The sequence below is a fragment of the Gammaproteobacteria bacterium genome, assembly GCA_013214945.1.
Classification (GTDB): domain Bacteria; phylum Pseudomonadota; class Gammaproteobacteria; order Enterobacterales; family Psychrobiaceae; genus Psychrobium.
On sequence record JABSRT010000032.1, the window covers coordinates 1 to 42,574 of the forward strand.

The 42,574-nt window shown below is 41.1% G+C and carries 39 protein-coding genes; 14 read left to right on the forward strand and 25 right to left on the reverse strand.

The genetic code is table 11. The features are described 5' to 3' along the window. From HRU23_18420 to HRU23_18435, 4 genes are all read right to left on the reverse strand, one after another. A partial coding sequence (locus HRU23_18420) for an alcohol dehydrogenase catalytic domain-containing protein (protein NRA56119.1) occupies positions 1 to 382 on the reverse strand: 382 nt, incomplete at its 3' end. 8 nt (positions 383 to 390) lie between these two features. Continuing rightward, the gene (locus HRU23_18425; GenBank protein ID NRA56120.1) at positions 391 to 909 is read right to left on the reverse strand and encodes a TetR/AcrR family transcriptional regulator; all 519 of its coding nucleotides are present in this window, start codon (positions 907 to 909) and stop codon (positions 391 to 393) included. A gap of 214 nt (positions 910 to 1,123) precedes the next feature. Next, on the reverse strand, positions 1,124 to 1,996 hold the full coding sequence (locus tag HRU23_18430; protein ID NRA56121.1) for a LysR family transcriptional regulator: 873 nt from the start codon (positions 1,994 to 1,996) through the stop codon (positions 1,124 to 1,126). Positions 1,997 to 2,152: 156 nt separating this feature from the next. Then, positions 2,153 to 2,659: a hypothetical protein gene (locus tag HRU23_18435; protein ID NRA56122.1), complete on the reverse strand. Its 507-nt coding sequence runs from the start codon at positions 2,657 to 2,659 to the stop codon at positions 2,153 to 2,155. A 160-nt stretch (positions 2,660 to 2,819) separates the two neighbouring features. On the opposite strand from HRU23_18435, the gene HRU23_18440 reads away from it, so the two are divergent. After that, the gene (locus HRU23_18440; protein ID NRA56123.1) at positions 2,820 to 3,371 is read left to right on the forward strand and encodes a TetR family transcriptional regulator; all 552 of its coding nucleotides are present in this window, start codon (positions 2,820 to 2,822) and stop codon (positions 3,369 to 3,371) included. Positions 3,372 to 3,435: 64 nt separating this feature from the next. Here the strand turns inward: HRU23_18440 and HRU23_18445 are convergent, their stop codons facing one another. Further along, entirely contained in the window at positions 3,436 to 4,362 is a 927-nt protein-coding gene (locus tag HRU23_18445; protein ID NRA56124.1) for a homocysteine S-methyltransferase family protein, read from the reverse strand. A 356-nt stretch (positions 4,363 to 4,718) separates the two neighbouring features. Here HRU23_18445 and HRU23_18450 point away from each other — a divergent pair, with 356 nt between their 5' ends. Both HRU23_18450 and HRU23_18455 read left to right on the forward strand, forming a co-directional pair. Further along, positions 4,719 to 6,323, forward strand: a complete 1,605-nt coding sequence (locus HRU23_18450; protein ID NRA56125.1) for an ABC-F family ATPase — start codon at positions 4,719 to 4,721, stop codon at positions 6,321 to 6,323. A 387-nt stretch (positions 6,324 to 6,710) separates the two neighbouring features. After that, positions 6,711 to 7,958: an EAL domain-containing protein gene (locus tag HRU23_18455; GenBank protein NRA56126.1), complete on the forward strand. Its 1,248-nt coding sequence runs from the start codon at positions 6,711 to 6,713 to the stop codon at positions 7,956 to 7,958. 49 nt (positions 7,959 to 8,007) lie between these two features. Here HRU23_18455 and HRU23_18460 read toward each other — a convergent pair whose 3' ends face one another. Both HRU23_18460 and HRU23_18465 read right to left on the reverse strand, forming a co-directional pair. Then, positions 8,008 to 9,024 (reverse strand): putative transporter, encoded by a 1,017-nt coding sequence (locus tag HRU23_18460; GenBank protein ID NRA56127.1) that lies wholly within the window; start codon positions 9,022 to 9,024, stop codon positions 8,008 to 8,010. 3 nt (positions 9,025 to 9,027) lie between these two features. Further along, positions 9,028 to 11,811, reverse strand: a complete 2,784-nt coding sequence (locus HRU23_18465; GenBank protein NRA56128.1) for an insulinase family protein — start codon at positions 11,809 to 11,811, stop codon at positions 9,028 to 9,030. Between the two features lie 252 nt (positions 11,812 to 12,063). Between HRU23_18465 and umuD the strand changes: the two genes are divergently transcribed. The 3 genes from umuD (at position 12,064) to HRU23_18480 (ending at position 15,395) form a co-directional block, all read left to right on the forward strand. Continuing rightward, entirely contained in the window at positions 12,064 to 12,477 is a 414-nt protein-coding gene (gene umuD, locus HRU23_18470; protein NRA56129.1) for a translesion error-prone DNA polymerase V autoproteolytic subunit, read from the forward strand. Beyond that, positions 12,461 to 13,720: a Y-family DNA polymerase gene (locus tag HRU23_18475; GenBank protein ID NRA56130.1), complete on the forward strand. Its 1,260-nt coding sequence runs from the start codon at positions 12,461 to 12,463 to the stop codon at positions 13,718 to 13,720. Before umuD ends, HRU23_18475 begins: the two co-directional genes overlap by 17 nt. Positions 13,721 to 14,333: 613 nt before the next feature. Next, complete coding sequence (locus HRU23_18480; GenBank protein ID NRA56131.1) at positions 14,334 to 15,395, forward strand: 3-oxoacyl-ACP synthase III; 1,062 nt, start codon at positions 14,334 to 14,336, stop codon at positions 15,393 to 15,395. A 52-nt stretch (positions 15,396 to 15,447) separates the two neighbouring features. Here the strand turns inward: HRU23_18480 and HRU23_18485 are convergent, their stop codons facing one another. Then, complete coding sequence (locus tag HRU23_18485) at positions 15,448 to 15,873, reverse strand: hypothetical protein (GenBank protein ID NRA56132.1); 426 nt, start codon at positions 15,871 to 15,873, stop codon at positions 15,448 to 15,450. A gap of 804 nt (positions 15,874 to 16,677) precedes the next feature. On the opposite strand from HRU23_18485, the gene HRU23_18490 reads away from it, so the two are divergent. Next, complete coding sequence (locus HRU23_18490; protein ID NRA56133.1) at positions 16,678 to 17,559, forward strand: serine protein kinase RIO; 882 nt, start codon at positions 16,678 to 16,680, stop codon at positions 17,557 to 17,559. Positions 17,560 to 17,562: 3 nt separating this feature from the next. Continuing rightward, positions 17,563 to 18,651, forward strand: a complete 1,089-nt coding sequence (locus tag HRU23_18495) for a CZB domain-containing protein (GenBank protein ID NRA56134.1) — start codon at positions 17,563 to 17,565, stop codon at positions 18,649 to 18,651. A 29-nt stretch (positions 18,652 to 18,680) separates the two neighbouring features. On the opposite strand, the gene HRU23_18500 is transcribed toward HRU23_18495, so the two are convergent. Both HRU23_18500 and HRU23_18505 read right to left on the reverse strand, forming a co-directional pair. After that, positions 18,681 to 19,739 (reverse strand): site-specific integrase, encoded by a 1,059-nt coding sequence (locus HRU23_18500; protein ID NRA56135.1) that lies wholly within the window; start codon positions 19,737 to 19,739, stop codon positions 18,681 to 18,683. A 269-nt stretch (positions 19,740 to 20,008) separates the two neighbouring features. Further along, a complete protein-coding gene (locus HRU23_18505) occupies positions 20,009 to 21,217 on the reverse strand; it encodes a DEAD/DEAH box helicase (protein ID NRA56136.1) in 1,209 nt (402 codons plus the stop codon). A 360-nt stretch (positions 21,218 to 21,577) separates the two neighbouring features. Between HRU23_18505 and HRU23_18510 the strand changes: the two genes are divergently transcribed. Both HRU23_18510 and HRU23_18515 read left to right on the forward strand, forming a co-directional pair. Beyond that, a complete protein-coding gene (locus HRU23_18510) occupies positions 21,578 to 23,209 on the forward strand; it encodes a methyl-accepting chemotaxis protein (GenBank protein ID NRA56137.1) in 1,632 nt (543 codons plus the stop codon). Positions 23,210 to 23,366: 157 nt separating this feature from the next. After that, positions 23,367 to 23,744 (forward strand): hypothetical protein, encoded by a 378-nt coding sequence (locus HRU23_18515; GenBank protein ID NRA56138.1) that lies wholly within the window; start codon positions 23,367 to 23,369, stop codon positions 23,742 to 23,744. A 1,146-nt stretch (positions 23,745 to 24,890) separates the two neighbouring features. Here HRU23_18515 and HRU23_18520 read toward each other — a convergent pair. The 5 genes from HRU23_18520 to HRU23_18540 all read right to left on the reverse strand — a co-directional run bounded on the left by HRU23_18520 (position 24,891) and on the right by HRU23_18540 (position 27,827). Next, positions 24,891 to 25,694: a GNAT family N-acetyltransferase gene (locus HRU23_18520; GenBank protein ID NRA56139.1), complete on the reverse strand. Its 804-nt coding sequence runs from the start codon at positions 25,692 to 25,694 to the stop codon at positions 24,891 to 24,893. A gap of 4 nt (positions 25,695 to 25,698) precedes the next feature. Then, the gene (locus HRU23_18525) at positions 25,699 to 26,142 is read right to left on the reverse strand and encodes a DMT family transporter (GenBank protein ID NRA56140.1); all 444 of its coding nucleotides are present in this window, start codon (positions 26,140 to 26,142) and stop codon (positions 25,699 to 25,701) included. Between the two features lies 1 nt (position 26,143). Then, positions 26,144 to 26,770: an NAD(P)H-dependent oxidoreductase gene (locus HRU23_18530; GenBank protein ID NRA56141.1), complete on the reverse strand. Its 627-nt coding sequence runs from the start codon at positions 26,768 to 26,770 to the stop codon at positions 26,144 to 26,146. An 84-nt stretch (positions 26,771 to 26,854) separates the two neighbouring features. After that, entirely contained in the window at positions 26,855 to 27,445 is a 591-nt protein-coding gene (locus HRU23_18535) for a Crp/Fnr family transcriptional regulator (protein NRA56142.1), read from the reverse strand. Positions 27,446 to 27,617: 172 nt separating this feature from the next. Further along, complete coding sequence (locus HRU23_18540; protein NRA56143.1) at positions 27,618 to 27,827, reverse strand: cold-shock protein; 210 nt, start codon at positions 27,825 to 27,827, stop codon at positions 27,618 to 27,620. 572 nt (positions 27,828 to 28,399) lie between these two features. Between HRU23_18540 and HRU23_18545 the strand changes: the two genes are divergently transcribed. Next, a complete protein-coding gene (locus HRU23_18545) occupies positions 28,400 to 29,977 on the forward strand; it encodes a HAMP domain-containing histidine kinase (protein NRA56144.1) in 1,578 nt (525 codons plus the stop codon). A 58-nt stretch (positions 29,978 to 30,035) separates the two neighbouring features. Here the strand turns inward: HRU23_18545 and HRU23_18550 are convergent, their stop codons facing one another. From HRU23_18550 to HRU23_18575, 6 genes are all read right to left on the reverse strand, one after another. Beyond that, on the reverse strand, positions 30,036 to 30,506 hold the full coding sequence (locus HRU23_18550) for a sel1 repeat family protein (protein NRA56145.1): 471 nt from the start codon (positions 30,504 to 30,506) through the stop codon (positions 30,036 to 30,038). 278 nt (positions 30,507 to 30,784) lie between these two features. Further along, positions 30,785 to 31,711 carry a glutathione S-transferase family protein gene (locus tag HRU23_18555; protein ID NRA56146.1) on the reverse strand — a complete coding sequence of 309 codons (927 nt, stop codon included), beginning with the start codon at positions 31,709 to 31,711 and terminating at the stop codon, positions 30,785 to 30,787. Between the two features lie 20 nt (positions 31,712 to 31,731). Next, positions 31,732 to 32,346, reverse strand: coding sequence for a DsbA family protein (locus HRU23_18560; GenBank protein ID NRA56147.1), 615 nt, complete (start codon positions 32,344 to 32,346; stop codon positions 31,732 to 31,734). 413 nt (positions 32,347 to 32,759) lie between these two features. Beyond that, positions 32,760 to 33,086 carry a heavy metal-binding domain-containing protein gene (locus HRU23_18565; protein ID NRA56148.1) on the reverse strand — a complete coding sequence of 109 codons (327 nt, stop codon included), beginning with the start codon at positions 33,084 to 33,086 and terminating at the stop codon, positions 32,760 to 32,762. Positions 33,087 to 33,350: 264 nt separating this feature from the next. Beyond that, the gene (locus HRU23_18570) at positions 33,351 to 33,740 is read right to left on the reverse strand and encodes a DUF3465 domain-containing protein (GenBank protein NRA56149.1); all 390 of its coding nucleotides are present in this window, start codon (positions 33,738 to 33,740) and stop codon (positions 33,351 to 33,353) included. Between the two features lie 121 nt (positions 33,741 to 33,861). Then, positions 33,862 to 34,734, reverse strand: coding sequence for a LysR family transcriptional regulator (locus tag HRU23_18575; protein ID NRA56150.1), 873 nt, complete (start codon positions 34,732 to 34,734; stop codon positions 33,862 to 33,864). Between the two features lie 179 nt (positions 34,735 to 34,913). Here HRU23_18575 and HRU23_18580 point away from each other — a divergent pair, with 179 nt between their 5' ends. Beyond that, positions 34,914 to 36,029: an S-(hydroxymethyl)glutathione dehydrogenase/class III alcohol dehydrogenase gene (locus tag HRU23_18580; protein ID NRA56151.1), complete on the forward strand. Its 1,116-nt coding sequence runs from the start codon at positions 34,914 to 34,916 to the stop codon at positions 36,027 to 36,029. Between the two features lie 100 nt (positions 36,030 to 36,129). Continuing rightward, positions 36,130 to 36,993 (forward strand): S-formylglutathione hydrolase, encoded by an 864-nt coding sequence (gene fghA / locus HRU23_18585; GenBank protein NRA56152.1) that lies wholly within the window; start codon positions 36,130 to 36,132, stop codon positions 36,991 to 36,993. Positions 36,994 to 37,132: 139 nt separating this feature from the next. Here the strand turns inward: fghA and putP are convergent, their stop codons facing one another. The 4 genes from putP to HRU23_18605 all read right to left on the reverse strand — a co-directional run bounded on the left by putP (position 37,133) and on the right by HRU23_18605 (position 40,611). Then, positions 37,133 to 38,626, reverse strand: coding sequence for a sodium/proline symporter PutP (gene putP, locus HRU23_18590; GenBank protein ID NRA56153.1), 1,494 nt, complete (start codon positions 38,624 to 38,626; stop codon positions 37,133 to 37,135). A gap of 510 nt (positions 38,627 to 39,136) precedes the next feature. Then, complete coding sequence (locus HRU23_18595; protein ID NRA56154.1) at positions 39,137 to 39,640, reverse strand: GNAT family N-acetyltransferase; 504 nt, start codon at positions 39,638 to 39,640, stop codon at positions 39,137 to 39,139. Between the two features lie 430 nt (positions 39,641 to 40,070). Then, a complete protein-coding gene (locus HRU23_18600) occupies positions 40,071 to 40,340 on the reverse strand; it encodes a type II toxin-antitoxin system YafQ family toxin (GenBank protein ID NRA56155.1) in 270 nt (89 codons plus the stop codon). Further along, the gene (locus HRU23_18605) at positions 40,333 to 40,611 is read right to left on the reverse strand and encodes a type II toxin-antitoxin system RelB/DinJ family antitoxin (protein ID NRA56156.1); all 279 of its coding nucleotides are present in this window, start codon (positions 40,609 to 40,611) and stop codon (positions 40,333 to 40,335) included. The genes HRU23_18600 and HRU23_18605 overlap by 8 nt, the downstream gene beginning before the upstream one ends. Positions 40,612 to 41,218: 607 nt before the next feature. Between HRU23_18605 and HRU23_18610 the strand changes: the two genes are divergently transcribed. After that, positions 41,219 to 42,385: an FAD-dependent monooxygenase gene (locus tag HRU23_18610; GenBank protein NRA56157.1), complete on the forward strand. Its 1,167-nt coding sequence runs from the start codon at positions 41,219 to 41,221 to the stop codon at positions 42,383 to 42,385. Positions 42,386 to 42,574: the final 189 nt, after the last annotated feature.

The window sequence follows — 42,574 nt, forward strand, 5'->3', positions numbered from 1 at the left end:
GGCTTGCTAATAATTTGCCATCAATTTCACCGAGGCATGGCTCAACTAATACCCGTTGACCAATCCGGTGACTGTCGACATTGTCACCGACGGCGACTATCATGCCGCAAATATCTGCTCCTTGAATCCGGGGTAGTGTTAATGCATTACCTGCCCAACCTGCATCTATTTCACTACTATCTCCTTTGGAGTACCACGCTATTCTGGTGTTAATATCGGTATTGTTAACACCGGCGGCAGTAACCCTGATCAGTACTTCGTCAGCATGAGGCTTTGGTACTGGGATGTCGTTACGGTATTGCAGCATTTCAGGGCCACCATGGCCAATCAGTTCAATGCCGATCATCACACTTGGCAGTTCAGTTGAAATATTGCTTAACATAACAGTCATTATTGCTCCTTTTCTAACAATTGTAATAGTGTATTTTGGGCTGATGTTACCGCTACGTGACCTAACAGCGGCCATGCACTGGAGACGCCTTCATGCAATACAAAAATAGCACTGGCGAGATCTTCCCTTTGACTTAATAAACCTAAAAGCTGGCGAACTTGTTCTTTATGTTCAGTGACAGCACCAAGAATTAACGGGTCACCGGGAAAGGCGGCAATAGCGTTCATCGACAGACAGCCATGAGGAGCATTTTCTTGCAACCATTGCTCAAGTTTATTAAAAATGTAGTAAGCACTATCAATGCCGTTTACTGGGGCGTCATTGCGTAAAAAGTCTAGATACCTTTGGTGTCGATATTCCAATGCACCAGCAATCATTGCTGCTTTAGATGGGTAATATTTATAAAGAGTCCGCAAGCTAACATTACAGGCCGTTTTTAACTGCGCCACGTTGGGTTGGGCGAAACCCTGTTTACTGAACGCCTGTTCAAGACTGGCGGATATCTGTGCTTTTAACATATTAACCTTCAGGTAGAATAAGTCCTCTACTTGAAGGTAGAGGGATTGTTATACTCTGTCAATAGTTGTGCTAGTTTAATCAATAATAAGGCAACTGCGCACAACAAGACCTCACCATTAATTCGCTAAAATCTGCTCTTGTGATAGCTGTTTTGAACGACAAGATACTGTGGCAAAATGCTGATAGCTAAATAGCAGTTAACGTTTGATTAATTTACCGCCATTGCTTGCTAAGCAGCGCTCTGATCAATTGATAGCGCGCAGGTAATATTCGATGTTTTTTGCTAATAAGATACACGGTTTCATTAATGGGCGTGGCTAATTTAAAATTGCCGATTAGCGCCAGATTTGCAAATGCGTCGAGTGATGATTTAGGAATAACCGTAAAACCTAAGCCCAGTGATACGGGCAATAAAATTTGGCTCAGCTGATTGATGTAACCAGATTGAGGGATTGACTCCATACCGACAAATTGGTCCTTAAAATTCAACTCTAACACCCCAATAGCGTAATGGTGTCCGTCAGGATGATTAATAAAACCCAATTGCATTAAAGATTGCCAGGTACAGTCGGCTTGCGCTGGCAGTGCTAAACACAAAGTGTCTTCACCTAGTCGCTCTTGCACCAATTTAGGATCATTAGTTGACTGCGTAATAATGCCGATATCAGCTTGGTTTGTTTTAACCCTTTCAATAATAGCGGCGTTAGGCGCAGCCTCAACGCTTATCCTAAGCTCACTAAATTCGAGCTGCAACTTAAGTAACTCAGGATATAACTGCATCGCCATTGAACCAGAACAAGCCAGTTTACAATCTCCGGCGTTAAGCTCGTCACCGGCTATTGTTTGCTTTAGCGCCAATTCGGCTTGTGATAACTGCAATCCGTACTGCAATAAGCTCTCACCAGCACTGGTTAACTCAAACTTTTTACCAAAGCGATTAAGCAGTGCTTTGCCAACCTGATGTTCAAGTTTTTTGATGTGCTGTGTGACACCAGGTTGAGTCATGTTTAATAATTGCGCGGTTTGGGTGAAATGGTTTGTTTTTACCAAACTCATGAAAGTGCGTAAAAAAACTGGATTTATCATAAATAAAAGTTATCAGAGTGCTTCATATTGATAACTTATCATTGATTGTTGCACATTGGTATATGCAGATCTTTTGATCTGACCATAATTGAACTGACAATAATGCACTTAACTCTCGTCATGCCCGGGTAAAATTACAGTGCTGATATTAGCGGCTTAAAAGTTAAATTTAGCAGCAAACTGGTGCCGTGCTAATGAACTGCAAACAGCGCCAAGACGCATAACCGCATCAATTTGTTGATCGCTTTGATTTGAAGTTTTAAGGCTGTCAATATGCGATCGTAAGCAAATGTGGCCACCATTCATTAATGACACGACGACACACGCATAGTGATATGCCAGTTCGTTGTCGATATTAAGTTGCGACAAAGGTCTGAAGTTTAGCTCTGTTAAACTCCCCCCAGCTCGAACATCGACAAACTGGCGCGACAAGAAGTATGGATTGGTCACACCCATGCGTGAGATAGCCAATTGAATCGCGCGTAATTGCCGGTCATTTGGCGCGCTTACACTTTGCGCCACCAACTCGACCACATATTCGCTTTGTGAGTTAAGTGCTGCAGCCCAAGCACAATAGATAAGGCTTTCATTATCCAAACCATGGCTTGTTGTAAGTAGCGAAACGAGCAGGTCTTTTTGATCGACAATAACATCAGATGTCATGATTTTATTCCTTAATTTTTTTATCAATTATGTAATAATACGAATTACACAAGTCGGTGTAATTCATGTTATTACTTTTTTATTAATATTTGCAAGGTATTTTTACACCAAGTTGTGTAAAATGATGATTCAATCACGCCACCGCACTGGAATTTTAAACATGAGCAAACGAGAAAGTCTAATCACTGGTTTTTTAGAGTTAGCCGCTCAGCGCGGCATCGCGGCGGCTGGCGTCGACACTATCGCCGCTCATACCGGAGTATCGAAGAAGACTATTTATAACAACTTCGGCAGTAAGGAAGCCTTGGCGATTGAATCACTGGTTAAGTTTAGCAAAGATGTTCAAAGTGTTTGGGCCAGTGAGTGGCAGACGATTACCAATAGAAATGACCTATTACTTGCCCGCTTTACAGAGTTAGAAAACTTGATTAAATCAGGTGGCTTCTATGGTTGTATCTTCATTAATACCGCAAAAGAATACCCTGATCACCATCATCAACTCCATGTGATTGCCACAGCGCACAAGCAGGCATCATTAGCCGAAACGAGCAAACGTTTAGCGATGCTACAGCTTGATGGCAGTAGCACTGCAGTTCATATCGAGTTGCTTTATGAAGGGCTGATATCAAAACTATTGGTCGAGCAAGATTTAAGCTTAGTCGCTCAAACCAAACAGATAATTATTAGTATATTAGCTGATAAATCTTTGTGAATGGAATTGAGCCAGCCGTTCGATATGATGCTCAATTGCTGGCTGGTACACGTTCATCCGCAAGTCACTTTAGCGCGACCAGTTGTTTAATGTGCTCTGGTGATATGCCGCAACATCCCCCGACAATTGAGGCCCCAGCATCAATCCAAGTCGCTGCCAGTTCACGGTATTTTTGTGGTGTATTATCGGCTCTAATTGCACAAACCCCATTGTTCGCTTGGTGATCATCATCAATGACCGCAAAGCTGTTGGCATAGACGCCTAATTGAACGTTGTTTGCCAGCCCTTGTGCTTCGATTGCTCTTTTTGCTGATAACAGCGCCGCGGTCATTACTTCTGGACGGCTGCAGTTAAATAATATCGCGGTCACATTTTGGCCCGCGATTTCACTTACTGCACTATAAACAGACTCGCCTGAGCGCAGCGTGGGTTCGATTTCAACTTGATCTGTCACTGTAAATGCAATCCAGCTCGGCTTGTTAGTGCCTGCCGTGCAGGCTTTTATCATTGCCGCTTCTGCAATTGACGATATGGTTTCGGCTAACCAAAAGTCGACCTCTGTTGCTTGATTATTTATCATCACTTCAACTAAAGGTTTAGCTTGGCTTACCGCAAACAAGTCGGGACGATATGAACCTAATACAGGAGGAATACAGCCAGCCACTAATACGCCAGTACTTTTACCAGAACTTTTAACCGAGCTTTCATCGGCGCATTGGCGTGCTAATTGCGCTGCTCGTTTAATTAACTGTGCGCCGTGGGCGTTAAAACATTGCTCACCTAAATGAAAAGGCACTATCGCGTAAGTATTAGTGGTAATTATCTCAGCGCCAGCGGCTATAAAATTGCGGTGGGCCTCGCTAACAAAGTGTGGCGCTTGTATTAACGCTAGAGCCGACCATTGCGGTTGCTGAAAAGGCGCGCCCATCCGTTCTAGCTCACGCCCCATGCCGCCATCAAGAATGACGGGTAATTTAAACTGCATTTTCATCTTTATATTTCAATCTACTATTTATTGGGGCCAGATTAACCGCAAGATATTGGTGAAGCAACCACTACAATGATTATATTTCTCTTCTAATATACCGATTGATTATTTTGTGACTAAAACCAGACCTGCTGTTTTTCGGCCAGCCTAGCTCCCCAGTGTAATTTGTCCGAATTTAGCTTGGTTTCGATGTTATCTCTTGGTTTTATCGCTCCTAATGTGGTTATTTATTACTCAGCTCGCAAATATAATGGTTATCGCTCGACACCACAGCACAAACTCTTTATAGTGCCGCTTTTTCGTTGTTCACATTAACTGCTGCCATTGGCTGAAATTGCCAGGCAACTAGGAATAATTCTTTGATATCTACCGCAAACATCACCATGCAATTTGGCGCTGAGCCATTATTTGAAAACATCTCTGCTCAATTTGGCCACGGTAACCGTTATGGTCTAATTGGCGCCAATGGCTGTGGTAAGTCAACGTTTATGAAAATATTGACCGGTGCCCTCACCCCAACCTCTGGCAATGTCTCGATTACGCCTGGTTTTAAGGTTGGTACCTTGAGTCAAGACCAATTTGCGTTTGAAGAATTTAGCGTCGTTGATACCGTCATTATGGGTGATGTTGCGCTGTGGAAAATCAAAGAAGAACGTGACCGCATTTATGCCATGGCTGACATGTCTGAAGAAGACGGCATGCGAGTTGCTGAGTTAGAAAGCGAATTCGCCGAAATGGACGGTTACACCGCGGAAAGCCGCGCTGGTGACATTTTAATTGAAGCGGGTATCGATGAAGAATATCACTTTGGTTTAATGAAGCAAGTTGCTCCGGGCTGGAAAGTGCGAGTATTATTAGCACAAGCTTTATTTGCTAACCCAGAAATTTTGCTGCTTGACGAACCAACCAATAACTTGGACATTCACACCATTAACTGGCTAGCCGGAGTGTTGAACCAACGCAAAGCGACCATGATAATTATTTCGCATGACCGTCACTTTTTAAACTCGGTTTGTACTCACATGGCCGACATGGATTATGGCGAGCTACGCGTTTATCCGGGCAACTACGAGTATTTCCTTGAAGCATCAAGCTTAATCAGAGAACAGTTACTGGCAGAAAACACCAAGAAAAGTGAAGAAATTGACGAGCTGCAAGCTTTCGTTAATCGTTTCGGTGCCAATGCTTCTAAAGCGAAACAAGCGAGTTCTCGCGCTAAGAAAATGGATAAAATCAAACTTGATGAGGTTAAAGCATCAAGCCGGATGTCACCATCACTTAGCTTTAAAGCGTCTAAAACTTTGCATCGCCAAGCATTAGTCTTGGAAGAGCTAAGCCATGGTTTTGACGGTGATAGCTTATTCAAAGATGGTAACCTTATTTTAGAAGCCGGTGCTAAATTGGCTATTATCGGCGAAAATGGTGTGGGTAAAACTACCTTCATCCGTTGTTTAGTCGACGAAATAGCGGCTAATAAAGGTGTTGTAAAGTGGTCTGAAAATGCCAGTATTGGTTACTGCCCGCAAGATAGCAGCAAAGATTTTGATAACGATATGACAATTTTTGATTGGATGTCATTATGGCGTACCCCTAAGCACAATGATTTGATCGTGCGAGGTCTGTTAGGCCGATTGTTATTCACCGCTGACGATACCAATAAAAAAGTAGCAAGCTGTTCGGGTGGTGAAAAGAACCGCTTGTTGTTTGGCAAGTTAATGATGCAAGATATCAATGTCTTAATCATGGATGAGCCGACCAACCACATGGACATGGAAGCAATTGAAGCATTAAATAACGCCCTTAAAGATTACGATGGTACTTTGATCTTTGTTAGCCATGACCGTGAATTCGTGTCGTCATTAGCAACCGGTATTATCGAGATAAAAGAGCAAGAAGTGATTCATTTCAAAGGTTCTTACGATGAGTATTTAGCAAGTCGTGAAATGGCCTTGCAAGTAGCTTAGCCATTACCAATAAGCCCCTCAACATCGCAACAGCGTTAAGTTGAGAAGGTCTTAAGGCTCTCTTTTTAAGAGGGCCTTTTTTAGCACTGTACTTTCCCTGCCCTAATACTAGTTTGTACCGATTAGCCATACCATTGATTATGCATCGGATGGCGCTAGCCGTCTTACCTCTCAGCCGTTTTGGTTAAAACCAACCCAATTCCCGTATGTTTTTAATACTATAATGCTAGTAAAGGTATATTAATTAATCTAGTATTATTAGATAACCTGAGTACCGGATAAGCAAAGAACTCAGGTTCGATATGATTATGCCCGTGGAAATGAAAATTTGTTTTCGTATGCTGTGTTAACTTATTCATGTAATCAATTCACTGTTACAGGTTGTCTATGTTTGTTTATATTGCACGACAAGCTATTTTGAATCGGCGTCAACAAGTCATGGCGTACGAGTTGTTTTTTCGGGACGGCCCTGAAAATTTATTCCCGAGTGATATCGACCCTCACGAAGCGACCTCAAAACTGATTGGCCGTACTCATTTTACCAAAGGAATTCGTCCTATTACGTCAGGTAAACGGGCGTTGATTAATTTTTCGCAAGAGTCTTTACTCAAACGACTGCCATTGCTGTTACCACCCGAAGACATTCTGATTGAAATCCTCGAAACAGTGCACCCGACCAATTCTGTTTATGCCGCCTGCGTCGAACTTTACCGTGCTGGGTATAAACTGGCCTTAGATGATTTTGTTTATCAACCGCAATGGCAGCGGTTTTTTAAACTAATTTCCATTATAAAATTTGATATTTTGGCTACACCACTCGATACCATTGCCCCACTCGTCATCCAACTGCGTAACAACAGTAATATTAAATTACTGGCTGAAAAAGTAGAAACACGAGCGCAATACCACCAGGCGATGGAGTTAGGTTTTCACCTATTTCAAGGCTACTATTTTTGCCAGCCCGAGATGCAGCGGTCCAAAGCCGTTGAATCGAGTGAACGATTAATGTTCTTATTATACAAGGAAACGTTGAACAGCCAGCTTGATTACCAAGCGATTAGCGATATTTTACAGATGGATTCGAGTCTAACGTATAAGTTGTTGTGCTTTATCAATTCCGGATGTTTCCCATTAAAACAGCATATTACCAGCGTAAAACAAGCACTAACATACTTAGGGGAGACTCAAATTCGCCGATTAATGTCGATGTTTATTACTGCGATATTAGCCAATGACAAGCCTGCTGAATTAATCAAGATGAGCATGATTCGGGCTAAGTTTTGCGAGTTAGTGATTAAAAAAGTCGCGCCAGCACTCGCCGAGAGTGCGTTTTTAACCGGGATGTTCTCTTTGCTTGATTCAATTATTGACTTGCCGATGGTGCAAGTATTGGAGCGGGTTCCGGTGCCCGATGAAATTATTGAAACATTGCTCGATGATCAAGACATTTCGCAAACACCAATAAGTATGGCATTACGTGCCAATAAGTTACTAGAGTCTGGCAGTTGGCATTTAACCGAACGCGAGGCACATAAATTACGGATTAGTTTTAAAGTGCTCAGTCAATTTTACCAAGAAGCCATTGTGTGGTCAGAGTTTCTCGGTCAAGCTGACACTGAATATTCGGTCAAATAAATACCAAGCTAAGCCTACCATTGTCGATAGGCTTAGCTGATTTAACCTCCTATAATGCGCTAGGCTGGTCCACAATATTTTCGTCTAGCGGTTGTGGCTGTTCTATCAGTTGTTCGAACGCTTTTAAACGTTTATATACTGACATTAATTCAACAATGGTTGACCAACTAAACACTAAGTAATGCAATGAGCCTTCTACTTTACCAAAAGCCCTAATAATTTGCTGCATGGTGCCAAAGGTTATAATGCCTGCCACGATGGTCGGCGCCAACATGATGTACGGCATAATCGAAGAAAACTGCAAATACGAAATCTTAAATAAATCAAAATACAAGTAATGGCGATACATCGTTAAATAATTGGTACGTACATCAACAAACAGTTCCGCCATCGACTGCGGTTTAGCCCGGCTAGAGTCGTCTTCTCCAAGGACTAACTCTTTACGCAGCGATGCTTCGGCTCTTTGATTATTAAATTCAAGTCCCGGTAGTTTGATCCCGATTGCCGCTAACAATACAGTGCCGAACATCGCCGAGATAATCGCAACATAAATCAACACATGCTCAACTTCACCAAAAAATGGCACCTCTTTCACTTGCTTACTTAGCTCCCACAACAATGGCTGAAAGGCGAGCAATGTCATAATTGAGCGTAAAAAAGAGACGCCCAGTCGCTCGACAATTTGAGCAAACCGCATGGTGTCTTCTTGCACGCGTTGCGATGCCCCTTCAATGTGACGCACCTTGTCCCAGTGTTGCATGTAATAGCTATGCATCGCCGTGCGCCAGCGAAATACGTAATGACGAACAAAAAATTCAAGTAATACCGCAACGACAATGAAAACTGCCGATATTTTACCAAAGACCCACAGGTGGCCCAGTAAGTCCTCGACCGTGACCGTACCAGACTGTGACAGTGCTTGTTGAATCGTATTATAGAAATCACCAAACCATTCATTAACTTGCAAATCTAACTGGACCTTGTACCAAGTCGCCAGCAAAATAATTACACTGCCGAGCCACGACCATACCTGCCACTGCCTAGCTAAAAAGAAACTACGAAACATATTTTATTTACCTTGTGATTTTTGTGGCAAGCCAACAAAAATTGCTTGTTTAGAAAATGGGATTATTTGTGTTACTAATTTGCTCATCCGCTGCTGATTAACCTGTTGCTCAAGACTTAGCATTGAACGTAAGTAATCTGGGCCATCGTAGCGCTGGTAGCTCAGCGCTAACCGGCGTAGCCAAGTATTAGGATCTTGCAACCTGAGCTGCTCGGCGAATTTAATGTCTTGTTGAGTGCGGGCAAAGTTTTCGTGTGGCAACTGGGTAATGAACTCAGAAAGCACTTGCTCATAGGCATTGATCATTTCGTCGACTCGCGCAGGAGCGGTGGTAAAGCTGGTGGTGCTGCGCAATGTATTGTCTTTGTCTAAACGTACTTCAAAAGCGAGCGAATAAATTCCGCCTAACTGATGTCGCAGTTTGTTTTTAAGTGCCTTTTGCAGCATCGGGTTGAGGCTTGAGATCAAAAAACTGTCTTCTGGTTGCCAGATCATTGCCGATTCAGCTTTAATTGTTACCGTCGACTTATATTCATGATGCATTGGTTGTGAGGCAATATGACGCCCGCTGGGTAAATTACTTTGGTAGCTATTCAAACTGGCTTTACGCGTAATTGCGCCAAGATAAGGCAATACTTGTTGTTCAATTTGTTGCGGTTTAAGCTCACCGACGATAAACAAAGTAATAGGCTGCGCTTGTAACTGCCTAATCGCGGTGACGAGCTTATCTAGGGTTAAATTATCTAAATCGGCTTGGCTTGGAGTTAAGCCAGAGACAGTACCCATTAATCGCTGCTGCACACTTGCTGCTACCGACGGCTGTTTAACTGAACTGACCAATGCCGTTTTTAATTCGGTTAGCGCATTAGGTTGCAGCTGCCATTGGCTTTGCTGCGCAAAATACGACTTCATTAAGGGCAATAGATTATCTGATGACGTTTTTGCGGCGAGATCAAGCGTGGTGGTGGTTTGAGCCCACTGCCAATCGACATCGTTTTGCTGTTGCCATAACATTAGTTGACTATTTTCAGCAAAAGGAAGATCGGCCTGATGCCATACTTGCTTGGCCGTTTGGGCCAGCCATGGGCTTAATCCGTCGTTATAATAACCTGCTTGTGATAACGCCTTGAGGTAAAGATCATTGCTAGGCGTTGCTCTATTTAACCATACAACCTTATCGCCATTGGCCAAATTCCACTGTGTAATACCATCAACTTGGTGACTGTGTTTGCTTAACACCCGTGCATTAGGTAAGCGGTAAGCCGGCCAATCGAGCTTAACTGGCGCAAGCTTGACTGGCTTGAAACTTTTTCGCTTAATTGGTGTTAATGCTATCAACTGTTCTAAGCTCACCTGATGGCGTAATTGCTCAACCTCGGTTGCCGTTGGCAACGTGCGTATTACCCCGCCCGGTAATTGATAAAACAAAAACTGATCTGAGGCGCTAAGCAGTTCAACCAATCGAAGATTTAATGACGCTAAGCTCATTTTGTCGATCCAGTCTAAAGTTCTCGCTGATTTTACCGCGTAATCTTGCACTACTCCCTCTTGCATTACCGCCGCAGTTAACTTGTCTTCCCATGTCTTAAAGTCACGATTTGGGATAGTAATTCGATTGCGTGCAACAGCTGCTTTAGCTTTGAGTTTTAGTGCTTCAAACTCAGCGCGATTAAGCCCGTTACGTTTTAACCTTGCGACTTCGCGCAGCACCACTGCAAGACCTTGTTGATGATCGGGTGTTTTTACTGAAATAGCCGCAATTAAACGCTCTTTCGTTGGCTCGCTAAACTTAAAATGCACCGATGAAATATTGTCTTGGTATAACTTGCGACTCGCTTGAACCTGCGGCCGAATGAGTTTTCGCAAGAAATAATTTTGTAATCGTTGGTATTCGCCTTCAATGTTACTTTTTGGTAACAGCTCATTACGAAAACCCAATGTCACAGCGGAGGTTGAGCCTTGCGAGTCTTGAACCTGACCAATCACTAAACCTGGCGTTAAAGGTAGCTTGACATAGTCTCGATTTGGTACCGGTTGTTGCTGGGCACCAAAGTGATGTTCAATTGCAGCGACCAATTGCTGGCGTTCAAAATGACCGCTGGCGATTAACGTCATATTGCCAGGGACATAAAAGCGTTGATAAAAGTCGCGAATTTGCTCTATTGTCACGGCTTTAATATCTTGCTGCCATCCAATAGTTGGGCGGTCGACGTAACGAGAACCATTTCTGACCAGTACCTTTTTTGCGGTATTAACACGCTCAGCAACACCTTTACCGCGGCGCATTTCTTCTAAAATCACCCCACGTTCTATTTGCCAGTCGGCATCCAACAGCTTAGCGCCAAACGCTAAATCACTGAGTAATGCGACCGACTCTGCAACATTAAGTGCGTCATTGGGCCGAGTCCGAACCATATACTGAGTTTCTGTCTGGCGGGTTAATGCATTGACCTGCAGTCCTGCTTTCCAACCTATATTATTAAGCAAGTGATGAACATCTGTCGGGTGAGCTCTATTTGCGCGAAAAACCATATGTTCAACAATGTGGGCCATACCACGCATTTCATCATCGACCGAACCGGCATTAACCACCAAGCGTAAATTAAACGGATCGGACTGATTAGGACTTGGATAAATGAGATAACTGAACTGGTTTGATAGCTCGTTATGAATAACATTAGGCGCCCATTGCAACTCCGTCGCCTGAGTTGAACAAGATAAAATAAGCCATAAGCTAATCAGCTTAGGTCGCTTTAAAAGCTTGTTACTAAAAATAAAAAATTGCACACTTACTCCATTACTTACCGCACGAATAAGATCAATTCGTACTCGTATTATCGTTTGTGGGTATATTACTAGGAATAACACTCACTGCAACTCAATTTCGATAATCAATAAACAGTTGTTTAAAAAAGTTTCTACTCAGGCAGGAAATTACCGAATTGTGGCCCTGCTTGATATTAACGATTGAAAATTTAACTTGAAATCTAGCATCAATACCTACTAATATGACTGTATACAAACACAGTGGTAATTATTTTGATAGTAACTCCAATACTGATAGAGGCGGGAATTAGCGGTTTTGAATCGCCAGCGGCAGAGTATAGCCAATTAGGATTGAGCCTTGATCAACTGCTAATCGACCATCCCCAGGCGACCTTTTTAGGATTAGCCAATGGCGACTCGATGAATCAAGTGGGCATTTATCATGGTGACATATTAATTGTTGACCGTGCAGTCACCCCACGACATATGGACGTGGTCGTTGCAACCTATAATGGTAACTTTAGCTGTAAACTATTTGACGAAAACCAGCGTCGTTTATTGTCGGCCTCTGAGCATTATCCGCCAATTAATATTGGTGATGGTGATAGTTTTTTAATTGAGGGCGTGGTGATTCGCTCAATTCGGTGCCACCGTGCCAGCAGGTTTAGTGATGTATGCACTGATTGATGCCAACTCATTTTATACCAGTTGTGAAACGGTGTTTGACCCACTTATTCGTAACAAGCCTATTATTGTATTAACCAATAACGACGGTTGTATTTGTGCGGTTAACCGCTTAGCCAAAGAGCTTGGCATTACCAAGTTTGTGCCTTATTTTAAAGTAAAAAAACAATGTCAGCAGCTTGGCATTGTTGTTCGCAGTTCTAACTATGAACTGTACGCCGACTTGTCCGCTAATATGATGCAGGTGATTAGTCGATTTTCTGATGATCAATACATTTACAGCATTGACGAATGTTTTTTATATTTCAATAATTATCAAAGCGTTATAAATAACTTTAAATCGTACGGTCGTCAAATTCGCCGCACCGTATATCAAGAAACCCGCTTACCCGTTTGTGTCGGCCTTGGCCCTACCCCCACGTTAGCCAAGGCGGCTAATCACGCCGCCAAATCATCAAAACAATATGCTGGCGTTGCAGTGATTGACAATGAAAAGATTCGCCGGCAGATCTTAGCAGCAATGACTGTTGATAAGGTGTGGGGGATCGGTCGTAAACTAACGGCGAAACTTAACGCCACCAATGTTTATACCGCGCTCGATTTAGCCCGGCTGCCCCCCAAATTGGTTCGGCAAAGCTTTAGTCTTGATATTGAACGAACCGTGCGAGAGCTCAATGGTGAAACCTGTATCAGCTGGGATCAAGTCAAGCAACCGAAACAACAAATATATTCAACCCGCAGTTTCGGTCAACGTGTTTTTGAACAGACTCAATTACGTGAGGCATTGTGTCAACATGGCGCTATTGCGGCAAAAAAATTGCGGCAGCAGCAAAGTTTAGTTGCTACCTTAATGATTTTTGCCGCGAGCTCTCCCTTTGACGAACGGCCAATTGTGCGTAAAAAGCTCCACCGTTTTGTGGTGCCAACCAATGATACTGGCGTGATCCTAGCGGCGATTAGTGATGCTATCGCGACTTTATTTATCGCTGGTGTGCCTTTTTATAAAGTCGGAGTTGGTTGTCTTGAACTAATTGATGAGAAATATTGGCAGCATGATCTGTTTGCGACCAGCAATGATAACCCTAAATTAATGCAGTGCTTAGACGAAATTAATGCCCGTTATGGCCGTGACGCAATCAAAAATGCCGCGCAGGGATTTGAACACAAATGGGCAATGCGAAGAGAGTTTTTGTCGCCAAATTATACCAACGATTGGCGGGCTTTACCGAAAATAAACTGTCAGTGAATTTAGGGGCTGGCATGACGAAATTATCACCTAATTTCGTCTAACGTACTCGACACCGAACGCTACTTCGGTGAACATGCTGCTTAAGTTTGCTTTATCAAATATACACCCTTTCAATTAATTACGAGCATAGCAACAGTTTAGGTGAACCGAGCCAACGACATTGGTTAATATCTATTGTGTTTTTTCAAAAACAGATAGCATATTATTATTCTGAAGCTCGGTTAGTTTTCGTCCACGATTTTAAGAAATAACAACGTTTTTTGTATTCTTTGAGAGTATTTTTAAACGGTTACATAATATATGTTTCGTTTTAAGCTTTAATTCACCAACCTTTAATCGCGTAACAAGATCATAATTTAAATGTAATTAACGGTATAACGCGGCATATTTCCCAGTAAAAACCGCCAGCATGATAGGACGCTTCAAGCTAAGTATATTCATGTGTACTCGAACGAGTGTCGGCAGGAGGCAGACTAAGGTATAATCATTTTTTCTGTAGGGTTTACGGTGACTTAATATTTGCTTCTCTAGCTAGAAAATGACCTTACGAGGATGTTATTTAAATCATCCCTGTTTCATCTTTATGTTTTTTATGGATTTTCACTTTAACATGCAATATTCACGCGTTTTTATCGATGATATTAGTTATCAACTAGCCCCCCGCATTATTTCCAGCGTAGAACTCGAGAACAGGCTTGAGCCTGTCTACAAAGCGCTGCGTATTCCCAAGGGGCAACTCAAGGCTTTTACCGGTATCGTGGAGCGGCGTTGGTGGAATGAAGGCTTTCGCTATTCCGATGGTGCCATTGCGGCGGCGAAAAAATGCCTCAATAAAACCAAATTTGATATTAAAGACATTGGTGCAATTATATATACCGGCGTCTGCCGTGAGGCTTATGAACCTGCTACTGCTTGCCGTGTTGCGGCCAAACTTGGCGCCAATAGCCATACGGTGGTTCATGATATTAGCAATGCTTGTTTAGGGGCGCTTAACGGTATTATTGATATCGCTAATCGCATTGAACTGGGCCATATAAAGGCGGGTTTAGTGGTTTCTTGTGAATCGGCCCACAGCATTGTTGAAAGCAGTATTGAACATTTGTTAGCAAACCCAACGATGGCGGTATTTGCCGATACCTTAGCGACATTAACCGGGGGCTCTGGCGCAACCGCTATTTTGCTGACCGACGGCTCATTTAGCAAAGAGCAAGGTTATCAGTCTCTTAGCGGCCATAAGTTATTAACAGTGACCAGTCGAACCTCGACCCAAGATTTCGAAATATGTCATTGGGGCATGGAGCCTGTCGCGCCAGGACTTTATAAAGAAGTGATGACAACCGATGCTGCACTGTTGCTTAAAAAAGGCATGGCGCTGGGCAATGTTACTTGGCAAGATTTCTTAGTTGAATCAAACTGGCAAGCCACTGATGTGGATAAATTGATCAGTCATCAAATTGGATCGGTAAATCGCAGGCACGTGCTGGAACAATTAAAAATGAGCGAACAACAAGACTTCATTACCTTTCCAACACTTGGCAACATGGGCACCGTATCGTTACCGATCACAGCCGCAATTGCGACCGAGCAAGGCGCATTGAACAAAAATGACAAAGTCGCTTTTTTAGGCATTGGCAGTGGCTTAAGCTGTATAATGATGGGCCTTGAGTGGTAACAAAGCCGTTGTTATAAAAACGGTATTTAAGAACATGGGGTTAATAGCTATGTTATTTATTTCGTAAAGAGAAAAACCAGCCACTGATAAATAGGCCAACATTAAGCATTAACCACGGCCAAGGCGGTGCCGCAGGGGTATTAAGTTCAACAAATATCGCGGCTCGCACTGTAATAAGTAATGCACTGATACCAATCAGCGGAATGGCAAACAAACTCCAGCGCTCATTATTTTTAAAAGGGATCGCCAATAAGGTGATTAATATGAGCGCTAGCAATAACATTAAGCCGCCTGCACCATTTAACATCGCTTGAAATAATACCCTGATCCCGGGCGCTAAGTCGTGCCATGCATAAGTTGTTGCATCCGCGTGATACGACAAGTAACTGTCACGCAATGCGTAAATTAACCCGCCAACCAGCATCGGCGAAACAGCCAAACTATGGCATATCATTGCGATTTTTTTTGATTGCGTCATGGATAGCTTCACCTTAGTATATCTTTCATTCATTGATCCACGCTTGGCATGGTAAGATCGAATTATACTTAGCTTTATTAAAAATATCAGCTAATTAGGACGCTGAATATTACTTACCATAATGCCTTACAACCTAGTACGTTGCGGGAATTGTTCTTAAAACGTGAAAATACAATTGATATTCAAGGTGTCACAGCGTGTTCTGTTTTGATTACAAAATTAGTAAACACCTGAAATTCGCCTCAAGATCGGTCTGTTGTTTAAACGAAAATCGATATTAAACAGAACGTGCGATAACGACCTTTGTATTTGAAGATACAGAGTTGCCGTTTGAGCGGACGTGGTCGATTAAAGATAATTTTAAGGGAGGATTACCGCACCAACGACACCAATCAATATTGCCACAAACAAATACTATAGAGAATAGATTACACCTTCAGAGTGCAACCCAGTTTTTTAACCACCGCTATTTGCGACTGAGCATCTAGTAATGACACAAGGGGTTGAGCAAAGATGGGCTATGCGAAGATAGTTTTGTCGCCAAGTTATACCAACGACTGACGAGCTTTACCTAAAATAAACAGACAGTGAATTTAGGGACTGATACTATCATTTATCTTATGTTATTATAGTAGCAGTAAGTATAATACATATTAAATACAGTCGATTAGGGTATTACACCCTACATTAAATGTGACATTATTAATAACAGTCACCGACTATCTTCATCTTAAAGCTAAAGTGCAGTAAAAATAATTGCAAACTAAGATATCATCCTGCGTATAACTAAGGTATAAACGCGCTATGAAAATTCCAAAACGTATACAACCACTGGTTAACGATGGCCTCGTTGATGAAGTGATTAGCCAATTAATGAGTGGTAAAGAAGCGACTGTTTACATGGTGCGCTGTGGCGAAGCCATTCGCTGCGCCAAAGTTTACAAAGAAGCAATGCAACGCAGCTTTAAAAAAGCTGCCCAATATCAAGAAGGCCGTAAAAGCCGAAATAGCCGCCGCGGTCGCGCTATGGAAAAAGGCTCAAAGTACGGCCGCGCCCAACAAGAGCAAGCTTGGCAAAATGCCGAAGTTGATGCCTTATACAAATGTGCAGATGCAGACGTTAGAGTGCCGATACCTTATGGCTGTTTTGATGGCGTATTGTTAATGGAGCTTATTACCGATGATAACGGCGATGTTGCCCCACGACTTAATGACGTGATGATGTCTGCTGAACAAGCGATTGAAGATCATGAAGTCATGATGGTCTATATTGCACGCATGTTATGTGCAGGCATTATTCACGGTGATTTATCAGAATTTAACGTCTTACTTGACCCTTATGGCCCAGTAATTATCGACATGCCACAAGCGGTTGACGCTTCTGCTAATAATAACGCCAAGGCGATGTTGACCCGTGATGTCGACAATATCACCACCTATTACGCACAATTTTCACCACAACTACAACAGACAAAATACGCACAGGAGATGTGGTTTCTGTATCAAAAAGGCAAATTATCCCCTGATACTAAGTTAACGGGCCATTTTGATGAAGACACCAGCGTGGTAAACGTAGACACGATACTTGAAGAAATAAAAGCGGCGTTTGAGCAAGAGCAAGAAAGATTAGAGCGCATCAGCAATGCAAATGCCGATGAATTCGATCTCATTAAAGAAAGAGAGTAAAAAATGTTCATTATGCAGTCAAAGTATACAAAGTTAGCGCTAGAACATGACAAGTTACAACAAGAAATTGAACAGTTAAAATCACAAAACAACGAACTGGATCAACAAAACAAGTCGCTTGCTCAGCAACTTGAACAGGCAGTTGATAGCTTAGATGTTGAGTTTGAAAAAAAATTACTGCAACAAGCGATAACATGTATTAATCAAGTTGAAGGTGTTCGTAGTACTGTCCTTTCTTCATATCAAGCTATTGATTTAGAAAGCAAATCAAGCGATAGGATTAATGGTTTACTTGAAGTTTCAAGCAATTCACTTAGTCACATTATTGGTGAGATGGAAGGCCTAACGTTCAAAATGGGCGCTTTAACAACAAATATTTCTGGCTTGTCACAAATGGCTGACAGCATTAATACCTTTGTAGCAACCATATCAAGAATTTCTGACCAAACCAATTTGCTGGCATTAAATGCCGCCATTGAAGCAGCGCGTGCCGGTGAAGCTGGCAGAGGGTTTAGCGTGGTTGCCGATGAAGTGAGATCGCTCGCTAATAATACCAATAAATCGGCAAGTGAAGTGGCCGAGTTAGTGACACAAATAATAAAATCAACCGATGAAACGGTTGATTCTGTTAGCGATATTCAACACAGTAATCAAGATTTATCAACGGGAGTTACGACGCTCAATAACGATTACACATCGATTATAAACTGCTGTACTTCAATGAAAACCTCGATTAATCAGGCGTCATTACGAACTTTTATTCAAACGGTAAAGTTAGATCACGTTGTCTGGAAAGGCGAAATTTACGCAGTAGCCATTGGCGCTAGTAATAAATCGGTAGACGATTTCGCCGATCATACTATGTGTCGATTGGGACAATGGTACCAAGATGAAGGGGCTGCGGCTTACAATAGTCTTGCTGCATTTCGCCAACTAGAACAGCCTCATAGAGAGGTGCATCGCAATGGTGTTGAAGCATTAGTGTTACTAAAAACTGGCGATAAACATCAGGCATTAAAACACATTACCCTGATGGAAGACGCCAGTAATTTGGTGATGAATTACCTGGATGACATTGCAACTAATTGTTAATTATATTCATTTCAAAATACTAATCACTTTTAAAATAAGTGATTAGTAATAGCCTCATCCATTTGATCTTGCGCAACATGCACATAAAGCTCGGTAGTTTTAATTGAAGAGTGCCCCATCAGACCCGCAATAATTTTTAAATCAACCTGATTATTGTAAAGTCTGGTGGCGTAACTTCTCCGAATTGAATGGGGTGGAATGTGTCGAGATTGATCCATTAGACCAAACTTTTGACATAATTTATAAATGCTGTGATTGGACAAGCAATACTTTGATAAGTCATCTTTTGGTGAATAAGAGTCATTGATCTTTTTGTCAGCGTTTTTTTTCTCAGTACGGCTTAGTTCAAACGAACGGTCAATTGCATCATTTTTATAAATTCGCATAAACACTGGACCGGGGCTATTACCACGTACCGCCAACCAATTTTTTAAACGCGCCAATGTTTTAGGGTGCATCGCCACTTGTCTTACCTTACCGCCCTTACCTGAAAATTGTAAACGACTATTGATCAGATCTAAATTAGTCATCAATAATCGAGTCACTTCAAATCGTCGTAAACCACAGCCAATCAATAAAGAAAAAATTGCCATGTTACGACGCTGCGCATTAAAGTGGCCGCTAAATTGTTGGAGGAAAATTTCAAAGTCATCGAAGCTTATAATTTCATGGTTACGCTTGCCACCGGCTAACGGTAAATTGACCGAACATATTCGATCGTATTGCAGCTGACTTATTTGTTCTAACAGGTATGCCTTTTTCAACACACCTTTAACTATTGCGCCATACAAGACAATAGTGTCTGGCGCTAAACCTGCCGATTCCAAAACTAACACTAATTGATTCATGGTATGTAAATCAAAATTGGCCCAATTAATATCGTAAAGCGATTGTTGATTTAAATGCCGGGCAATTGATTGTAAAACAGAACGTGCGGTATCTTGTGATGACTGCTTACGCAAACCGTTAATATACGTATAAACCGGACAGTTTAGATCGACTTTTATTAGGCTACTGGTGATTGATGTACTGTAGGGAACGACTGTCTGGTGGTTTAATATCCGGCTAAGCCGATGTGGCACTGTCACTACTTACTACTCTCTAATGATTTAGGCTTATTATACCCTTTTTAGGTCAACAATAAGTATTCTAAATGTATATTTAGGAACCTTATTATTATGTTAAATAGACTAGCGAAACTTACAACAAGAGAGCCTACGAATAATTCATTACAGTAATGAATTATTCTATTGGGGATTTATTGGTAACTGGAGGCCGTATAATTTACAGCTGAGTTTGTTTTGACAACGTTGATGATATCAGGAGATATTTAAAATAATATCTCCTAATAATTAAATTAAATAGTTTTGTTGCGACGTTTTTGAGCGGTACGACGATTGGCCTTTTTATCGCGCGGCGCTCGTTTACTTTCACTGTTGACCTGTTGATCTGTTACTGGAAATTGTTCGAGTGTAGTTAGTGGCAATTCTTTTGAGGTAAGCTTTCGAATAGCATCTAATGCCACCATTTCACCGTGACAAACCAAAGATATTGCTAAACCGTTTTTACCTGCGCGTGCCGTGCGACCAATTCGATGAATATAGACTGGTGCGCTAGCCGGTAAATCTAAATTAATAACTACAGGCAGATTTGAAATATCAATGCCGCGGGCAAGTACGTCGGTCGCAATTAATACTTTTATTTTTTTAGCGTGGAAAGCAGCCAAGGTTTTTCCGCGTTCAACATGATCTTTGTCACCATGTAACGCAGCAACATTAACCCCCGCCTTAGCAAGTTTTTTTGCAAAAGAATCGACACTATCGCGTGAGCTAATAAATACAAGCACTTGCGGCCAGTCGTTTTGAGCGAGCAACCATAGTAATGCTTTTGCTTTACTGCCTTTATTGAGCAAATACAATTTTTCTTCAATGGTATCAACAACAGTATTTAGGCTATGCGCTTGAACCCGTTGTGGATTATTGAGTTGGGCTAAGGCGAGTTGCTCTAAGGTATTGCTTAGCGTGGCAGAGAAAAATAAGCTTTGACGATTACTCGGTAAAACCGTCATTATTTTTTCAATGTCTGACCAGAATCCCATATCAAGCAATCGATCGACTTCATCTAAGACAAGATGTTTAATAAAACTGGGATCTATCAATTTTTGATTTAGTAAATCGAGCAAGCGTCCGGGAGTTGCAACAACTAGCTGAGTACCATTGGCGATCTTATTGAGTTGTGTATTTTGAGCGACACCGCCACATAAAGTCACGACATCAAGATCCAGTGACAAAGCAATCGGCAATAGCGACTCGCTAACCTGTGATGCCAACTCTCTCGTTGGCACGATAATCAAAGCTTGAATTTTTTTGTTATTGGCGCTGAGCCTTTGTAAAATTGGTAAACCAAAGGCATAAGTTTTACCACTGCCCGTCTGTGCTAGCGCTAATATATCTTGGTTTGAAAATGCGATAGGAATAGCTAAACGCTGGATTTGGGTCGGTTGCTTTATGTTACTTGGCAACGCTGAAATTATAGTGGTGGATAAGTTTAACTCAGAAAATGGCATCACAATGGGACTATCAATAACAATTAAAAATGGAGTCTAAGTTAGCTGATTAGATAAGTAAACAAGTATTGCGGTTTTATCATTGATTAACTAAATAATACGTCTAAAGCTACAGAGTCTTAATTTCAAGTCGATAATTTAATTAACATCACTATAAATAATATTTATAGTGATGTTAATGGTGTTTACCTTGACCACGTAATAAATAACGATTAACATCATGACCTTAAAGTAATATCAAGTTGTAGATGTTAAATAAAGATACTATTTCTAGTGCTGTTATAACCCTACCCTTTTTAAAGCCCTGGGCACCTAAGCTGCCAAATTGAACAATCCTGTTTAAATATTATAGGAAAATTTATGAACTTTCAAAGTCTACGCGTCAAATACACGACCATGTTTTTAAGTGCTGCAGTTTTTATAACAGCATTAATATTAATGTACGTTTCATTAATTAGTACCATGGAAGGAGGGTTGGTCAGTTTAGGTGAAAAATTTAATCCGGCTATATCGGCAGTCATTAATGCCGATCGCGATTTATATCAAGCGCGGGCTGCAGAATTAGAAGTGATTTCGCATGGAGAAGATCCAGCTCAGTTCGAAGCCCTTCACGAAAATTATAGCGAAAATGCTCAACAAGCTATCGACCGGATGCGAAAATTCCAGCGATTAATGTCACAACACCCGTCAATCGTTCAAAACACCCAAGGGGTCGAAGTACAGTATTTAAGATGGAAAGAAGCTTCTTCAAGAGTATTTTCATTGGTTAAAGCGAAAAACTTTAGCCAAGCAAGACAAGTTTTAAATGGCGAATCTCTTAATGAGTTTAACAAATTGCGTAAATATTATGATGCAGCATCCGAAGCAACCGACGAGCAAAGCTTGGCGCTGAGCTCGGAAATATTAGCCAGTGTGACAACCCAAGAGAATGTGTTGCTGCTTATTAGTTTTTTTGTCGTTATTGGCACGTTAGCCATTGGCTTTATCGCCCCTAAAACCATGTCTGATGCCTTAATTGATTTAACCGAAAAACTCCAGGATATCAGCCAGGGTGACGGCGATTTAACCAAGCGAATTAACTCAAACCGACCAGATGAAATTGGTGACATTGCCAACAGTCTCGATCAATTCGTCAACGATTTAGGTATTCTTATCGGAAATATCGCCAATGAATCATCGCAGTTAGTTAATAGTGTCGATAAAATTAGTGACGGTACGCAGCAAGTTAATAATGTAAGTGCACAACAACTGGATGAAATGGAGCGAATCGCTAATGCTGTATTGCAAATGAGCGACGCAATTAATGAAGTAGCAACCAATGCCCAACTCACCAGCAACGAAATTAAGCAGGTAAATGAGTTAACGGTTAAAGGTAGCGAAATAACTCAGGCTACCGTTAAAACGATTGAAGGGGTATCGAAAGCTGTTGGTGATGCATCGCAAGTAATTAGTCAATTATCTGAAAACTCAAAAGACATTGCCAGCGTAATAGATGTAATACGAGGCATTGCAGAACAAACTAATTTACTGGCTCTCAATGCTGCTATTGAAGCAGCGCGTGCCGGCGAGCAAGGGCGTGGTTTTGCGGTTGTAGCCGATGAAGTTAGAACCCTAGCCAGTCGGACCCAACAATCGACTCAAGATATTCAAAAAATGATCGAGAATATTCAACAGGGTGTGACGCAAGCCGTGATTTCGATTGAACAAGGTCATAAAGCGACCCATGAGGGAGTTGCTTTAGCCAAACAAACGTTAACAGGACTTGATGAGATTAGCCTTGCCACAATTCGAGTGTTAGAAATAGCCACTAAAACTGCTACCGCCAGCGAGCAGCAATCGTCTGTTGCCAATGAGCTAAGAGATGGCTTGGACTCCTTAACCCAAAGCAGCCGTGCCAATGTTTCGACTTCGGATCATAATGGCGAATTGGCGATGCAAACGAAACAATTTGCTAACTCCTTGAGTGAAAGCGTTAGCCATTTCAAACTATAACCTGTTGCACGGCTCGATCAACCCGATCGAGCCGTGGTACAAAATAAACACCAGACAAGTCCACTTAAGACAAAACATTACGGTAACGAATTTAATCTAACAAAGTAAAGCACCTTAGTTCCTGATATAATATATAAAACATTTAATCAGAGCCAACATGAGTTCAGCTAATACCCTAACCAATGACCAAGCCTGGTCTACTTTTCTTGCCGACGCTAAACATCACTATTTAAATAATTCACAATACTTAATTGGCGAGCAGATGAGTGACGATATTTTTTTAGCACTATTTCTCGCCACTGATCGAAAAAATACGTTAGTTAATCTCAAAGCTGTGCTTAACCCAGACTCATACAAGAAATTTCTCAACCTGTACCGAGTCTATAAAAGTCGAAGTAATGCCAGCACTACCCTATTGAGCATTAGCAAATATAATTTTGATAACCTCAATGCACTAACAAATCAGCTGGGTTATCAATCGAACAATGAAACGATTGAATTGTTATGGAGTTATTACGTAGAAAATCATGGCTAACGAGTAAATCAATCGTATTACAACTGCAGTAAATACAATTACAAATAGCAGTAGGCGCTCTAGCTAACAAATAATTTGTGGATAAGTTTTTGATACCTACCCGAGGATTTTCTATCATAACTCACTCACGTGTGGGTAACTTCTAATTATTAGATTAGTTACCCACAGATATAAGTGATGATGCGCTATCTTAATAAATAAAGCAGAGCAGGCCAAAACAGCATACTGTAATATTTAAATATATTGTAGATGATCGATCTGAATCGAGCGCACGCTTAAATTAAGCCACCTAACTTAAGTTTTTCCCGACCGTTATCTGATGTTTTGCACTAACATTAGCTTGGAAATTTGTTTTTATTAGATCGCAACATTTATAGATCTACTGCAGGGAACTCAATGGTTCAGTGTAAAAGGTCGCATAAAGTGATGGTGACGATATTCGCTGTTTTCTGATTAGCGACGATAGCACTTAGTTTTCAAAACAGCATAAAAAAACGGTCCGTTACAGGATAGGAATTCTGATTATCAACATTGGGGAAATTACTTTTTCGTTGATATTATAACCACAATTAACACGGCTGATTTACCTAGTCTGTTTTGTTCTCAAGCACAATACCAGTCGAACCAAAAGCTCGGTAGTTGGTATCCTCCATCAGCGGTGATGTTGGCCAATGGTTACCCGGTCCGGTCGGAAAATATTTCCCTCACAGTATTGTGAGTCGGATGTTAGCGTTACCGCCAAGAGATTTCAAGATGGATTCTTATATGGAAATGAAGCTATATTTACCAAAGTTAGTTAAACCCAAAACGAGTACGTTTTCTGTCTAGCGACGTCACTGAATTGTCGAACGATTTAGCGTTGTTTTTACCCTTCTATGATCTTCAATTTTGGTTATTATTGGACTAATTGCAGTCGGATATTGAGTTTAATCATTTCGCTAAAATGCCAATCACATATTCGCGCGCACAAACAACGTGCCAGATGTTGCTACTAAAATAGCAGAACTTTCTGATGTTAAAGCTGCCACCAGTTAACTTAGGGTTAATTATTAAGACTAGGTTATTAACGCTTAGTTATGTTCTAATAATATGACCAATTAGAGCATAACTTAATGTTATTACGATATATTTTAATTCTACTGAAGCTTATTCGCAGGCAATAACATTATTGAGTTTTTGATAGTTTTTAATCGTGAACTGCGTCTTAAACCCTAAGCTATCATACAAATGTTTTCCGGCCACTGAAGCTTGCAGCACTATCGTTTTTACCTGACTATTGCCGGCTCGTTCAATTAACTGCTGCATTAACCAACGAGCAATACCTTGGCCTTGAGCCGCTGTTGCGACACCTATTTGATGAATACCAACAACAGTGCCCGTTTTATAACACAGCGCACTGGCGATATTTTTACCATGAAGATTAACCAGTAATAACTCAATCGTCGAGTCAGCAACTAAATGTTGAACAACGGCCCTATCGATTTGATAACCAAATGCTTCACTGCCTATCGCAACCCAATCTTTAACATCGTCGCTGGTTACAACCGGTGTCAGCATAAGTTCGGTTCGGCTGACTTGGCCACTAACGGCCACCCCATATTTGTGATCACGGGTATATTGGCTTAGGTCTAAATACATCGCGCTTTGTTCAAATTGACAGTGCCAGCCATGAGTAATTAGCCATTGCTCTAAGCTAATATTCGCTTCACCTGCCAACGTTGGTGTTGGTTCAGACCAAACCGGAACAATGCTCTGGCTGGTAATGGCTTTAAACTCAAAAGTAGATGTCGTAATACCCTCGCCTTGTGGTATCGCTAAATTAAGCCAACACCGATGTGGCCAACTAATATTACTAAATATTTCAGTGCCCGCACCAGCCGCAACATTAATCGCACCATACTTGTGCCAAAGCCCAACCAAGTTGGCTAAATTTTGTTGTTTAAAATCCATAGTGTTAATTCCAATTAATAATAAATAGCCCAAATATTAGGGTAAAAATACCGCTCACTTTTAGCATGCTAATGGGTTGAACTGGCAGGTTAAACCAACCAAAATGGCTGGCAATCATCGCAATGATAATTTGACCACTAAGTGCGTAAGACATCATTGTGCCTACGCCCATTAACGGGATTAAATAATAAAACATCGCAACAGCAAATGCGCTTAACAAACTGCCACTAAACCATAAGTACCACGGAATGACTTTAATTTGGGCCATTGCCGGATACTCTTTGGTTAAAACCACCAGCGCGACCAAGCTAAAAATGCAACTAAATAAGAACGCGATGCTGGTGCTCAGCATCGAATTTTTAAGTAACACCCCCAGTTGCGCATTCATTGTTCCTTGGGCGGCAATTGCGCCACCAGCAATAAACGCCAACAAAGCTAATAGATTCATGTTAAATCTCCTGCACCAGTTGCTCGTAGTCTAAGCGTACTTTGGGCTGTGCTGCCTGCACATCATCTTGATGTCGATAACCAATTGGGCAAATTGCGGTGCTGGTTAAGCCCTGCGCTGTTAAGCCAAGCACCTCATCATAACCTTGACTGTCAAAACCAGTCATCGGGCAACTATCAATCTGCATTACCGCGGCACTGGTTAATAAATTACCCAAGGCAATATAAGTTTGTTGTTTCGCCCATAACACAGCCTGCTCAGGAGATAACGAACTAAGAGATGATTTTAGATAATCGGACATCCTATTAATATCACGGGTTGTGTCGGTATTTACTTGCGTGAATTTGGCGATGTACCGATCTACTATCTCATCAATTGGCACAGTGGCGGCAGCAAAAACGATAAGGTGAGAGCTATTGGCAATTTTGTCCTGCCCGTATGAAAAAGGCAATAAACGCTGGCGAACTTGGTCTGACTTAATGACTAATATTTTATAAGGTTGTAAGCCATAACCCGAGGGGCTTAAACAAATAGCGTCTAGTAATAATTTAACCTGGCTATCGCTGAGCTTTTGATCAGAAAATTGTTTGACAGCATAACGCCATTGCAGAGCTGATAATAAATTCATAATCGTTGTCCTAGTTAGTTAATGTAAGCTTCAATGACACAATAAAATGTTGGCAGAGCTAGCGCATTAACATAGGTTGATAGATTATAAGTTTTTCCTAATTCGACTTAATTGAGTGGGGGTAATGCCAAGGTGAGATGCGATATGATATTGCGGTAGTCGATTGACTAAATTAGGGTGATCGGCAATAAAGTTGAGATAACGTTTGGTTGCATCTTGCTGAACCAGGGATATTTCACGTGCATCTTTGGCTAATAGCCAATTTTTTTCTAGGTAGTAAATTTGAAATAACTTCAGATCTTCTCGCTCAACCATTAACTTACGGTAGCCCAAAAAATCAATTTCTAATAGTAAGCAATCTTCCAACGTTTCAAATGTTAGCAGTGAAGGGGTCGCTGTTAACAAAGCAGTCATTGAGCCAGGAAATGCCCCTTGATCAAAAAAATTCTTATTGTAGAGGTTACCGTTATCATCGGTTGAAAAACCGCGAACTAATCCTTGGTAAATATAGGCATAGGAAGTTGGTATTTCACCAGCACGGTAAATGATTTGATGTTTAATTAATGACTTAAAACGAGTAATGCGTTTAAATGCCTGCCACGTTTGATCGCTGATCTCACTATATGATGCAAGTGTAAGCCGCAATGCCGCTAAGGCACCTTTTTGCTGATCCACTACCGTTACCCATTAATTTATATAAAGTTAATGACTAATAATGCCAACTTTCAACAAATATTGATATCACTATTTTTAACGAATTTAGGGCATAAAAAAAGGTAAGCCCCTTAGGTCTTACCTTTATAACGACAGCTATACTGTCATTAGCATAAGCTAATAAAGTTGCTAATTAAAGAGCAACGATGTTCTCAGCTTGTGGACCTTTCTGGCCTTGAGCTACAACGAACTCAACTTTTTGACCTTCAGCAAGAGTTTTGAAACCGTTACCAGTGATTTGGCTGAAGTGAGCGAAAACGTCAGGGCCGTTTGCTTGCTCGATGAAACCGAAACCTTTAGCTTCGTTAAACCATTTTACAGTACCAGTAGTTGCAGTAGACATAATATATCCTATTAATTAAAGAGTAATTTTTTATAACCTGATAACCAGGTTGACGTGCTAAAAAAGAGTGCTATTACTTATAAAAAACAGGACGAAGAACAAAGTTGAACATCGTTGTTATAAACATAAATATAGGTCGTTCCTTAAAGCTGCGTGTAGTATATACCAAGAACTTGTGGAGTCAATATTATTTTGTTCATTAATTAACCAGAGGTGTTCGTTAGAATAAAATTCAGCCACTTAATGATTAACATCTGTCCTAGTTATGAATGCAGTGACAGGCCCGTGTAATCAGCTTGCATCGCAATCGAATACCACAAAATTTATCCTGTAAACTATCGTCGCCATCGACCAGTAAACAGCGCTCGGACATCAGCCAAGTCTTCTGTGATTGTTTGCTACCCACTAATAAGCGCTTTAGCTGCGCTATCAAGATTATTTATCGCCCATATTATGAAACTAGAGCTAGTATATTAATTCTATTTACTTTTGTTTTTAAACAAAAGGTTCTAGTTTGAATATCAGCCTGAGGTAGCTTAGATAACTACCTTGCTGCTATTTATGCTTATTGAGTGTTTAAAGGAGTTTCTATCAATATTGATAATATACACAAAGACATTCCAAATTTCCCCTTAACTGCTTTGTTATTAGCAGTATTTGTGCCGGCGATTTTTATTGCATGGTTATTAATTAGTTCAAACGAAAATATAAAAGCAACAAGGTTACAGTATCAAAATACCAGCGAAATAATATCTATCAAAGAAAAGATTAAGTATTTAGATGAAGTACTTACAATGTCTGCGATGATGGTTGTATCTAGTGGCAATAATATCTGGCTTGAACGTTATAACCACAACAGTCAATTAATGGATCAGGCCATTATTACTGCAATTGATTTAGCGGCAGTAACAAACGCAAAAAAAAATGAACTGATAATTTCCGACATCAATCAAAAATTAGTCTCAATAGAACAAAAGGCATTTGAACTCGCCTTAGCTGGCCAACTTGATCCAGCTCAGAAAATGTTTGAAACGCTTAATTACAAAATATACAAACAGGAATTAGACTTCAAATTAACCATGATGACCAATGAGGTTGAAGAACGATTAAGGTTGTTGAACGGAGAATTACGGCGTAGTAAACAACTCGATTATGTTATTTCCCTGTGGGGTTTGGCTGTAACCGTTGCGGTGATAATTTACCTTGCCGGGACAATTCGACGTTGGAGAAATAGACTAATATCGACCGCTCAATATATATATCAACAAGAGCAATCAGAAAAACAACGACTGGAGCAAGACGTGCAGCTGCGTACAGAAGAGCTTTCCCTTGCGAATAAATTACTAGAAACTAACTTGCATCAATTGAAATTCACCCAAAATGAATTAGTCGAAGCAGAAAAGCTATCGTCAATTTCTCGCTTAGTGACTGGCGTTGCTCATGAGGTCAATACACCACTAAGCATCGGTATAACCTCGAACTCTTTCTTAAAAGATAATCTGAAAGCATTAACCGCTAAATATAATATGGGCAGCTTGTCTAAAACAGATATCGAGCAATTTATCCAGCGCAGTAAAAAAGGGATCGATTTGGTTGAGCAAAATTTAGCGCGATCGGCCAAGCTAATCGTAAACTTTAAAAATGTATCAAGTGATCAATTTATTCAAGATAAACAGGTTTTAATCTTGTCTGATTATATTGGCAAAGTCACCTTCACACTAAGCTCTCTCTTAAAATCAAAAGGTGTCGCGCTCGAGATAATTAACAACGACGCTGAGATGATCACCACTTACCCAGGATCATGGGCCCAAATTACCACCAACTTAGTCGAAAACGCGATCAAGCATGGCTTTAAAAACAGAGAAGTAGCCAATGAAATTACCATAGATATTTGCAATGATGATAACTTTAATTACTTTTCATTTAGGGATAATGGTCAAGGAATGACAAAGGAAACTCAACAAAAAATATTTGAAGCATTTTTTACCACAAACCGTTCAAATGGTGGCACAGGACTTGGTTTATTCATCGTCAGCAATATAGTAACGCATCACTTAAAAGGCAGCATTGTTTGCACCAGTACTATTGGTCTGGGCACTGAATTTTCAATTAAACTACCCAACTCCATTAGCGATCACTCTGGCCAATAAGTCGCATTAAATACATTTCAAATTAATACTCGTAAACAGAATGCTTTAGTAGACAGTGCTACTGACTATTAATAAGTGTCAGGTACTCACTGGCTTCTTTAATTCCTTCGCTAAGTGCCTTTTGAAGCCAGATTTTGGCTGCATCAGGATCGGCTTTGATACCTCGCCCCTCAAACAGGGCAACCCCATAATGATAACGTGCCAAGCTAGAGTACCCCGCCTCATCATTAAGCAGAGCTCCCCTTTTCAACAAATTTAACGCATACTCATCGTCTTGCGTTACGCCTATGCCTAATTCATAAATTTGAGCAAGCCAAATCATTGAATACACATCGTTCCAACGAGAAATACAATCTTCAAATATTTTAATTGCGGCTTGGTGATCCCCCGTTTTTTCAGCGGCATAACCGTACATGCACTTAATTCGTTTTGTTGAATCAATATATGAATGGTAACTAAGCTCGTTGCTGCTTAAGGGGAGTGACAAAATCATGTTGAAACATATAAATAGTGCAGCTATTTTTTTCATCAACTAACCTTCCTGGCTTTCAATTAACCTGCTCTGGTGGATCACAATATAGCGATTTCGACGGTTTTTATATACGACTTAATAACGATCTGAATTAGTCTAAAGTCGTACAGAGCAAACTAGATAATGAATATAGGCAAGATTGAAACTAATAGAACTAGGACCTCCAACCTATCTATAGACCATTGACCGCTTTTGACCCAGCAAGATGAATGCCTATCAACATATTAACCACCTTAATATAAATTCAATAAATTAAGGTGGTTGGCTTATAGCTGCTAAAGTACTTTAATACGATAGCCAACACGTGGAAAATTAATGCAAACCGTTCCGATTTGATCATTACTGTGAAGCAGGCCGATGGTTTCACGATCAGCAAAATGGAGCTTGCCAATAATTGGCTGCTCACCGCTATCTTCATCTGCAACAATGGATATTTTCATCCCCAAGGTAAGGTTTAACGGGTCATTGGCATCAACTCGTTCAGGGGTGACTGGCTCAACCGACTTAGCTATGTTTAGGGCGTCTTGTGCACTCATCTCTGTCGCCGTACCGTGACCAATCGCTTTCACGCGTTGCTCCCATGCAATAATAGCCGGGAACTGACTGATAAATTCAGGGCCTTGTGGCCAACGACCGCGTAAAAACCAGATCAGGTAATAGATTAGCGTATCTGCCAGGCTGGCCTGCTCGCCCATGACATACTTATTACCATTTGAGAGTTGCTGATCAATCCAGCCCAATTGCGCGCGTAACTGGCCGATAAGGTGCGGTAGTTCTTCACGCACCTTGGCAAAGTCCCAATTGGGACCAAGATATAACCTACCGCGATCTTGAATAAATTGTTCCGGCATATCAGGTTCTGCAATCGACAGAATGATTTTAAAACACAATTCGAACAGCGTGCCGTCGGTCCAGCGGCTAAGACCCCAGGTCATAGAGCCCGAATCGGCAGGATCAAAAGTAGGTGCAGGATAGCGTTTTTCTAATTCGCGTAAAATACACTGACTATCGCAATAGACATCTGCGCCGATTTGCATGACCGGTGTACGCCTATAGCCACCCGTTAATGGCATTAATAATGGCTTGGGTGGTACGCGCGGAATTGTAACAGAATGCCAGTTCAGCTGCTTGATCCCAAAAGCCACGCGCACTTTTTCAGCGACAGGCGAAGGTGGATAGTGATGAAAAATGATATCGTTCATGATTAAGTCCCTATAATCCGTTAAGCAATAATTGCGCTTATTTGCTCAATAGCGCCACGACAATCTTTATAATCAAGCGCAATTACATGCATTTCATCTCGGTGTTGTAACACCATCGACGGAAATCCGTTGATTGGCAAACTACGAGCAAATTTGAGCTCTTGCACAAATGCCATTTCTAGTTCTTCACTCGCCAAATCGACAGTGAATTTATCAACATCAAGCCCGAGTTCCCCTGCCAATAAAATATGCGTTTGCGTATCTGAAGGGTTCATCGCTTTTAAATAATAAGCCTGTTGCAAGGCTAAAATCATTTGCTCTTCGCTGTCTTGCCAACGTGCAGCGATCACTGCTCGACAGGCTGGATAAGTTGATCGCCGGGGCGAGTTTCTCTGCCAAAATTCGTCATTAAATTGAGTACCAAGTAACTCATGAATGTTTTTCCAATAACCTGCTATTGCCTGCTGTTGCGATAGTGGCATCACTTGGTCACTGTCTGGCGCCAAGCCCCCTACTATATTTTTTACCACTACGGAATCAGGTAAAGCTTGTTGTAAATTTAACCACTGAGGACGATGACCCCAACACCAACTGCACATCGGATCATGCACATAAAACAAAGTAGAGCTTGTCATTTATTACTCCAGATTAAACGATTTTGACCATGGTTTATAAATTATAAAAAACATTGAAAGTGCTAATACTGCAGACCTTTTTCCCCACAAGTTACCACCGATAATAAACTGTATTATTGCAATTTATGCTATAGAAAAAGTCAGCAAATGTAAATCGAGTATAAGAGAGGTGGAAAAAAGGGACACGCATAAAAAATGACACTAATAAATAACCAGTTAAGGGATGAATTACGGTTATTTCGCCAAGATAAGAGGGTTTTCATCACAATGACCGATGCGCGACAAAATAAACGAAAAACTGCCATGGCTAAATTATGCCTAAATGCATGCAGCATAAAAAATCATTGAATTTCAATATGTTTCTTATGCGTGTCCCATCTTGAACTTGCCATCTTGAACTTGTGAGTATGGGCTTATAGCTTTATAGTTTTTAACTTAACCGCGGTCCCAAAAGCCATGACCTCAGACGAACCATCCATAATGGCGCTTGTGGTAAAACGAATTCCGACAATTCCATCGGCTCCCTTTTCACTAGCGCTTGCAATTAAACGCTCGATTGCTATATCCCTAGCCTCTGTTAACATTTCTGTGTAACCTCGAATCTCACCGCCTACTATGCTTTTTAAACTCGCCATAATATCTCGTCCGAGATGTTTAGCTTGAACGACATTTCCTGTAACTATGCCAACGATCTCTGTAATTTCCTTGCCAGGAATAGTCTCGGTAGTGGAATAAATCATTAAACTCTCCTTAAAATTATCGTGGTAGAACGACCCATTACTGGCCAGTCTCCACATAAAAACGCCCCTAGTACCAATATGCCAGCACAAGTCGCTTGCTAATAATTGGTTTACCAACGTTGTAAACCAAGTGTCTCATTGATATTAAATAACTTACAACTTAGTCAACCACTGCGGTGTTTAGCGAGATATTAATAAATCGAAGTGGCACTTAACAAGCTAATTAGACGACGAACGATTGATAAACGGTTATTGGTAACCTGTCTACTGGTAAATAGTGCCTTGATGTTTTAACCACCCGCCCAGATGACGACCGTTGGGATCTTTGTGAGTCCAGTGAACAACCCCACCTTTATAATTCCATTCATACTGACCATAAAACTGCACTTGATCCCCCTTGGCTAGCGAATTAATTCTCGGGGCCAAATCAATGTTGTGGGCGATTAATATCGTTTGATTAGCAGAGACTTTAACAATGAATTTTTGATGCCTTGAGCCTTTAGTATCATCTCTTAATAGTTTGACCACCTGACCAATGCCTTTAACTTGAACATTGCTTAGTTGCTGTTCAAACGCGACTTTTAGTGAGGCTTCTGATTTTGCTTGTGTAACTGGCGTTGTCAGCAATAACACCAAACAAACAAAACTGACCATTGATAACTTATGCATACTTTTAGCTTCCTGTGCTCTACCACAAGATGTGTGGCGTATAATTATTTGATAACCGTTATTCAAAAACAATAAATTACATTAGATTATTATCCAAGCTTAGTGCTCAATCAAGCGCAAGCTGTTGCGCTAAAAAGTCGACCAACAATCGTATTTTAGGAGATAGGTGACGATTGTAGGGGTAAACAGCCCAAATGCCTTCTTCTGGCTCTCGGGAATTATCGAGCACAGTCACTAGATCGCCGCGCTTGATGTGCGCGTCAACATAGTAGTGAGGCAATTGAACCAAGCCGATACCTTTTATTGCCGCATCGACTAAACCATGCCCACTGTTGTAACGAACATTACCACTGACCCGAATGTTCTTGTCACGGCCAGCCTCTTTAAAACGCCAATAATCATGAGTTCCCAACAGACAGTTATGCTGGCTTAGCTCTGACAGTGCATGCGGAATACCATGTTTAGCTAAATAAGCAGGAGAAGCACAGACATAATTGGTGCGGTGGCTTAAGTTTTTAGCCATTAAGGTCGAATCACTGAGCTTGCCAATCCGAATGGCTAAGTCGAAACCCTCTTCAACCAAGTCCACTTTTTGATTGCTCAAAGTAACAGATATTTCAACATCGACATATTGCAACAAAAAGTCGTTTATCAACGGCAGAATTTGCTGTTCACCATAAGTGACAGGCGCCGACAATTTAATTTTGCCGTGTGGTTTAGCCTGCAGGTTAGTGATGGCGCGTTCGGCCTCTTCGAGGCCGTCGAGTACCCCGCGACAGTGTTGATAGAATATTCGTCCTTCTTCGGTCACTGAGACCTTGCGGGTGGTCCGGTAAAACAGCTTGATACTTAAGCGGTTTTCAAGTGCGCTGATTTGACGACTGACTTGTGCGGTTGATATTTCCAGTCGTTTGGCCGCTTTGGTGAAGCTTTCGGTTTCAGCGACATGGACAAATTCGTTAATGCCTTCCCATTTCATTATTATTACTACACAGTACAAGTAAATTACGTAATAGCTAGATTATCATCATTGTAGAAACAAATATAATACTAATATAAATTAAGTGCTATTGCTTAATTAATCAACACAACCTGTATTAAAGTGAGAAATCTATGACTGAACAACCGCTAAGTAAACAACCGACTACCGACAAATATATTAAATCTAAAGCCGCTATTGCTTGGGGCCCCGGTCAGCCACTGTCGGTTGAAGAAATCGATGTTATGTTACCTAGAAAGGGCGAAGTTCTGGTTAAGATCACCGCCTCTGGTGTCTGCCATACCGACGCTTTCACGTTGTCAGGTGACGATCCTGAAGGTATTTTTCCGTGCGTATTAGGCCATGAAGGTGGTGGTATCGTTGAACAAATTGGTGAAGGCGTAACCAGCGTAAAAGTAGGCGATCACGTGATCCCACTTTACACCCCTGAATGTGGCGAATGTAAATTCTGTTTGTCGGGTAAAACCAATCTTTGTCAAAAAATTCGTGAAACGCAAGGCAAAGGCCTGATGCCAGACGGCACGACTCGATTTTATAAAGATGGTCAGCCAATTTTCCATTACATGGGCTGTTCAACCTTTTCTGAATATACGGTGTTGCCTGAGATCTCATTAGCTAAAATAAATCCGGTAGCACCACTTGAAGAGGTTTGTTTACTCGGTTGTGGTGTCACAACGGGTATGGGCGCGGTTAGGAACACTGCGAAAGTAGAAGCTGGCGCTACCGTTGCTATCTTTGGCTTAGGCGGCATTGGTCTGTCAGCAATTATTGGCGCCACAATGGCTAAAGCGTCGCGTATTATTGCGATTGACATCAATGAAAGCAAGTTTGAATTAGCGACCAAACTAGGCGCGACCGAGTGTATCAATCCAAAAGATTACGACAAGCCAATTCAAGACGTTATTGTTGAATTAACCGATGGTGGCGTTGATTATTCATTTGAGTGTATCGGAAATGTCAATGTGATGCGTTCGGCCCTTGAGTGTTGTCATAAAGGCTGGGGCGAATCGATAGTGATTGGTGTTGCCGGTGCCGGTCAAGAAATTTCGACCCGTCCGTTCCAGTTGGTCACCGGGCGTGTTTGGCGTGGCAGTGCATTTGGTGGTGTTAAAGGACGCACAGAATTACCTGACTATGTTGAGCGATATTTGCAAGGTGAATTTAAGTTAGACGACTTTATTACGCACACCATGGGACTTGAAGATATTAATGAAGCTTTTGATTTGCTGCATCAAGGCAAAAGCATTCGCACCGTTATTCACTTTGATAAATAATTCGACTAAATCGAATTAGTCGATTAACCCGCCACTCAATTGTTGAAATTAAGTGGCCAAATCGGCTGTGGCATCAGGCGCAGCCGCTGAGGTATCTAACATGTCTCTTGAAAATCTTAACGTTAATAAAAGCTTTGGTGGCTGGCACAAGCAATATAGCCATTATTCTCAGACGTTAAATTGCCTAATGCGCTTTTCTATTTACCTGCCGCCGCAAGCATCGAGCGGGCAAACAGTCCCGGTACTGTATTGGTTGTCAGGGTTAACTTGCACCGATGAAAACTTCATGCAAAAAGCTGGTGCTCACCGCATTGCAGCCGAGTTAGGCATTGCTATTGTCACACCAGACACCAGTCCCCGAGGTGAAATGGTCGCCGATGATCAAAGCTATGATTTAGGCCAAGGTGCAGGGTTTTATATCAACGCGACTCAGGCCCCGTGGCACCGTCATTACCAAATGTATGATTATGTAGTCAATGAATTGCCCGCGCTAATAGCCGAAACCTTCCCCGTTAACAGTGAATGTTCAATTGCTGGTCACTCAATGGGTGGTCATGGCGCGTTAACTATTGGTTTAAAAAATCCGCAGCGTTATCGTTCTATTTCTGCCTTTAGTCCCATTTGCAATCCGATTAAGGTGCCATGGGGTAAAAAAGCATTTGGCGCTTATCTTGGCCAAGATACAATAGATTGGCGCCAGCATGATGCCAGCGAGTTAATGAAACAGGCCAAAGATTTTATCCCAACCTTAGTTGACCAAGGCCAGTCTGATCAGTTCTTAGCCGAGCAGTTGTCACCAGACTCGCTAGCAGCGGCAGCTGAAACTAGCGGTTACCCGTTAGAGCTGCGCTATCAGCAAGGTTATGATCACAGCTATTACTTTATTGCGGCGTTTATTGAAGACCATCTGCGGTTTCATGCCAGCCATTTGCAGGCGCCAAATTTAAAATCCGGGTTTAATTAATGTGATTAACCCAGAATAACGACTCGTTATTAAATGCTTAACAACAAAAAAGCCAACCACGCTATTAACGTGGTTGGCTTTTTTCAGCGCTAAATTAACGATTGTTAACCTAACATAATGTAGCTTAACTTAACTTGGACTAGTCTTGCGCTAGAGTCTTTTCAACACGCTTGAACAAATCATTAATTTTAGCTGATGGTGCCTCAGTTAACAGGCTAACCACAACAATCGAAATGCTCGCAAAGATGAAACCAGGTACGATTTCAAAGATATCGAAAATGCCACCAGTAAGTTGTTTCCAAACCACAACAGTCACGCCACCAACGATAATACCTGCTAAGGCACCGTTACGGTTCATGCGTTTCCAGTACAGCGCTAAGATCAATGCTGGACCAAATGCAGCACCAAAACCAGCCCATGCATAAGATACTAAACCAAGTACCGAACTTTCTGGGTTAAAAGCTAAGATAAGCGCAACAATTGCTAATATAACAACACCAATACGACCAACCATTACAATTTCAGCCGGTTTAGCGTCTGGACGGATTAGTTGCTTGTAGAAATCTTCTGCCAATGCAGATGAAGACACAAGTAACTGTGAATCAGCGGTACTCATCACTGCCGCTAAAATAGCCGCTAATAAAATACCTGCAACCACTGGGTGGAACATCGCATTAACCAATAACATGAAAATAGTTTCGCTGTCAGCTAACTGACCGCCAAGATTGTTATCAACATAAACAATGCCAACTAGACCAACTAATAATGCACCAGCCATTGAGATAGTTGTCCAAGTCACCGCAATGCGACGAGCAGTGGTTAGGTCTTTGTTTGAACGAGATGCGTTAAAACGAGCCAAGATGTGTGGCTGACCAAAGTAACCTAGTCCCCAAGCAACCAATGAAATAGTCGCAATAGCAGTAATCGGCTCACCAGAAGCGCTGGTAAACATATCAAGTAGCTCTGGGTTTTTCGCTGCAATGGTATTAGACAACTCACCAAAGGTACCGTCCATCGCAACTAAAGGCACTGCAACTAACGCCGCCGCCATCAATAAACCTTGAACCAAGTCAGTCCAAGACACGGCTAAGAAGCCACCGAACAAGGTGTAAGATACGACACAGACAGTACCGATAATCACCGCAATTTCATAATCTAGCCCGAACACAGTTTCAAATAATTTACCACCAGCCACTAGGCCAGAACTGGTATAAAACAAGAAGAATAGCAAGATGAAGAATGCTGAAATTGTTTGCAGTAATTTAGACTTATCATCGAAACGACGGGCAAAAAACTCAGGTAGAGTCAGCGCGTTGTCCGCTTCTATGCTGAACGTTCTCAAACGTTTGGCACAAATGATCCAGTTAGCCCAAGTACCAACTAATAAACCACCAGCAAGCCACAACGAAGTAGCACCTGATGTAAAAGCAAAACCAGGCAGACCAAGTAATAACCAACCACTCATGTCTGATGCACCTGCTGAAATAGCAGTAGGCCAAGGCCCTAGCGTACGACCACCAAGGAAATAGTCAGTAGAATCAACTGTGCGCTTGTAGGCATAATAGCCAATCCCCATCATCAAGACTAAGTAAGCCATAAAGGTAGCGGTAATCGCTAGATTGTTTTCTATCATATTATAATTCTCATTTAATTCGTCTTTCCCTTTGCTTACGCAATAATAAGGCCATAACCGCTCCTGCAGGCCATTCCAATCGTTATTTGTAAAGTAATCCTTATAACGAGATACGTAAAATCCATGCTTTCACATAACAACTGTAACCAGTATGTTAATTTATTTAATTGGATATCACGTCATTTTTGCCACCAGCAAGCTTATCGACCTTACCTCAGAATGTGCTGGTTAATTACGAATTAAAACAGATGAATGTTTGGCATAAGCAGCCTTAAACAGAATTTTGTACTGAACGATTGATTCTCAAACACAACAAGCTGATGACAATTTTACGGCGAGGCTGAGTTTTGTAACGCAGTTGTTATCAGGATTGGGAGAGTGATGGTTTATTTTCGTGAGCAATGAAATCGCTAAATCAAGCTCACGTCAGGATCAATGTAAGCGGGAATAATTGCGATGAGTATAAATTATTACTTGGTAAGATTATCAGCTGTCTGGGTAATCACCTGTCTAGCTACTCAAGTGTTTTAGCATCCAAACATTACAACCACTATGAACAGTACCAGCGAGTGGCTGAGTAAGATGGTTAAAACCCAGCTTGTTATATAGCGCAATCGCAGTGGTCATATTAGAGCAGGTGTCGAGATAACATTGGGTAAAATCATTCTGCTTGGCAAAGTGCAAGCATTGCTCTGTTAGCGCTTGGCCAATACCGTTACCACGGCTTTGCGGCAGTAAAAATAATTTGCGTAACTCACAAACCTCATTGCTTGTCTCAAACGGTGCAATGCCACAACCACCGACAACTTGGTCATCAATTAAGGCAACAAGGTATAAGCTTTTGGCACTGGCTTGGTAGAATTTACTCATTTGACGAACCTCTTCGTCAGACGGACCAAACCCCTCACCTATTGCGCCAAACTCGGCACCTGTTTTAGTGATAACGTCACTAATAGCCTGATCGTGTTTTTCTTGAATTGCAACCAATTGAAAGTTAGAGATAAGCGACTCCATGCAAAGATGTAAGCTAAAGAATGTGGGAATATTGAACACACTATAGGCTATGCATTGAAAGTAAAGTGTTATTGTTCGTTAGGACTTGCTTGAGCAATTTTTATCGGCCTTTTCGGCGCGTTGTAAATCAGTCGCTACAGTGCTTTGATCCATTACCATTGTAGCCAATGCTCGCTGTCATTAAGCGCGTAAACTTACATAAAAAGAGGCTATGTTGTAGTTAGGTGTTGGTGTCGTATTTCGGCTCAAGTAATCTCAGAGGCAATCATCGGCCAACTTAAGACACTTTGCTTTAAATTTCTAGCTCACTAACGCGCAAAAGCGCCTTTGGACTAACTTCAATGAGCAGTGCTATTAATTTAGTTCGCAGTATCTTTTCTTAGACATACCAGCTTGTCAAATCGATGTAGCCTACAGTTATAATGCGTGGTTAAAACAGGTCGCTATGACTTCCGATACGAGCGAGTTGTAAGATAGATTGCTTAATCTTATAGATGAGTACTAAATCGGGTTTAACGTGACAATATCTAAAGCCTAACCAATTTCCGGAAAGAGGGTGATCAACATATTTTTCAGCTAACGATTCACGTTTTTGTAACGTAGAAATGACATGGCCAACTTTAATAATTTCAGGGATAGACATTTTTGTGATTTTCTTGAAATCTTTTTTAAACTGAGTTGAATACTCAAGGCTATACATCAATAATCTTTCCGTCAGTAAGATCTCCGAATAACTGGTTAATGTCAGATGCTTTATTCCCTTGGCCACTTTCGAGTTCTTGCATCGCCGCGATTGTCATTGCGTTTGGTTGTTTACCTTTTAACTCAAAAGGAATGCCTCCGTAATTAATAACCGCTTTTGCAAATAACTTGATTGCTTGTGAAGGGCTTAACCCTATTTCATCACAAACATGAGTAAAAGCTACTTTTGTATTGTGATCAATTCGTGCTGTCAACATTTCAGTTTTCATTCCAACTCCTTTGTGTGTCAAATGCTATACAATGTCTATCAATTATCGATGAATATATATAACAAGTCAACATAGTAGCTAATGGCTTTGGTTCTATCACTTGGCGGCTCACCGATAGCGCCAAGCTCTGGCGTTACATTTAAAAATTAACTCACTATCGCGCAGAAGCGACTTGCATAAAGCTTGAGTGATTGTGTCGCAATGTTCAATTTACCATGATGTTTTCTAATATGTTCAGTGTCGTTTTTGTTGGTTGTGCTTATAGCCAAGACTTGAATATTTATTTCGTCGCGCGTTTATTAGCGTAATAACTTCACCTCTACACACGGTATTGCACAGTTTATTTTTTCGTGTTGCACACTTTGTCATAATGTTATTCTCAAGCGGCTAATATTAATCAGTTACTGTTTACCACGTCTTCGAAAGTGTGCAAATGGTTTTGAGATAACGAGCATGCTCACTTTCTTTTTTAAAAATACTTGTAATCTCACTACTAACGTATTAATTTAATTGCATTAATTACTGTGGTTGCTGGCTTTTCTAAAGCTAGATAACGAGCATGCCGTATATACAAATGTTAGGCGCTTAGTCAGGACAAGGAGTCATTTTGAACATTAGTATTTTAGGTGGTGGTGTTGGAGGGTTAAGTGCTGCTATTGCATTAAAGCAAGAAGGTTTTGATGTATCTATTTATGAACGTCATAGCGGCCCCTCAGAAATAGGAGCAGGCATTGTATGCTGGCCTAATGCATCTTTCATACTTGAACAACTTGGTGTTTTAGACAAAATATCAAACGTTTCAGGGTCAATAAATTATATGAATCGTTTCACAAATACAGGTGAACCTATAGGTTCACTTGATATCAATGAGTTGAATCGATTAATGAAGTACCCTAGTTATTCCATTATTCGTAAAGATCTAATGAAGATTTTGATTCAACGTACCGTTGAGTTAAATATCAATATTCATTACGATCACGAGGTTATTAAAATCTCAAATGAAAATACAAAGACTGTAATTCAATTTAGTAATAGTAAAGTAATCCAACCTGATATTATCATTGGTGCTGATGGTCGTATGAGATCTTTAGCTAGAAAATACGTAAACGGTAGTAATTCGCCAATATATCAAGGTTTTATTAATTGGGTTGGTGTTATTGAAGATGAATCTATTAATTTCTCTGAACTCTCAGTCTCTGATTATTGGGGAGTCGGTGAGCGCTTTGGCATTGTGCCAGTATCGCAAACAAAAGCGTACTGGGCGGGTGGTGCTACTTCCAAGAATATCGCAGAACTTGAACCTGTTAAATACAAGAGTGAACTCAACTCAATATTTAGTGGTTGGCCAGACATTATCACCAAAGTCATAAATGGAACTCCCCAATCCCGTATTAATAAAATTTATGTACATGACCACGATCCAATTAACTTATGGCATAAGAATAATCTTATTTTATTAGGGGATTCTGCCCATTCACCTTTACCTACATCTGGTCAAGGAGCATGCCAGGCTCTAGAGGATGCATGGCATTTAACAAATTGCTTAAAAGAAAGTCCTAATGAATTAAGTAAGGCTTTTAAGCTCTTTACTGAGCTACGAAAATCTAAAACAGCAGGAATAACATTTGGTGGTCGTCAGCTAGCCTCATCTATTTTCAATATCAATGAAGAGTTTTGTAAACAAAGGAATATTACGAGCAAAAATACAAATTACCAAAATGCAGTTGTGGGTATGGCTAACGGGTGGTCTAGTGGGTTGCCAATCAGCGCCTAACAAGTCATTTCAGCAGGACAAAATACTAATATTAGACACCCACATAATTTGGACGGCTAAATGTCTTGAGTCAATTGGTTACGAACTGCTCTATTTGGTCTCTGCTATAGTATTTTTCTCGAACTGATTTTTTGTAAGGTAACCCATGCCCGATTTACTCACAATTGTCGAATTGCAGGCATGACAATG

Bases quoted from the DNA above. Each gene is read 5' to 3' on its own strand.
- HRU23_18425 (NRA56120.1), bottom strand. From the start codon at position 909: ATGTTAAAAGCACAGATATCCGCCAGTCTTGAACAGGCGTTCAGTAAA.
- HRU23_18430 (NRA56121.1), bottom strand. From the start codon at position 1,996: ATGATAAATCCAGTTTTTTTACGCACTTTCATGAGTTTGGTAAAAACA.
- HRU23_18435 (NRA56122.1), bottom strand. From the start codon at position 2,659: ATGACATCTGATGTTATTGTCGATCAAAAAGACCTGCTCGTTTCGCTA.
- HRU23_18440 (NRA56123.1), top strand. From the start codon at position 2,820: ATGAGCAAACGAGAAAGTCTAATCACTGGTTTTTTAGAGTTAGCCGCT.
- HRU23_18445 (NRA56124.1), bottom strand. From the start codon at position 4,362: ATGAAAATGCAGTTTAAATTACCCGTCATTCTTGATGGCGGCATGGGG.
- HRU23_18455 (NRA56126.1), top strand. From the start codon at position 6,711: ATGTTTGTTTATATTGCACGACAAGCTATTTTGAATCGGCGTCAACAA.
- HRU23_18460 (NRA56127.1), bottom strand. From the start codon at position 9,024: ATGTTTCGTAGTTTCTTTTTAGCTAGGCAGTGGCAGGTATGGTCGTGG.
- HRU23_18475 (NRA56130.1), top strand. From the start codon at position 12,461: ATGTATGCACTGATTGATGCCAACTCATTTTATACCAGTTGTGAAACG.
- HRU23_18480 (NRA56131.1), top strand. From the start codon at position 14,334: ATGCAATATTCACGCGTTTTTATCGATGATATTAGTTATCAACTAGCC.
- HRU23_18485 (NRA56132.1), bottom strand. From the start codon at position 15,873: ATGACGCAATCAAAAAAAATCGCAATGATATGCCATAGTTTGGCTGTT.
- HRU23_18490 (NRA56133.1), top strand. From the start codon at position 16,678: ATGAAAATTCCAAAACGTATACAACCACTGGTTAACGATGGCCTCGTT.
- HRU23_18495 (NRA56134.1), top strand. From the start codon at position 17,563: ATGTTCATTATGCAGTCAAAGTATACAAAGTTAGCGCTAGAACATGAC.
- HRU23_18505 (NRA56136.1), bottom strand. From the start codon at position 21,217: ATGCCATTTTCTGAGTTAAACTTATCCACCACTATAATTTCAGCGTTG.
- HRU23_18510 (NRA56137.1), top strand. From the start codon at position 21,578: ATGAACTTTCAAAGTCTACGCGTCAAATACACGACCATGTTTTTAAGT.
- HRU23_18515 (NRA56138.1), top strand. From the start codon at position 23,367: ATGAGTTCAGCTAATACCCTAACCAATGACCAAGCCTGGTCTACTTTT.
- HRU23_18520 (NRA56139.1), bottom strand. From the start codon at position 25,694: ATGGATTTTAAACAACAAAATTTAGCCAACTTGGTTGGGCTTTGGCAC.
- HRU23_18525 (NRA56140.1), bottom strand. From the start codon at position 26,142: ATGAATCTATTAGCTTTGTTGGCGTTTATTGCTGGTGGCGCAATTGCC.
- HRU23_18530 (NRA56141.1), bottom strand. From the start codon at position 26,770: ATGAATTTATTATCAGCTCTGCAATGGCGTTATGCTGTCAAACAATTT.
- HRU23_18540 (NRA56143.1), bottom strand. From the start codon at position 27,827: ATGTCTACTGCAACTACTGGTACTGTAAAATGGTTTAACGAAGCTAAA.
- HRU23_18550 (NRA56145.1), bottom strand. From the start codon at position 30,506: ATGAAAAAAATAGCTGCACTATTTATATGTTTCAACATGATTTTGTCA.
- HRU23_18555 (NRA56146.1), bottom strand. From the start codon at position 31,711: ATGAACGATATCATTTTTCATCACTATCCACCTTCGCCTGTCGCTGAA.
- HRU23_18560 (NRA56147.1), bottom strand. From the start codon at position 32,346: ATGACAAGCTCTACTTTGTTTTATGTGCATGATCCGATGTGCAGTTGG.
- HRU23_18565 (NRA56148.1), bottom strand. From the start codon at position 33,086: ATGATTTATTCCACTACCGAGACTATTCCTGGCAAGGAAATTACAGAG.
- HRU23_18570 (NRA56149.1), bottom strand. From the start codon at position 33,740: ATGGTCAGTTTTGTTTGTTTGGTGTTATTGCTGACAACGCCAGTTACA.
- HRU23_18575 (NRA56150.1), bottom strand. From the start codon at position 34,734: ATGAAATGGGAAGGCATTAACGAATTTGTCCATGTCGCTGAAACCGAA.
- fghA (NRA56152.1), top strand. From the start codon at position 36,130: ATGTCTCTTGAAAATCTTAACGTTAATAAAAGCTTTGGTGGCTGGCAC.
- putP (NRA56153.1), bottom strand. From the start codon at position 38,626: ATGATAGAAAACAATCTAGCGATTACCGCTACCTTTATGGCTTACTTA.
- HRU23_18595 (NRA56154.1), bottom strand. From the start codon at position 39,640: ATGGAGTCGCTTATCTCTAACTTTCAATTGGTTGCAATTCAAGAAAAA.
- HRU23_18600 (NRA56155.1), bottom strand. From the start codon at position 40,340: ATGTATAGCCTTGAGTATTCAACTCAGTTTAAAAAAGATTTCAAGAAA.
- HRU23_18605 (NRA56156.1), bottom strand. From the start codon at position 40,611: ATGAAAACTGAAATGTTGACAGCACGAATTGATCACAATACAAAAGTA.